Source organism: Thalassobacterium sedimentorum, assembly GCF_031127905.1.
Taxonomy (GTDB): Bacteria; Verrucomicrobiota; Verrucomicrobiia; order Opitutales; family Coraliomargaritaceae; genus Thalassobacterium; species Thalassobacterium sedimentorum.
In genome coordinates, this window is record NZ_JARXIC010000011.1 from 57672 (window position 1) to 115342 (window position 57671).

Annotated in this window: 45 protein-coding genes (2 of these 45 cut by a window edge); 23 read left to right on the forward strand and 22 right to left on the reverse strand. The window is 53.4% G+C overall.

What is annotated here, in order from left to right:
• Positions 1 to 547, reverse strand: partial view of an NfeD family protein gene (locus QEH59_RS08360; protein ID WP_308984914.1) — the 5' end (the start) only. The gene continues 974 nt to the left of window position 1, outside the view; only the first 547 of its 1521 coding nucleotides appear in the window; the start codon lies at positions 545 to 547; its stop codon lies beyond the left edge, outside the window.
• Between the two features lie 389 nt (positions 548 to 936).
• On the opposite strand from QEH59_RS08360, the gene QEH59_RS08365 reads away from it, so the two are divergent.
• From QEH59_RS08365 to QEH59_RS08375, 3 genes are all read left to right on the forward strand, one after another.
• Complete coding sequence (locus QEH59_RS08365) at positions 937 to 1860, forward strand: aldose epimerase family protein (RefSeq protein ID WP_308984915.1); 924 nt, start codon at positions 937 to 939, stop codon at positions 1858 to 1860.
• A gap of 153 nt (positions 1861 to 2013) precedes the next feature.
• A complete protein-coding gene (trkA, locus tag QEH59_RS08370) occupies positions 2014 to 3363 on the forward strand; it encodes a Trk system potassium transporter TrkA (protein ID WP_308984916.1) in 1350 nt (449 codons plus the stop codon).
• 3 nt (positions 3364 to 3366) lie between these two features.
• The gene (locus QEH59_RS08375; RefSeq protein WP_308984917.1) at positions 3367 to 4839 is read left to right on the forward strand and encodes a TrkH family potassium uptake protein; all 1473 of its coding nucleotides are present in this window, start codon (positions 3367 to 3369) and stop codon (positions 4837 to 4839) included.
• A gap of 172 nt (positions 4840 to 5011) precedes the next feature.
• Here the strand turns inward: QEH59_RS08375 and QEH59_RS08380 are convergent, their stop codons facing one another.
• The 3 genes from QEH59_RS08380 to QEH59_RS08390 form a co-directional block, all read right to left on the reverse strand.
• On the reverse strand, positions 5012 to 5305 hold the full coding sequence (locus QEH59_RS08380) for a Smr/MutS family protein (protein ID WP_308984918.1): 294 nt from the start codon (positions 5303 to 5305) through the stop codon (positions 5012 to 5014).
• Positions 5302 to 6165, reverse strand: coding sequence for a hypothetical protein (locus QEH59_RS08385; RefSeq protein ID WP_308984919.1), 864 nt, complete (start codon positions 6163 to 6165; stop codon positions 5302 to 5304). Before QEH59_RS08385 ends, QEH59_RS08380 begins: the two co-directional genes overlap by 4 nt.
• A 414-nt stretch (positions 6166 to 6579) precedes the next feature.
• On the reverse strand, positions 6580 to 7824 hold the full coding sequence (locus QEH59_RS08390) for a DNA recombination protein RmuC (protein WP_308984920.1): 1245 nt from the start codon (positions 7822 to 7824) through the stop codon (positions 6580 to 6582).
• A gap of 102 nt (positions 7825 to 7926) precedes the next feature.
• On the opposite strand from QEH59_RS08390, the gene QEH59_RS08395 reads away from it, so the two are divergent.
• Both QEH59_RS08395 and QEH59_RS08400 read left to right on the forward strand, forming a co-directional pair.
• Positions 7927 to 8298: a hypothetical protein gene (locus tag QEH59_RS08395; RefSeq protein ID WP_308984921.1), complete on the forward strand. Its 372-nt coding sequence runs from the start codon at positions 7927 to 7929 to the stop codon at positions 8296 to 8298.
• Positions 8299 to 8350: 52 nt separating this feature from the next.
• Positions 8351 to 10468, forward strand: coding sequence for a TonB-dependent receptor (locus tag QEH59_RS08400; protein ID WP_308984922.1), 2118 nt, complete (start codon positions 8351 to 8353; stop codon positions 10466 to 10468).
• A gap of 86 nt (positions 10469 to 10554) precedes the next feature.
• Here QEH59_RS08400 and QEH59_RS08405 read toward each other — a convergent pair whose 3' ends face one another.
• A complete protein-coding gene (locus QEH59_RS08405) occupies positions 10555 to 12780 on the reverse strand; it encodes a TonB-dependent receptor (RefSeq protein WP_308984923.1) in 2226 nt (741 codons plus the stop codon).
• Positions 12781 to 12845: 65 nt separating this feature from the next.
• On the opposite strand from QEH59_RS08405, the gene QEH59_RS08410 reads away from it, so the two are divergent.
• The 3 genes from QEH59_RS08410 to QEH59_RS08420 all read left to right on the forward strand — a co-directional run bounded on the left by QEH59_RS08410 (position 12846) and on the right by QEH59_RS08420 (position 15993).
• Complete coding sequence (locus tag QEH59_RS08410; RefSeq protein WP_308984924.1) at positions 12846 to 14498, forward strand: choice-of-anchor M domain-containing protein; 1653 nt, start codon at positions 12846 to 12848, stop codon at positions 14496 to 14498.
• A gap of 88 nt (positions 14499 to 14586) precedes the next feature.
• Positions 14587 to 15348 (forward strand): choice-of-anchor M domain-containing protein, encoded by a 762-nt coding sequence (locus tag QEH59_RS08415; RefSeq protein ID WP_308984925.1) that lies wholly within the window; start codon positions 14587 to 14589, stop codon positions 15346 to 15348.
• Between the two features lie 210 nt (positions 15349 to 15558).
• Positions 15559 to 15993 (forward strand): Fur family transcriptional regulator, encoded by a 435-nt coding sequence (locus tag QEH59_RS08420; RefSeq protein WP_308984926.1) that lies wholly within the window; start codon positions 15559 to 15561, stop codon positions 15991 to 15993.
• A 147-nt stretch (positions 15994 to 16140) separates the two neighbouring features.
• Here QEH59_RS08420 and QEH59_RS08425 read toward each other — a convergent pair whose 3' ends face one another.
• Together QEH59_RS08425 and truA are read right to left on the reverse strand one after the other, a co-directional pair.
• The gene (locus QEH59_RS08425; protein ID WP_308984927.1) at positions 16141 to 16632 is read right to left on the reverse strand and encodes a MerC domain-containing protein; all 492 of its coding nucleotides are present in this window, start codon (positions 16630 to 16632) and stop codon (positions 16141 to 16143) included.
• Between the two features lie 138 nt (positions 16633 to 16770).
• Entirely contained in the window at positions 16771 to 17511 is a 741-nt protein-coding gene (truA, locus tag QEH59_RS08430) for a tRNA pseudouridine(38-40) synthase TruA (RefSeq protein WP_308984928.1), read from the reverse strand.
• Between the two features lie 49 nt (positions 17512 to 17560).
• On the opposite strand from truA, the gene QEH59_RS08435 reads away from it, so the two are divergent.
• The 4 genes from QEH59_RS08435 to QEH59_RS08450 are packed head-to-tail and all read left to right on the forward strand — an operon-like array spanning position 17561 to position 20436.
• Entirely contained in the window at positions 17561 to 18313 is a 753-nt protein-coding gene (locus QEH59_RS08435) for a sulfite exporter TauE/SafE family protein (RefSeq protein ID WP_308984929.1), read from the forward strand.
• 3 nt (positions 18314 to 18316) lie between these two features.
• Complete coding sequence (gene ruvC, locus QEH59_RS08440; protein ID WP_308984930.1) at positions 18317 to 18904, forward strand: crossover junction endodeoxyribonuclease RuvC; 588 nt, start codon at positions 18317 to 18319, stop codon at positions 18902 to 18904.
• Positions 18905 to 18920: 16 nt separating this feature from the next.
• Positions 18921 to 19718 (forward strand): sensor histidine kinase, encoded by a 798-nt coding sequence (locus tag QEH59_RS08445; protein ID WP_308984931.1) that lies wholly within the window; start codon positions 18921 to 18923, stop codon positions 19716 to 19718.
• A gap of 13 nt (positions 19719 to 19731) precedes the next feature.
• Positions 19732 to 20436 (forward strand): SDR family NAD(P)-dependent oxidoreductase, encoded by a 705-nt coding sequence (locus QEH59_RS08450; protein ID WP_308984932.1) that lies wholly within the window; start codon positions 19732 to 19734, stop codon positions 20434 to 20436.
• Here the strand turns inward: QEH59_RS08450 and QEH59_RS08455 are convergent.
• On the reverse strand, positions 20431 to 22968 hold the full coding sequence (locus QEH59_RS08455) for an O-antigen ligase family protein (RefSeq protein WP_308984933.1): 2538 nt from the start codon (positions 22966 to 22968) through the stop codon (positions 20431 to 20433). The genes QEH59_RS08450 and QEH59_RS08455 overlap by 6 nt on opposite strands.
• Positions 22969 to 23140: 172 nt before the next feature.
• On the opposite strand from QEH59_RS08455, the gene recD2 reads away from it, so the two are divergent.
• Complete coding sequence (gene recD2 / locus QEH59_RS08460; protein WP_308984934.1) at positions 23141 to 25453, forward strand: SF1B family DNA helicase RecD2; 2313 nt, start codon at positions 23141 to 23143, stop codon at positions 25451 to 25453.
• 106 nt (positions 25454 to 25559) lie between these two features.
• Here recD2 and QEH59_RS08465 read toward each other — a convergent pair whose 3' ends face one another.
• The 4 genes from QEH59_RS08465 to QEH59_RS08480 all read right to left on the reverse strand — a co-directional run bounded on the left by QEH59_RS08465 (position 25560) and on the right by QEH59_RS08480 (position 31383).
• Positions 25560 to 26018: a PA2169 family four-helix-bundle protein gene (locus tag QEH59_RS08465; protein ID WP_308984935.1), complete on the reverse strand. Its 459-nt coding sequence runs from the start codon at positions 26016 to 26018 to the stop codon at positions 25560 to 25562.
• Between the two features lie 226 nt (positions 26019 to 26244).
• Positions 26245 to 28023 (reverse strand): AMP-binding protein, encoded by a 1779-nt coding sequence (locus QEH59_RS08470; RefSeq protein WP_308984936.1) that lies wholly within the window; start codon positions 28021 to 28023, stop codon positions 26245 to 26247.
• 72 nt (positions 28024 to 28095) lie between these two features.
• Entirely contained in the window at positions 28096 to 29118 is a 1023-nt protein-coding gene (obgE, locus tag QEH59_RS08475; protein ID WP_308984937.1) for a GTPase ObgE, read from the reverse strand.
• 141 nt (positions 29119 to 29259) lie between these two features.
• On the reverse strand, positions 29260 to 31383 hold the full coding sequence (locus QEH59_RS08480; protein ID WP_308984938.1) for a protein-disulfide reductase DsbD family protein: 2124 nt from the start codon (positions 31381 to 31383) through the stop codon (positions 29260 to 29262).
• A gap of 90 nt (positions 31384 to 31473) precedes the next feature.
• Between QEH59_RS08480 and QEH59_RS08485 the strand changes: the two genes are divergently transcribed.
• A complete protein-coding gene (locus QEH59_RS08485; protein ID WP_308984939.1) occupies positions 31474 to 32268 on the forward strand; it encodes a glycosyltransferase in 795 nt (264 codons plus the stop codon).
• Positions 32269 to 32270: 2 nt separating this feature from the next.
• Here the strand turns inward: QEH59_RS08485 and QEH59_RS08490 are convergent, their stop codons facing one another.
• The 4 genes from QEH59_RS08490 to secA form a co-directional block, all read right to left on the reverse strand.
• Positions 32271 to 35369 carry a response regulator gene (locus QEH59_RS08490; protein ID WP_308984940.1) on the reverse strand — a complete coding sequence of 1033 codons (3099 nt, stop codon included), beginning with the start codon at positions 35367 to 35369 and terminating at the stop codon, positions 32271 to 32273.
• 163 nt (positions 35370 to 35532) lie between these two features.
• The gene (locus QEH59_RS08495; protein WP_308984941.1) at positions 35533 to 35925 is read right to left on the reverse strand and encodes a DUF4112 domain-containing protein; all 393 of its coding nucleotides are present in this window, start codon (positions 35923 to 35925) and stop codon (positions 35533 to 35535) included.
• A gap of 31 nt (positions 35926 to 35956) precedes the next feature.
• Positions 35957 to 36460 carry a hypothetical protein gene (locus QEH59_RS08500; protein ID WP_308984942.1) on the reverse strand — a complete coding sequence of 168 codons (504 nt, stop codon included), beginning with the start codon at positions 36458 to 36460 and terminating at the stop codon, positions 35957 to 35959.
• A gap of 64 nt (positions 36461 to 36524) precedes the next feature.
• Positions 36525 to 39536, reverse strand: a complete 3012-nt coding sequence (gene secA / locus QEH59_RS08505) for a preprotein translocase subunit SecA (protein WP_308984943.1) — start codon at positions 39534 to 39536, stop codon at positions 36525 to 36527.
• 171 nt (positions 39537 to 39707) lie between these two features.
• On the opposite strand from secA, the gene thrH reads away from it, so the two are divergent.
• The 4 genes from thrH to QEH59_RS08525 are packed head-to-tail and all read left to right on the forward strand — an operon-like array spanning position 39708 to position 41776.
• Entirely contained in the window at positions 39708 to 40307 is a 600-nt protein-coding gene (gene thrH, locus QEH59_RS08510; RefSeq protein WP_308984944.1) for a bifunctional phosphoserine phosphatase/homoserine phosphotransferase ThrH, read from the forward strand.
• Positions 40308 to 40328: 21 nt separating this feature from the next.
• Positions 40329 to 40628, forward strand: coding sequence for a Dabb family protein (locus QEH59_RS08515; protein WP_308984945.1), 300 nt, complete (start codon positions 40329 to 40331; stop codon positions 40626 to 40628).
• Positions 40629 to 40637: 9 nt separating this feature from the next.
• Complete coding sequence (pnuC, locus tag QEH59_RS08520) at positions 40638 to 41258, forward strand: nicotinamide riboside transporter PnuC (RefSeq protein WP_308984946.1); 621 nt, start codon at positions 40638 to 40640, stop codon at positions 41256 to 41258.
• Positions 41255 to 41776, forward strand: a complete 522-nt coding sequence (locus QEH59_RS08525) for an AAA family ATPase (protein WP_308984947.1) — start codon at positions 41255 to 41257, stop codon at positions 41774 to 41776. The genes pnuC and QEH59_RS08525 overlap by 4 nt, the downstream gene beginning before the upstream one ends.
• 16 nt (positions 41777 to 41792) lie before the next feature.
• Here QEH59_RS08525 and QEH59_RS08530 read toward each other — a convergent pair whose 3' ends face one another.
• From QEH59_RS08530 to QEH59_RS08555, 6 genes are all read right to left on the reverse strand, one after another.
• Complete coding sequence (locus tag QEH59_RS08530; RefSeq protein ID WP_308984948.1) at positions 41793 to 43712, reverse strand: SDR family oxidoreductase; 1920 nt, start codon at positions 43710 to 43712, stop codon at positions 41793 to 41795.
• Positions 43713 to 43930: 218 nt separating this feature from the next.
• The gene (locus QEH59_RS08535; RefSeq protein WP_308984949.1) at positions 43931 to 44956 is read right to left on the reverse strand and encodes a polyprenyl synthetase family protein; all 1026 of its coding nucleotides are present in this window, start codon (positions 44954 to 44956) and stop codon (positions 43931 to 43933) included.
• Positions 44957 to 45096: 140 nt separating this feature from the next.
• Entirely contained in the window at positions 45097 to 46275 is a 1179-nt protein-coding gene (locus tag QEH59_RS08540; RefSeq protein ID WP_308984950.1) for a DUF4340 domain-containing protein, read from the reverse strand.
• A gap of 5 nt (positions 46276 to 46280) precedes the next feature.
• Positions 46281 to 49193, reverse strand: a complete 2913-nt coding sequence (locus QEH59_RS08545) for a Gldg family protein (protein WP_308984951.1) — start codon at positions 49191 to 49193, stop codon at positions 46281 to 46283.
• A gap of 15 nt (positions 49194 to 49208) precedes the next feature.
• A complete protein-coding gene (locus tag QEH59_RS08550) occupies positions 49209 to 50129 on the reverse strand; it encodes an ABC transporter ATP-binding protein (RefSeq protein WP_308984952.1) in 921 nt (306 codons plus the stop codon).
• A gap of 230 nt (positions 50130 to 50359) precedes the next feature.
• On the reverse strand, positions 50360 to 51136 hold the full coding sequence (locus QEH59_RS08555) for an alpha/beta fold hydrolase (protein ID WP_308984953.1): 777 nt from the start codon (positions 51134 to 51136) through the stop codon (positions 50360 to 50362).
• 113 nt (positions 51137 to 51249) lie between these two features.
• Here QEH59_RS08555 and QEH59_RS08560 point away from each other — a divergent pair, with 113 nt between their 5' ends.
• The 5 genes from QEH59_RS08560 to nrfD form a co-directional block, all read left to right on the forward strand.
• Complete coding sequence (locus QEH59_RS08560; protein WP_308984954.1) at positions 51250 to 52236, forward strand: transposase; 987 nt, start codon at positions 51250 to 51252, stop codon at positions 52234 to 52236.
• A gap of 86 nt (positions 52237 to 52322) precedes the next feature.
• Entirely contained in the window at positions 52323 to 54893 is a 2571-nt protein-coding gene (gene mutS, locus QEH59_RS08565) for a DNA mismatch repair protein MutS (protein ID WP_308984955.1), read from the forward strand.
• Positions 54894 to 55080: 187 nt separating this feature from the next.
• Positions 55081 to 55941 carry a DUF3800 domain-containing protein gene (locus QEH59_RS08570; RefSeq protein WP_308984956.1) on the forward strand — a complete coding sequence of 287 codons (861 nt, stop codon included), beginning with the start codon at positions 55081 to 55083 and terminating at the stop codon, positions 55939 to 55941.
• Positions 55942 to 56287: 346 nt separating this feature from the next.
• Positions 56288 to 56755 (forward strand): RrF2 family transcriptional regulator, encoded by a 468-nt coding sequence (locus QEH59_RS08575; protein ID WP_308984957.1) that lies wholly within the window; start codon positions 56288 to 56290, stop codon positions 56753 to 56755.
• A 69-nt stretch (positions 56756 to 56824) separates the two neighbouring features.
• Positions 56825 to 57671, forward strand: partial view of an NrfD/PsrC family molybdoenzyme membrane anchor subunit gene (gene nrfD, locus QEH59_RS08580; RefSeq protein ID WP_308984958.1) — the 5' portion only. The gene runs 104 nt beyond the window's last position; the window shows 847 of its 951 coding nt (coding positions 1-847); its start codon is at positions 56825 to 56827; its stop codon lies off the right edge, out of view.

Here is a 57671-nt window from a genome sequence, read left to right on the forward strand (position 1 = left end):
GCTCAAAATCGGCATCCAGCATGGCACGCACAACATCGGAGCGGTAGGGGTAGTCTTCAGTGATACTGCGAATATTGGCGCGCAGGTAGCTCTCGACCTTCATGCGAGCAGTTTCAGGCACGTCCTGACCGCCGCCCTGAATGACGGCGGAGGCGCCCATTTTCCCCTGGGGCGCGAAATAGATCTCTTGGGTGGCGGAGGCAATGAAAGAGCCAGCGGAAATGGCGTCCGGATTAATATAGGTGGCGGTGATGCCGTCGAATTTGGCCAGCATTTCCATCATTTCGATGGTGTAGTCGACACGTCCGCCCGGGGTATCCATATCCAGCAGCACCATATCGACCTGGTTGGTGATGGCCTCTTTGAGTCCACGGCGCAGGATGTAGAGGTTGGGCTTATTGATGGCGTCGGTGATGGGAATGACGTAGACATCGATGGGCCCGGAAGTGACAGCAGGGTCTGGGGTGACGGCAGGGTCGTCAGATGAAGCTTGGGAGGCTGCGGCAGGCGTGGGCTCGGTGGGCTCGGTGGGCTCGTCGTTGGACACAGGCTTTTGAGCCAGGGCGAAGTGCCCGAGCGTAAGGAATAAAAATAGAGCCGTAAGTGGACGAAGCGACATGGTAAACGCTATCTTGAAAGACTTGCGGGCAAACGCAAGTACGGTTGGGCGATAAAGAAAAGAAGGAAGGAACGTTGAGGCTTGCTCGGTGGGCGGGCTTGGGCAGACGCGGGCTTGGGCGGACGCGGACTTGGGCAGACGCTGCAAATGCGGAGATTTGCGATCCCGGGCTTGGAGGACGCTGGCTTGGCGGACGCGGGCTTGGGCGGACGCGGGCTTGGGCGGACGCTGCAAATGCGGAGATTTGCGAGCCCGGGCTTACGGGATGGGTGCGTTTCGGCTTTCACTATTAGGAAAGCTGTGCTTAGAAAGATGTGATGGAGACGATCGATTATAATGGGGTGCAGCTGCATCGCTGGAGCTGTGGGCCCTCGACCTTTTTGGCACGCCCGGAACTGGGCGCACGCCTGATGAACTGGAATCTACGTATGGCAGATGGCACGGTGCGCGATGTGATCCATTGGCCCGAACACGCGGACTACGACAACTTCCCTAAAGTGCGCGGCGGAAATCCGATCTTATTCCCCTTCTCGGCGCGCACGTTTCATGCGGGCAAAATCGGGCAGTGGAAAGATGCGAAGGGCGTGGTCCGGCCGATGCCGAATCATGGCTTTGCACGGGAAGGATTGTTTGAAATCGTGACGATCGATGAAACCGGATTCACAGCAGAACTGAAGCCGGACGCTGCTGCGCAGGAGGCGTACCCGTTTAATTATCGTTTCACGGTGCGCTATGTTTTCGAGGAAATTTCATTTAAGGTTTATCTGCGACTGGATAATCTGGGGGACGAGCCGATCTTATGGTCAGCGGGGCACCACTTCTACTTCACCCTGCCCTGGCATGGGGGCCTGCTTCGCAGCGACTACCGCTTTGACATTCCGGCCAAAAAATGTTTTACGCACGCGCCGGATGGCTCGCTGCTACCTGTGGCGAAGGGCTGGGACAAGGACTGCTCGTTTGGGAATCCAGCGAATAACGACCGAATCTACACTCGTTTAAAAGGAGACACTGCGGCCTTCGGCCCGAATGGCGGCGAGGAGGACATCAGGATTCGTATCTTGAACGACTCTAATACGTACTCCACCTGGAATGCCTTCGTGGTATGGACGGAAGCAGTGGACAGTCCATTTTACTGTGTCGAACCGTGGATGGGACCTCCCAACAGTCCGGAACACAAAAAGGGCCTACATGCGGTAAACGCGGGAGAACACGCCACTTTTGGAGTGGAAGTCGGCATGTAGATGTAATGTGGCGCGGCTGCACACAGGCAGCGCGACTTACCTCAGCTGCAAGCTCCGAATTTAGCCTTGGCAGCTTGCCTACGGATGCCGGATTGAGGGCGAATTTAACTCTGGAAATGCAGCACAGGGCCGTCACAATGCGGCGTTTTCAATATGAAGATCATTATTATAGGCGCCGGAGAAGTCGGCCATAATCTGTGCACGACTTTGTCGGCTGCGGGCCACAACGTCACTCTGATCGAACAATCGGAGGTGCGCTGTGAGAAGCTGGACGAGGAGCAAAATGCACGCATCATCACCGGCAACGGCAGCTCGGCGCGTCAACTAGTGGATGTGGATGTAGCCTCCTGCGATGCCTTTCTGGCGATGACCAGCGATGACCGCACGAATGTGATCTCTTGCTCACTGGCCAAGGGGCTGGGGGCCAAGAATACGATCGCCCGCATCCATGACGAGACCTTCAGCGATAACTCAGTGATCAATTACCAACTGCACTTCGGGATCGACCTGCTGGTGAATCCCGAGGCGATTTGCGCGGTGGAGCTGGCCAAGGAAATCCGCAGTGCCGGCCGGGTGGCGGTGGAGAACTTTGCGCGTGGTCAAATCGAGGTGCAGCTCCAAGAAGTGGCGCCCAACTCGCGCTTAATCGGAAAAAAGCTCAAGGATCTGAAACTGGACGCCCGGGTGCGTATCGGCTTCATCCAACGCGACAGCAGTTCGGAGGTGGCCAGCGCGGACTCGATCCTACAAGAAGGCGATATGGTGACTCTATTTGGGCACCCGGAGGTACTGTTCACATTGCGCGAACGCTTTGATCCGAAGCACAAAATCGACATCGCGCGGGTGGTACTCTTTGGTGGCAGCGAGACAGCGATCAGTTTGATCCGGCTCTTAACCAACCCTCGCTTCAAAGTGCGGGTCATCGAAAAAGACAAGGCGAAGTGCCGCTCGCTGGCCGAGCGTTTCCCCGACATCACCGTGATCAATGGCGACGCCACCTCGCTACGCTTATTGGAGGAGGAACAGATCGGCAGTGCGGATTATTTCGTAGCCTGTACCAAGGATGATGAAGAGAACATTTTGACCTGCCTACAGGCGGCCAAGCTCGGGGCGAATCATGTGCAGCTGGTGATCAACAAGGGCGACTACGACCAGTTACTCGGTATTTTGAAGACGATGCTGGGGATTGAAGTGGTGGTGTCTCCACGCCAGGCCACGGCTGAATTCATGCTGCGCAACTTGTCCGCTGATTCCAGCGCCACGCTGGCCACGGTGCCCGGTGGTGATGGTCAAATCGTGGAAGTGCGCATCACCCACTCCAGCCCGTGCGTGGGCAAGAAGGTCAAGGACATCCAACTACCGGCGGGCGCAGTCTTTGTGGCACTGCTACACAAATTCAAAGCCAAGGTGCCCGCTGCCGACGACGTGATTCTAGCGGGCGACCGAGTGGTGGTGATCGTGAGTGAAGCACAGCAAAAAGCCGTGATGGCGAGCCTAGTTTAATCCGTGAACACTGCGATCATTTACAAACTCTTGAGCATGGTGCTGCTGGCACTGGCGGCCGCATTTGCGCTATGTGCGGGCACAGGCTTACTGCTCGGGGAATCAATACACGACGATTCAGTTCAAGCCCTACTGAGCACGGTGGGCATATCGATCAGCGTGGCCGCACTCTTCCATATGCTCGGCCGCAAGGGAGAAGCCAAACTCTTCCGGCGTGAAGCGCTATGTGCAATCGGAATCTCATGGATCCTCGCCACATTCATCGGCGCCCTGCCCTATGCATTGACTGAAACCAGCGGCAGCTTTGCCGATGCAATTTTTGAAAGCGCGTCCGGGCTCACCACCACCGGGGCGACCGCCTATTCCAACTTTTATGAGTTTCCCAAGAGCTTGCTGCTATGGCGCTCGCTGAGTCAGTGGGTGGGCGGCTTGGGCGTAGTGGTGTTTTTCGTGGCCATCTTGTCCTCGCTGGGTGCGGGGGCGAAAATTCTATTTAGTAACGAATCCTCCGGCACCTCAGCCGACTTTGACCACGGGCGCATTCAAAGCGGTGCCTTACAGTTGATGCTCTTTTACCTCGGCATATCACTGGCCTGCACGATCGCCTACAAACTGGGCGGAATGGATTGGTTTCAAGCGATCAATCACTCAATGACCACCATTTCGACTGGTGGATTCAGCACCGAACCAATGAGTATGGAGCAATTCCAAAGTCCCACGCTCGAATGGCTCTCGATCCTCTTCATGGCACTGAGCGGAACGACCTTTGTTTATATGATCCGACTCATGCGCGGGCAGACGCACATACTCAAGCAGAATCATGAAGTTTACTGGTTTTACGGAATCATCGTAGGCAGCACCCTGCTACTGATCGTCTTCCTCGTCGATTTAACCGGGCAACTGCCCGACCACACGATGCTGCGGGTGGCCGCCTTCCAATCCGTCTCGATCATCACAACTACAGGCTTTTCCACCACAAATTTCGACACCTGGCTTCCGCCCGCTAAAATGACCTTGCTACTGATCATGTTCGTCGGCGGCTGCTCGGGCTCCACCAGTGGCGGCGTCAAGGTCGTGCGTATCGTGATCGCGCTACGTGCGGCGATGCGCAGTATCACCCACGCCTTCCGGCCCAACATCACCATCCCGATGCGCATGGGGGGACAAACCCTGAGCGAGCGCGCCATTCACAGTGTGGTGCTCTTCATCATTTTAATGACAGCATTACAACTGCTGGCCATGCTCTTTGTATCAGCCAACGAGCCGCATCTGTCCTTTATGGGGGTCTTTTCCAGTGTGCAAGCGACCTTGTTTAACATCGGCCCCGGCTTTCAAGAAGTGGGCCCCGCCGAGAACTTTCAGTTTCTGCGCAGTAGCACCAAGATCTTCTTGTCGCTACTGATGATACTCGGGCGCTTGGAATTGTACGCAGTGCTGGTACTGTTTATGCCCTCGGCTTGGAAGCGGTTTTCGTAGGAAACGGGAGAACGGAGGAGGAATTGAACGTCGAACGTCCAATGGTGAATTGCGATCAGGGCTGCGGGAGACTAGGACCCGTCTGACGAGACTCTTCACTCGCTTTGAACGCCCGACGGCGGAGTCCTACATTCAAAAATTCGATGTTGGACGTTCGATGTTCAACGTTCCTTCATTCCTGCTTCCAGCGGAGCTGCACTACGGTGGCGCCCCAACTGCCTTCGCTCTGGTCGGCTAACTGGAAACTCTTAACGCGTGTGTCGCGCCTTAAAAGTGTGTGCACGGTCTCGCGCAGGGTGCCAATGCCTTTGCCGTGGATAATGCGCACTCGATGATAGCCTTTTTCCAAAGCGAGCTCGATGTAATCGGGTATTAGGTCGCCGAGCTCAGAGGGTCGGAAGGTGTGGAGGTCGAGCTCGTCGGTGATTTCAAACTCGATGGGGTCTTCGTTGGGATCTTGGTTCATGATTGGTAGGCACTGCTAAAACGCCATTGGCTCGGTGATGCGCAGAGTTTAGCTTGAACTGGGTTTTGCTCGATATAGGCGATCACATCGTGAAAGTGTTTTTCGTTACGGATATAACGGTCCCAGTATTCTGAATGCCATAACGGTGACTTGTCGGACGTATTCGCTGCGGCGGCTGACTCTGACGTAGAGCAACTCGGGAGAGTTGCGTTCCCGGGATCGCGAATCTCCGTATTCGCTGCGGGGGCTGACTCTGACGCGGAGCAACTCGGGAGAGTTGCGTTCCCGGGATCGCGAATCTCCGTATTCGCTGCGGGAGCTGACTCCGACGTAAGGCAACTCGGGAGAGTTGCGTTCCCGGGCTCGCGAATCTCCGTATTCGCTCTTAGCCATTTTTTGATCTCAGTCGCTGTATACTTTTTCCATGAAGCTAGCGTTTCAGCCATTGTCCACCCTGCCATGGGTTGAAATAAGACATGGAAGTGGTTGGGCATGACCACCCACGCATATAAACGATAACGCTCACCATCAAAAAAATGAAATGCGCCTTCCACGATCTGGGCTAAGGCGGGTTCCTTTAATATACAGGAACCATAACCGGCATCAATCCACGCATGTAAGCGCTTTCTGCGCTCGATCGCTCGCGCTTCGTCGGGAAGACTCTGAATCGCTTGATCGATGCGCTCGATCGCAGATTGAGGTAAGCTGTCCGATAAATGCACGGTGACGTGCTGTGTGCGCACCTGGCTTTCAAAATGAGGCAAGTAACCTCTTGAATGCCAGACGCCAGGACTGTTGGGGTCTGGCGACGATTGAGACACTTGATTAGGGCTGAAGGAGGGACGGGCGTCAATGAGCAATGACTCGCTCAAACTTAACTTAGGCTGTGAATGAACGTTATGTAAAGATTGCTGAATGGCAATGGTGGAATGCGCGCTGACTCTGACGTGGAGCAACTCGGGAGAGTTGCATTCCCGGGATCGCGAATCTCCGCATTCGCTGCGGCGGCTGACTCCGACGCGGAGCAACTCAGGAGAGTTGCGTTCCCGGGCTCGCGAAATCCGTATTCGCTGCGGCGGCTGACTCTGACGCGCAGCAACTCGGGAGAGTTGCGGTCCCGGGCTCGCGAATCTCCGTATTCGCTGCGGCGGCTGACTCCGACGTGGGGCAACTCGGGAGAGTTGCGGTACCGGGCTCGCGAATCTCCGCATTCGCTGCGGCGGCTGACTCTGACGCGCAGCAACTCGGGAGAGTTGCGGTCCCCGGATCTGGCACTAGTCGCCTGGTGGCAGGATTGGGATCTTTTCGATGCCTTTTGGCTCGGGGAGGGGCTCGGGGGCGGCACTGTCTAAGGCTTCAAACTTCCTAGCTGTCACCATTAGGCGACTTTCGATGGAGTTGAGCGTTTTATTATAGTGACCGACGGATTGCTCGAGGCTTTTGCCGAGCTTAGTAAAGTGGCCGGTGACGATGCTGATGCGCTGGTAGAGCTCTTTGCCCAGGGCGGCGATCTCCTTGGCCTCGCGGGCGATGGCTTCTTGCTGCCAGCCGAAGGCGATCGCTTTGAGCAGTGCAATGAGCGTGGTGGGCGTGGCGAGGATGACCTTGTTGTCCACTCCCAGCTCAATCAGTGCGGGATCTTGCTCTAGCGCGGCGCTGAAGATGGTTTCGTTGGGTATGAAGAGCACGACAAACTCGGGCGTATTCTCAAACTGGGCCCAATACGACTTGGCGGAGAGCCCCTTGATGTGCTCGCGGATGTGGCGTGCGTGCGCCTGCATGCGAGCGGTCTGCACAGCGGGGTCGTCGGCTTCGAGGGCGTCGAGGTAGGCGGCCAGCGGCACCTTGGAATCGACCACGACCTGGCGACCGTTGGGTAGATTGATCAACATGTCGGGACGCTGACGCTGGCCATCGGCGGTATCGACCGAGGCCTGTTCTAAGAAATCCACCCGATTGACCATGCCCGCCATTTCGACGGTGCGGCGCAGTTGCATTTCGCCCCACTGGCCGCGCACTTGTGGGGCACGCAGCGCCTGCACTAGACTCCCCGTAGTCTTGCTGAGTTTCGCTTGTGACTCAGCTAGCTGCTGGAGTTGCTGTTGCAGGCTAGCATCAGTCGCGGTGCGACGTGTCTCGATGCGCTCCACCCGCTCGTTAAAAGCTTTGAGCGCCAGGCTGACGGGTTCGACGGTCTGCTGGATGGAAGCTTGTCGCTTATCCAGATCGCCCTGTGCGCTGGCTTGATATTTCTCCAGCGTCGTCTTGGCCAGGCTGAGAAAGGATTCATTATTCTTTGAAAGCGCCTCAGACGAGAGCACCTTGAAGCTCTCCTGCAAGCGAGCTTGCGCGTCCTGCAGCAGCGTCAATTTTTCAGCCGCCGCACGAAGCTCCGCATCTCGCTGAGCTTCGAGACGTGCAAGCGTCTCCTTGGTTTTCGCATGGGCGCGATTGAGTAAGAAGTAAACTAAGGCCGCGCCTAGCAGGAGCCCCACAACTAATCCAACAATCAAATCCATACATGCATTCAGCCTAGTTTATCAGAGCTGGCAATGGTGGATTCAAAAGATAAACTGGACATCGCTTGACAGCAGTCGCGATCTCGTTATCGCCGTTGCAGGATGAAGTCCGCTCCAGAACCCGCACCACACTCAGCCCCGCTACGGGTGTTGATTGCGATGCTCACGGTATGGATATTTGTTCTATCGCTCGCAGGCGTCAGCCCAGCACTGCACTCGTGGCTGCACGCAAAAAACGACTGCAAGAGCCACGACGCCGCACACTCAGAACAGCAAGACAACAGCGACAACAGCGCGCACTATTGTGCGGTCATTGCCATCCAAGGAGCCATGGCCACTGTGGACAGCGCAGTGCTCCCCGAGCGCGCCACGTATGCACGCATCGACTTTGAGGCCGTCCGTGAACGCAGCACGCCCCCCCAGACTCAATTACTGTCAAGTGCCCGCGCGCCCCCTTTTGAAATCATAGTTTAGACAACAACGCAGCAATCATCCCGCTGCACGCTCAACTTTAGATTTCAAAACAATGAATAGCTTTTTAATAAAAAGCGGTTTGCTCGTCTGCGCCGCTTCCTCCCACACGCTTAGCGCACAGCTTGCTGCAACGGCAGAGCCCGTTTACCAGCTGAAGGAATACGTCGTTTCAGCCGGCCCCGTGGCCCGCTCGATCGAAGACTACAGCAGTCCGTTCACCTCGCTCGACGCGGCGGACATCCAGCAAGAAGGCGGCAGCAGCCTCGGCGCGCTACTCGACGGCCAGCCCGGCGTGACCGCCACCAGTTTTGGCGGTGGTGCCAGCCGCCCAATCATACGTGGCTTTGATGGGCCACGCGTGCGCATCCTCGAATCAGGCCTCGGCTCACTCGACGTATCCGAAACCAGCCCCGACCACGCAGTCTCCGTCGAGCCGCTGCTGATCGATCGAATAGAAATCCTACGCGGTCCTTCCACCCTACTTTACGGCAGCTCAGCGATCGGCGGAGTGGTCAATGTTATGGGTAAAGAAATTCCACGCGAACGCGTCGACCCGAAAGCTTACGAAGGCGCGATCGAAACCCGCTACGACAGCGTATCCAACGGAGAGACTCACCTCGGCTACGGCACAGTAGGCGGCGAAAACTGGACATTCAGTCTGACCGGTCTCAAGCGCAATGCCGACAACTACGAGATCGCTGGCGACGCCGAAGCCATCCACGAAGAAGAAGAACATCATGATGACGACGACGATCACAATGAGGAAGCGCACGAAGAAGAAAGCGGCGACGAGCTAGCGAGCAGCTTCGTCGAGACCGAATCCTACTCCGCGGGCGGCACCTGGTTCTTTGGTGAGCACAACTACATCGGTGCCTCCTTTTCCGTCTACGACTCTTATTACGGCGTGCCTGGCCACGAGCATGAACATCATGATGAAGATGACGACGACCATGATGATGACCATGAAGAAGAGGAAGAGAGCGTCGCCATCGATCTCGAACGCAAGCGCTTCGACCTAGAGCTGGCTCTATTCGATCCGATTGACTGGATCGAAGCCGCGCGTTTCCGCTTCGGATACACCGACTACCAGCACACCGAACTCGAAGGCGACGAAACCGGCACCGTATTTTCACGTGACGGCTGGGAGCTGCGAGGCGAAATCGCGCACCGCGAATGGGCCTTCATCGACGAAGGCATCTTTGGTATTCAAACCTCGGATACGGACTTCGAAGCCCAAGGCGAAGAAGGCGCGGCCTTTGGTCCTGCTACCCAAACCAGCAATCAAGCCATCTTCATCAATGAGCAAATCCACCGCGGCGCCTGGCACTACGAGTTCGGCGGCCGTCTGGAAACTCAGCAGATCGACGCCAAGGGCGTCTCGGACTACAGTGATGTCGCGATGAGCCTGGCTGCCGGCATCATCTACACCATCGATACACGCAACTCACTGGCACTGTCCTTGCAACGCTCACAGCGTCACCCTACGTCGACTGAACTCTACGCCGACGGCGAGCACATTGCGACCAGCCAGTATGAGCTCGGCGATGACGACCTAGGGCTTGAAACCGCTTATGGGATCGACCTAAGCTACCGCTTTCAGGGCGAGCAATGGGAAGCCACCGCTTCGATCTTCTACACCTACTTCGATGACTACATCTACGCCGCAGAGAGCGATGCCACCGCACTCGGAATCGACACCGAGCTAGACACCTACGCGTACGATCACGTCGATGCAAATTTCTATGGCTTCGAAGCCGAGCTCGAGCGCATCCTCTACCGCAGTGAAGAGAGCGAATTACGCATCGGCATCATGGGCGACTATGTGCGCGCCGAAAATCGTGACAGCAGCAACGACCTGCCCCGCATCCCGCCCTTGCGGCTTGGCGGCAAGATCCAGTTGGCACACGGCAATTGGGATGCAGGCCTGCGACTACGCCACGCCTTCGACCAAAACGACACTGCACCGCTCGAGACCGAGACAGATGGCTACACCGAGCTCAAGGCCAACCTCGCCTACACCTTCCTACTCGGCAACGGCATTGATCTGACCATCTTCGCGCAGGCCGACAACCTACTGGACGAAGTAATCCGTAACCACACCTCCTACATCAAGGATGTCGCGCCGCTGCCTGGCCGCAATGTGACCATCGGCGCTCGGTTACAGTTCTAGAGCACATAAACTATGTTTCAAATGAGCTGGATCGGACTCTATGTCCGGTCTGGCTCTTTTTTTGTCAGGCCGAAACTACAAACGCCTCAGAAAGTCCAACGCGCGCCCAAGCTCAAGCTACGGCCTGTCAAGGGCGCCACATCTTTTAGAAATGAAACATGCGCGCGCCGCTCGACATCCAGCACATTATCCAGACGCGCGAAGACTGTCAGTTCTGCATCGCTGAGCTCCCAGGTGTATTGGGCATCACAATTGAGCTCGAAGTAGCCCTCTGTTTCCAGCTCAGGCTGCACCACATCCGTTTCAGCTTGGACCTTATCTTGAGCAAATGCGTAACGAAGATCGGCCCCCATTTCCAGATTGCCACGTTCGTATTCGACCCGCGAGCCGATGCGCAGCGGTGGAATCCTAGGCAGGTAGGTATCGTCTGTAAGGTTCTCACCTTTGACCCAATCCATCATGCCCTTCACCCGTAGCACGCTCGTTTCACTCTCAAAAATGCGGCGCGTCAGCTCAGCCTCGCCCCCTTGGAAGACCGCATCCTTCGCAACATACAGCGCAAGATTCCCGCTGCCCTTGATGTCCTGCAAAAAGACAAAATCTTTAAACTCATAATAATAAAGATTCAGACGCGCCGACCAGTCGCCACGGTGCCCCTCAAAGCCAATCTCCATGGCATTCGACTGTTCCACTTCTAGCGGCGTGCCGGTATTATCGGCACCAATCACAAAACGCTGAATCGCCGCATTCGACCAGAATGCATAACGTTCTGTCTCACTGGGCAAGCGCTCAATATGAGACACATTAGCCGTGATAGCCACCTCATCGAAGCCCCAACGATCATAGTCACGCCAAGTGACGCCCAAGGCCAGGCTATGACTTTCCGCCGTGGCCTCCCGCGTATAATTGTTAGCCTCCAGGGAACGGTCTACAATCTCTTGCCACTCGAAGCGATAGCCCGCACGTAGCGTCCACTCATCCTGTGTCCAAGTCTCTACCAGGAAATAGCCCAAGTTCTGAGTATCGAACAGATTACTGACACGACTCGTCTCCATCGGCGGTGCCGTCAAACGACTGGCAGAAAGCTCTCGATCGAAACCATGCAGGCCGGCCACCCCATCCAAGCCAGGAAATAGAGAGTGATAAAAATCAATACGCGCCTCCATTGAATCGAGGCCCATCGTGGTGTCCTCATATTCCTTATCCGCATCCTTCGCTTTGCCAGTAAATGTTTCTTCATGGCTATAGTCCGCTTGACCAAAGCGAAAGCTGATTCGCTCAAGCAAGGTCGAATCCAGCTCCAGCGACGCGTCCACATCGAGCCGCGACTGCCGCATCTCCAAGCCCGTGTCGCCAAATAGTTCGGTCGAATCGCCCCCATACTGATATGGCACGCCATATTCCGACTCGTAGCGCGAATAAGCCACCCCCAAACTACCGCGCCCCGATGCAGGCTCCCACAGCAGGCCCAGCGAGCGCGTCTCTGTATCCAAATAAGTATTGGGCAAAGTGCCCGAAGGATTGGCGACCGCCTCATCCAGTCCTGTATCCGGGTTATAAACCATCGGATTTAAAGTGGCCTCGTAATCCGAGGTCCGCGCCGATCCCGAGATCGAATAATCATCCGCATGCCGCTCCGCGCTGGTCATACGCAGCGCAAAGTCGCCCGCACGCACCGTGGCATAAGCAGCCCCCGAACGACTGTCTGCGCCCGTTTCATAACGCGCTTCAATCGAGCCTGACACGGCTTCAGCTGGCAGCGTTTCCGGTAAATAACGCGTCTGCGAATTGATCGCACCGCCAATCGCCGCATTCCCGAAGAGCAAGGCGTCTGGGCCACGATGCACATCGACACGGCGAATCAACAAAGGCTCCAAGGATACACCGTGATCCGGACTGCTATCCGAAACATCCAGCGTGCCGATATCGTCGAGCAACATACGCACACGATAATCTCCCAGCCCACGAATCACAGGACGACTGGCGCCAGGACCAAAATAACTGGCATTCAAACCCGGCTCCCATGCCAGCGTCTCGCCCAAGGTCGACTGAATTTGCCGCTGCAAATCCTCCGCCTCCAGCACTTGCACACTCACCAGTGAGTGATCACTCACCTCGCCATAGCGCTGCGCCACAACAGTAAAGCCCTCAAGCTCATAAATGGGACTGGAATCGCCCTCCATTGCCGTCGTGGGTATCGCAAACGGCTCCGCCACTTCGCCTTCGGCTCGCAACTGAATCACCACCACACTGGGCAGGCATAGCCAAAAAAGGACACTGAGAATTTTGCGAGGATGTAATATCTTATTCATGCTTATTGAAACTAACTTACAATTTATATTGCAACCCACTTACAATAAGCCAGAACATTTTTCGAATGAAACAGGTCAATCATATCCTCTACCTCACTCGCCTTGCTTGGCTGACGACCGTCTTAACTACAGCCACGGGCACCGCGACAACTGACTTACAGTTAGGACATTTCGAAGTACAGATCGACTATGCACTCAGCCCTGGCGATCCAGATGCCGGCTGGACCTTCTCCATCTCCTACGATGAGAGCAACGACTTCAGCACCACCGACGGTGTCGTGCGGCTCGACCCCGCGACCACAACCATCGTCGCCACCCCCGAAACAAAGCACACTCTAAGTAGCTCCTTTCAGGGACTCGGCGATGCAGGCGACAGCCTCTGGGTCCTACCGCAAGCCCATTTAGAAGGGCAGATTTTCTTCGGTTGGCGCACCATCATCCCAGCCGGGATTTTCCAAAAATCAGTCAACGGCTTTTTCACTCCCGATGGTCAGGGCAATATTATCATCGAGCTCGTCGAAGTCGCCGGCCCCGCTGTCGCCGCCGGAGCCAAGTTTGCCATGTGGGAGAGTAAATCAGTCGGCGGCGTGGAAATGCACTTCAACACCGCAGATGGAATCGACGACAACGATCGCCTCGAGCCCGTACCGATTGGCACCCACACTCACTACAATTACGGTCTGACAGAACCGGGTAACTATGAGGTGACATTTCGTGCTTCCGCACGCCTGAACACTTGGCAATCAGACGGCAACACAGACACCAGCAGCACCAGCACCTTTCACTTTTCCGTGCCATTCTCCTCGGTGGCGACAGGAAACGCCGAACTACGGCTCTCACTGGACGACACGCCTGGCCCCGCCTCAATCCACCCCGACGGAGAAAACGTCGAATACGCCCCCGGACAAGTTTCGCTAGTCACGCAAGCGACAGAAATCGGCGAGATCCTATATCCCTACGCTTTCGGCTTCGACCTAGTCACAGACAGTAGCGCCGAGCCCCACCGCGTCGGCCTCGCGGGCACACAAGCCGTCAGCTTTCCAGCAGGTGCCAGCCTGACGAGCTCCCCGCTGACAATCCTCAAGGTCTCAGGTCCTGGCGACTTGCAAATAGTCAGCGACAGCGAGCACCGGCGCCACTTTGTGTTCTCCGCCCCAGGCATCTACCGCGTACAAGTCTGCGCAGTAGCCAACGACGCCGAGGACACATTCCAGGGGCCCGATTTCGAGCTTATCTTTCTCGCAGGCCTCGAGGCCGACTACGACTTTGCCGACTATGCCGATAGCTTTGAACGCAGCCACGGCCTCGCCAGTGGCAGTCTAAAAGACGACGGCAGCGACTACGACGGCGACGGCGTGCCCGATCTAGTGGAATATCAACTCTTCTGGGAAGGCTTCGATCCCGCCATAGCCGATGCAGAAAAACTCCCCCTGCCCGATCCCTCCGAGCCCGAACAACTGGTCGTCTTTCACCGCGACACCTATAAAGACCAGATCAATCGCAACAAAGAAAATATCGTCCTCGAATACAGCAGCGACCTCACAAATTGGTTTGGCTGGAGCGACGACTGGACAGGCTATCCACTTGATCAGTATGAAGTTAGCGCTGAAGCAGGCAACGCGTATGGCCGCATTCAGCGCCGCGCCTTGCGCTTACCCACCGAGGCCCCCGAGCGCGCATTCATACGCTGGCGAATGGATCCTTCAGAAACAAAATGAAAAAGACTTGCATTAAGGCAATTAGCCACCTTGCTTACTAACGAAAGATACTTTCGTTAACAATAAACCTAATTATAGAAAAACCACAATGAAATCAAACAAGAACCACCCACACATCCTCCTAGGCATAATGAGCGCCTTCATCGCGGCAAACTCCGCGCAAGCAGCACTCTGGACGGCTGGTCACGGCGACCTGGGTGTTGCCCTCGAAGATGGCACCGACTTCCACTTCCACGCCCACCTCCACACTGGAGCGATCGTCGATGGCGTCGCCCTCACAGAGGATGAGGAATACGACGCTGGCGACATCATTATCAATGTGCCCGAAAGTCTAAAGGCTAGCATGCCCAACAATACTACTTTAATCCCTGCAACCGGCGCAGCCGAAGGTGAGGACATTTGGATTTTGCCTCAGAGCAACACAGTGGGCATTCCCTTCGTGGGCATCGCCTCTGAAGAGCTCGAAGCAAGCGATTGGAGCAGTATCACATTTACACTAGGGACCGTCACATCGCCTAGCGGCAGCGGTGATTTCTCGTTGTGGCAAGGCGACGGCTTTGGAGGCTTCAATTTTTACTTCTCAACCGCCGACGCCAGCCTGACTGAAAACGGCAATAACACCCTGATCGTAGGCGCAGGTGGCCATGACCACCACAACTTCGGCTTCACCGAGGCAGGCACTTGGCTGATCGAACTCACCGCCTCCGCCACCCACGACACATTGGGCCTCATGAGTGACACCCAAACCTTCACTTTCAACGTCGTGCCAGAGCCTTCCAGCTATGCAGCCCTGGCCGGCCTACTCGCGCTCGCTTGCGGCATCACTCGCCGCCGCACACATCGCGCTTAATTCAAATTCGGCAGTTCGGGGATTTCCCCTTAATGGTTTTCAGCCCTGCGGCGCCTCAGGCACCGCAGGGCTTTTTAGTATCTGGGGCTCTGCATGCTGGCGGATGCTAAACAGGTTCCCTGTCGACTAAGCGAAACGCTCCGCCTTACAGCCACAGCAAAAAGCTTGATCGAAGCTCAGTTCCTATCAGGCTACATGTATAACCCCCGCATGAGTATAGAAAAACCTGAGTTATTGGACATCATCCTCGAACGCCTCAAGGCGAGCGGAGGGCGCATGACGAAAAAACGCGAATGCGTGCTAGGGGCGCTCCTCAGTATGGATCGCCCGGCTAGCGCGGAGGAAATACGCGAACGCGGTCAGCTGCCCGCGTCTGATTTGGTGACTGTCTACCGCAACCTGGAAACCTTTGAAAAGCTCGGCGTGCTGCAACGCGTGCCTTTGGAAAATGGCACTCACCTCTTCGAACTGACAGCGCCCGACGAGCACTACCACCACCTGATTTGTCGCGAGTGCCACAAAGCCGAGCGGCTGGATGTCTGTGTCGGGCACGAAGTCGTGAAACGCGCCCAAGCGCACGGCTACTCACAGATCGCCCACATGATGGAAGTCTATGGCGTGTGCGACGAGTGCGCGAAGCCCTAGCCGCGCGGCCCTGCTCCACGACCACCACCCCGGTTCAAAGAACCGAGGCCACCGCCTCCTCCTCCCCGGTTCAGAGAACCGAGGCCACCGCACCGTAGCCTCAAAACTTTGTTTTGGGGAGCGGCGTGAGTCGCGCTGGTCTCAGCTCTAATCGTGCTGGCAACGACGCTTGCGGCACAGCCGAAAGTTGCGAATATGCGCGCTCGCTAGAGTCAAGCCGCCCAGCGTATTGATCCATGCCGCGCTGTGCAGTGGAGCGGGCTCTGCGAGCACATCGCCCGCGCAAGCTGAACAATGCGCCGCTTCATTCGCCGCCTCCATCTGCCCCGCGCTGTGCAAACGCTCCTGCACCAAGGAAAAAACTAAAATCGAAAGACCGATCGCGCTGAATACCGCCACCCAGCGGTCCTTGTGCTGACGACAACCCATAAAAACTGCAAAACCTGTCGTCGGCAGCACCAGTAGAATCATCCATAAATGGAAATCCTCATGCACAAAGAAGCTCGTCGCGATGATCGGTAACGCGATCACGAGAATCGGCGTCAACAAGCAATGAAAGGCGCAAACCGCTGCCATTCCTATCGCAAGGTGATCGAGCCAGCCGTGGCTACGGCATGTACTTACTGTCGCATTTTCCATAGATAGACGCGACTGTTATCAAGAAATCCTTTATTGCAAGTTTCTTTCAATAAAAAATATCCAAAAAGAGCCCCTTGGCCGGCGCCGTCACCCGTGCTTCGCTCTTCGAGCTACGCAGGGCACAGCGCCCCTCCGCACTTAAGGATAGAATACCTTATCCAAAAACAGCCCCTTAGCGGGCGCGGTCACGATGCGGTGGGTGCGTTCTTTAGAGGCAAGAATTTCTGCGATATCAGCAGGACTCAGTTGCCCCCGGCCGACCGAGTGCAGTGCGCCTGCGAAGCTGCGCACCATGCGATAAAGAAAGCCACTGCCTTCGGCATCCAGGCGCAGGTGCTTACCGCTCTGTTTGATCTGCAGCCGAGTGACGGTTTTGACCGTGTTGGGGTCGCTATCCTTACCGTGGCTGGCGCTGTAGGCCGAAAAATCGTGAGTGCCGACCAGAATGTCGGCGGCCGCCTGCATCGCCTCGACGTCCAATGGCAGATCGCGGCAGGCCCAGACGTAGCGGTCGTCGATCGGATCGGCGCGGCCGAGGTAGTAATTATACAGGTAGCGCTTACCAGTCACAGAGAAGCGCGCATGAAAGTCCTCGCTCACCTGCTTGACCGAATGAATCTTCAAGGAAGTCGGCAAGATCGAGTGCAAGGCACGTATCAGCTTTTCCGGAGCGTGCGCCCAGTCGGCATCGAAGTGGAAGCACTGACCACGCGCATGCACGCCCGCGTCGGTGCGGCCACTGCCCTGCAGTTGAATCGGCTGATCAAAGATCTGCGAGAGCGCGCGCTCGAGATAATTTTGCACAGCTTCGCCGCCCGGCTGGCGCTGCCAGCCATCAAAATCGGTGCCATCATAGGCGCATATACATTTCCATCGCATAGATTGAAGCACTCTTGCCAAAGCGGCGCGGAATGCAAGGCTCGCGACGATGGACACACTCGAACTATGGCAATATGGACTGATCGCTCTGGGCGCCTTCTTAGTGGGCTTGGGCAAGGGCGGCCTGCCCGGCGTCGGCAATATCACGGTGGTGCTAATGGCGCTGGCACTGCCGCCCAAGGCATCGGTGGGCATCTTACTGCCGATCTTGGTTTCGGCCGACATCATCGCGGTGATCGTCTACCGCCGCCACGCGGAGTGGCAGTATATCTGGAAACTCGCCCCGTGGATGTTTGCTGGAATCTTGGTCGGCTACTTCGTGTTCAGCCGCGTCGACGATGCGCAGGTGCGCTTTTTAATCGGACTGATTCTACTCAGCATGACCGGGGTGCACTTCTACCGCAAATGGCTACGCCGTCATGCGACCGAGATCGACACCCTACCTCAGCACCCCGTATTTATCGGCAGCACCGGCATCATTGGCGGCTTTGCCACCATGGTCGCCAATGCCGCCGGTCCGGTAGCCGCGCTTTACTTCATCGCCTCCGGTCTACCGAAATATGCTTACATTGGCACCTCGGCCTGGTTCTTCCTGCTGGCGAATCTAGTGAAAGTGCCGCTGATGATGGACCTAGAGATCATTGATTCAGCATCGCTACGCTTCAGCGCCAGCTTCATGCTATTCTCGGTACTGGGCGCAATGATTGCCCCAAGGATCGTAAAACATATCAATCAAAAGAATTTCGAAATTTTAATCTGGTTCTTTGTCGTGGTCGGCGGCCTAAAACTCATTATCCCTTAAACCATGGCAAATCAATCCACCCGAAAATTATGGGCCGCACACCTTGCCAAGGGCGGGCAAGGCACTGGCGCGCGCAAGCAAGCGCCTCGGATGACGCTCGGCAAGCCCTTTCGAGGACGTGTTCTGGGGATCGATCCAAGTCTGCGCGGCAGTGGCTTCGCAGTACTCGACTACGCTGCGGATGGAACAGCCCGCATACTCGAGGCCGCCACCTTAAAGTTGCACCGCAGCCTCTCGATGCCCGAGTGCCTGGGTGCGATCGGCAATCAAGTCGACGACTTCTTAAACCAGCACTCGGTCGACCATGTCGCCGTGGAACAGACCATCTACGTGCAAAACTTCCAGACCGCACAGATCCTCGGGGCGGCACGGGGCGCGGCCATCGGCACCGCGGCGATGCGCGGGCTGCCGGTATTCGAATATGCACCGCTACGCGTCAAACAGGCCGTGGTGGGCATGGGCCGCGCCAGTAAGGAGCAGGTTGCTCGCACGGTTCAAAACCTCACTGGCACAAATTTCGAGTTGCGTTTCGATGAATCCGACGCCGCCGCAGTTGCCCTCTGTCATGCCTTTACATGGCGAGCAGAATGAGCATTGTTCAAAACTTATGGATTCGACTCCCCCTGAAACACTCTTTGATGGCTATCCTAAGGATAGCCTCAACAGCTTCATCCACGGCAGTCCTACCGATGAAGAGATTCGCCTACAAGCACTCAATCATTCAAAGGACAAACTGCTATCCATCGTCGGGCATGACTTACGCTCCGCGATTGGCGGCGTGCTGGCAATCGTCCGCATGTTGGACAAACGACTGGAGCAAAACGACATCGAAGAATCCAAGCGCCTGAGCGGCCTCATTCGCAAAGCAACCCACGATGCCGACGATCTATTAAAAGATCTGGTGGCATGGACCCGCAACTCTGGGCAAGAGCTCAAATTTCGTCTCGAATCGATCGACATCATCGAACTACTCGAAACGGAGGTCGCCCGGCTCCACACCACGGCTCACCAAAAAAAGCAACGTATTAAGATCGAAGCCTACGACTCTGGCATGATTCGCGCGGACCCCTATATGTTGCTAGCGATTTTCCGCAATTTGCTCACCAATGCCATTAAATTCTCACATCAAGGCGGTGAGATTAAGATCTGCATCTACCGTCAACCCGGGCTGTGGGAGTTTCAGGTCAAAGACAAGGGCGTGGGGATGTCCGAAGAAGTACAATCACTCATGCTCAAGATCGACGACCGCAAACAAAAGAGCGGCACCTCTGGAGAAATGGGCTCTGGCTTCGGCCTGCTCCTTTGCGAGGACTTTATACAACGCCACGGTGGCCACCTAACTTGGGAATCTGCACTCGGCGAAGGCACCACTTTCTCATTTACGATTCCAGAACTGTTGGGATAACAACCAGGTGACGATGCACATTTTAATCACAGGCGTCAGCTCGGGACTCGGTCATGGACTCGCGAAAACTTATCTTGCACAGGGAGCCGAAGTGTATGGCTGCAGTCGCCGCGCCCCCAAAGACTTGATCCAGAGGGGCCTGCATTTCGCGTCAGTCGACCTGGCAGATGCCCGTGCAGGGACACCCGTCTTTGAAGAACTCATTCGACCAGTTCCACACTTTGACAGCGTCTTCTTAAATGCTGGCAAGCTGGGCGAGATCCGCGACATGCAAGCGACGCCGCTGGACGACCTGCGGGAAACCATGGAGATCAATGTTTGGTCTAACAAATGGCTGCTAGACAGCCTATTCGCACATTCCCGTCGGTTGACACAAGTGGTTGCCATATCTTCCGGCGCGTCACAGTCCGGTATGCGTGGCTGGAATGGCTACAGCGTATCCAAGGCTGCACTCAACATGCTAATCAAACTCTACGCAGGCGAACAAACAGAAACCCATTTCACTGCGCTCGCGCCTGGACTCGTCGACACAGCCATGCAAGATTACCTAACAAATCTCCCCGACGATCCACGCTACCAGCCACTCGCAATTCTAAAAGCAGCCAAGGGCACCGCACGCATGCCCGACGCCGAGTCCTGTGCACGCCAGCTGATACAAATACTCCCACAGCTACTCGAGCTGGAGAGCGGCAGTTACGCCGACATTCGCAAGTTATAATGACAGCCCAGGCCGCTCAGCCTGACCGAGGCCCGCGGGTCCCCATAATGACTCTAAGTATGTCTCAAAGGTATACCAGCTTTCGATATAGTCCTGTAATTGATAGAGGCACTCAGCCCGCCAATAATAAAGCTCTATTCGCGAGTCATACGTAAGCAGCAACCGATCCACAACCGACAGCGCACGCTCGTAGGCCTCCATTTCAAGGTAACTACTATACAACGTGGTGCCCTTAATCACATCCTCAGGCGCAACTGCAAACTCACGTACCAGCCGTGCGCGTGCAGTCTCATCCAGGTCCACCGTATCCAAATCGGGAGCGATTACATTGTTTCGAATTTCCAAAACTGCCGCGTCAAAATCCGCCCGTCCTTTAAATAACAGCGATCGCAGCCACCAAGCATTCTTTAAAGAGCCCGCATACGACGCCACAAAGGCCGCCGCCGATTTCTGATCGCCGCTCTCAATCCAATGCCTCACGACCTCAGTTCGCTGCTCACGACTGAATGCAGCTAAAGCCGGATCTTGAGCCAGATCCTGTTGGATCTCCCGTGTAAAGGCCTCCCCACTCAAAGAGCACAGAAAAAGCGCTCGATAATGAGGGCTCGCAGTCGACATTCGCCCCAGTCGTGACTGTAATTCAGGCGATGCAGCTGCCAATTGTAGCATGCGATGATACACACGATCCATATCAGGCATTTCGCGCTGCAGAGTTTCATGCCAGGCTGCCACCACACGTGCGGGTTGAGTGGGTAGCCAGGCATCTGCCTCTACGAAACTCACCACCCCTAAGACCGGCTCCACAAAGCGTGCACGTTGAAAATCCAGCTCCGCTGCCACAGGATCCTGAGTCTGCGCTAAAGTGAGCTGCGCCCGTTGAGAGTAGGCGCTCCAATCAAGCGGCCGCAAATTCAGCCAATCGGATGTTATGGCCTGCGCCCGCTCAAAGTCACCTGCCGACTTGGCAGCCTGTAGCTCAGAAGCATAGCGTTCGATTCGGACAGAGGAATGCCATGGCGCATTCAAGACCCCGGCACACAGCCACATACAGCCAAAAAGAATCAACAGAACCCCGGCCCCTCTCCAAAAAATAACAGGCACACAGCAAGCAGGGCGCCCACGTCCCGGTAATGCCAGCGCAGCAAATAAAATGGCTAAATAGACCGTGGCTGCACGGTGCCCCGATACATTCATCCAACTATCGACCAAGAAAAGAACCACAACAATCAAAGCCAACAGACGATAACTCGCACTCGCCCCCGCCCGGATACCGCGGCAGCGCCATGCAAATGCGCACAGGAACAATACCCACAAAAACACCGCTAACAAACCACCCTCCGCAGCCAGCCACAACAGGTCATTTTCCGGCTGCAATTGCATTTCCGGCTGCGCAGACGCAGCGCGATACTGTGGAAAGACTGCCGCGAAAGTGCCAAGCCCAAACCCACTCACAGGAGCCGCCCGCACCATCTCAACGACATCTGAATAAAGCTCCCAGCGAAACTGCTGTGTAGACTCCACCTCAAAAAACTGCCCAATACGCTCGAGCGTGCGCTCATTACTCATCAACACACACATGCAGCCCAATACCACCAAGGGAAAAGCGATCTTAAAAGAACGAGGCAAATGACGCGTGCGCAGACTCGCCAAAAACCACAGCACAATGCCGCCGAAATATAGAACAACACCTACCTGAGAGGCACTCGCAATCAATGCCGCCAAGCACAGGCTCGTTGCCGGTAGCCCCATCAGAGGCAACAACTGACGCGAACGCAGCCCACTCATCGCATACGCAAAGCTGCTCACACCGCCCATGACTAAGAGCGTCATCGTTTGCTTTTGATTCGGCGAAAAACTAAACGCATCAGCTTCGGCGGCTCCCGGATAACGAGCCCCAACCATATTTCCCCAAAATAAAAATCCCGCGAGTACACACAGAATCACACACCATCCAAAGTAAAGACGTCGCCGTCCCGCAACATTGACTGGCCACTGTAACGCCGCATACAACCAGCCGAAACCTGCAAGAGCCAGCAACCAGGATTCAAAACTAATCCATGGTTGCACCGAAAGCACTGCCGGCAACTGAATCCCAAGAGTATCCACCGCCTGTACTCGCCACTCTGGAATAGACCAATAAAACACCGGCACAAAGGCGAGTAAGAAACAGCCAAGCAGTGCAACACAGGCGTAATCACCGAACTTCCCCAAGCCTGTCTTAGGTGGCTTTAGCACTAACGCGACTCCCGGGAACAATAAGGCCAAGCCCCAAGCGGCGGCATGCTGTCCACTCCCGAACAGAATGAGTAGCGCCACCGCGCAAAATGCTGCTAAAAACACTCGATAAATTGGCGGCTCTCCAGGCGGCATCCGCAAACGTATTGTACCACGCGAAGCCGAGGGCGGTGGAGCAAACGATTCGCTCGCACCCCAATTGTCGGACTGAACTGGACGACGCGCATGGCCCGCGGCAGCGAGGCTGCGGGAACGTCTCGACGAACGGCGACGATGCTTACCTGAGCTGGAATTCATGTTTTATCGAAAGATGGAAACTATACATTATTGGCGAACGAGGCAAAGCTTGGAATGAAGGGCGGCAGGTGCAATGACTTTTGAGGCCGACATCGAATAGGGATAGCTTTTTTCGTATCGACCCCGCCCGCCTAGTGGCTCTACATCTATTACATCCACCCGCGTTGTCTCGATGCCAGCTCCTACACAAAACGATCAGTCCATCACCGGCGTCCTCGAACGGATCATCTACTTCAATGAAGAGAATGCCTACTGCGTGGCTGAATTGCAGGTCACAGATAGCGTACGCCCCGTCACAGTGCTTGGCGCCCTGCCTGGTGTACAATGCGGCGAGACTCTACAACTGAGTGGACAATGGACCCGCCATCCGCAACACGGTGATCAATTTAAAATCGCACAATTCAAATCACAGCTGCCAGCATCGGTGCACGGCATACGCAAATATTTAGGCAGCGGCCTAATCCATGGCATCGGGAAATCCTACGCCAAGAAAATCGTCGATCACTTTGGAGCCGACACCCTCAAAATCATCAGCGAAGATTCCGGCCGCTTGCACGAGATTCCCGGCATCGGCAAGCAACGTGCCAAATCGATTAAAGTCGCCTGGGATGAGCAAAGCGCAGTACGCGATGTAATGATGTTTCTCCAGACCTATGGAGTCACACCCTCCCAATGTGTACGTCTAGTCAAAAAATACGGGAGTGGCGCCAAGCGCATCTTACAAGACGAGCCGTATCGGTTAGCACAGGATATCGAACGTATCGGCTTCAAAACAGCCGATAAGATCGCCCTGAACCTCGGCTTTCCCACCAACTCTAAAGAGCGCATCGACGCGGGCGTCCTTCACACCATGCGGCAATTGGAAGACGAAGGACATACACTGGGAACAGAGAACATGCTATTAGAGCAGGCAACACAGTTACTCTCACTGGACCCCAAGCTGATTCAAACCCGTATCCACGCCCTGGATCAAGCTGGTAGCCTCTTCAGCATCCACGCCTACGATCAGAATCAGGAATCGCTGGGACCTGCTTACCAACTGCCCACCACTGCGAGCGCTGAGAAACGCATTGCAGACGCCATCGCGCGTATCGCTCATACCGCGTCCATGCTGCCTGAAATTAAAATTGATGCTGCAGTGGATTGGGCCCAATCACGCGCCGGATTCAGATTTGCCGAACAGCAGACGGTCGCACTGCGCAATACACTGGCAGCTAAGGTATCCATTATTACTGGCGGCCCAGGCACAGGAAAAACCACCATTTTACGCGCTGTAGTGGACATTTTGAAAGCGAAACGCGCACGTATCCAGCTCGCATCGCCCACCGGGCGGGCCGCGCAGCGACTCGCGGAAGCCTCAGGCACCGCCGCCAGCACGATTCACCGCTTATTAAAATACGACGCGGCCACCCGCAGCTTCACCCACAACGAGGACAATCCCCTACCCTGCGACTTTCTTATTCTGGATGAAACCAGTATGCTCGACACCCGCCTGGCCGCCAGTCTAGTGCAAGCAATTCCCAGCGGCGCCCATCTGCTACTGGTTGGCGATGCCGATCAACTCCCCTCAGTCGGCGCGGGCAATATACTCGGGGACTTAATGGCGGCGCCACCAGCCAAAGTCACCCGCCTCAACATCATCTACCGACAGGGCAAAGAGAGCGGCATAGTCACCACTGCACACGCCATCTTGCAAGGGGAAACACACCCCGGCATGACCTATCGCAGTTTGCGCAATCTGGATCCCAGCCAGGATTTCACTTTTATTGAAGCCGAACAACCCGAACAATGCATACAGGCCATCAAATACCTGGCGAAAGAATATATCCCCAAGACGCACAACATTGATCCTATTAGAGATTTACAGGTAATGTCACCCATGCACCGGGGCAGCGGGGGAATCACGGTCTTGAATACAGAATTACAGGAAGTGCTGAACCCTAGGCGTAAGGCCGAATCGCGCCTACGCTCCGATCCAGACTATACCCCCGCCACTCAGACACACTTCCGTGAAAAAACCCGCAAGCCACTGCCAGTTGAAATCGAATACGGCAGCAGCATCTTTCGTATTGGCGATAAGGTGATTCAAACACGCAATAACTACGATAAGAATGTTTTCAACGGTGATACCGGCATCATCTGCTCAATCGCCGCCGACCGCTCTGGCCTCAGCATCGAATTCGACCAAAGAATTGAATATACCAAAGGCGAACTCTCAGAGATCCAGCACGCATATACCATCTCTATCCATAAAAGCCAGGGCAGCGAGTACCCCGTCGTCGTCATACCACTACTCAAGCAACACTTCTTATTACTGCAACGCAACCTCGTCTACACCGCCATCACGCGCGCGCGTCGCAAAGTTTACATCGTAGGCTCGCTCGATGCCTATGCGATGGCCGTTAAAAACAACGAACAACAAGTGCGCCGCACTCACCTACAAACACGCTTACGCATGGCCTGCCAAGCAAATGGAGATAGCTAGCAGCGCAACTTTGCAGATGGATCAATCCTTCAGGTAATCACCAAACCGACAAAAAAAGAGCCGCCCCCAGCGAGACGACTCTTTCACATTGCTATCGAAAATGGGTTTACGCGGCTTTAATCTTCAAGCGCAAGCGATCGATTGCTCCCTGCACACAGTGCTTCAAGTCGTGAATGGCACGAGTGGTTTCACCATCCAACGCTTCGACATCGTCAAAGGTATCCTGAATATAATCGATCAGCTTCTCTTCTCCTCGGATTGCTTCATCGACAACCGCATCCGTATTCTGACTGGACGTGAATAAATCCTTCACACTAATCAGGGCCCGATGTGTCGTTCCTTCCAGTGAGCCACGATCCTTTTCCTCCTCGCCGATGCATTCCAAGCGAGAGTTTAATGCGGCCACTCGCTCGCGACGATTGCTTTCAATTTCACGAAAACAGAGCGCCAAATTCGCATCCTCATTCTGCACTCGCTCAGCTGCTTTTTCATATCCTTTAACAGAATCGTTGGCGTGGATGACAAGACGTTCCAGTTCTCTTTTAACAGTGCTTTTTGTGCTCATAATAATTTCCTTCTCTAGTTTATATTAATTGGATGAGAGGATTTATACAATGCCTTCCGCATGCCAACTTGAGGGCAGCACCCCAGGTAAAAACCATAAGAAACTGATAAACAGTAAGTAACAACTCACCACAAAAAGACCAAAAGAACTAACAGAGCTCTGAATCCTGCTTTATGCAATGCCCGCAATAGGCGGATAGTGCAAAATTCATTAAGCACAAGAACGGTTAATCCTCAGACTGTGCCAGAGAATTGACCGCCCTCAAATCGAGCTTACCGGTGACTAAGGTCGGCACATGATCGACCTCTTTAATGACTTTAGGTATCCATAAATTTGAGAAACCGGCCTGTATCAACTTGTCCCTGACATCATTTAGTTCGAGCTCAAGCTCTGACGCAGCGATCAAGACCAGTACCTCGCCCTTAGCCGCATCAGGTCGCCCCGCGACGGCCAGCATCGGCACTTCACACTCCAACAGATCATAGGCTTGAATCAAAGCTTCTTCAACTGTGCCGTGGGGCACCATTTCGCCAGCAATTTTTGAGAATCTCGAGAGCCGCCCTTCAATAAACAGAAAACCATCTGCATCGAAGCGCGCGAGGTCTCCAGTCACAAACCAATCGCCCAGCTTAACCTCCGCACTGCGTTCCGGCTCGTTCAAATAACCACCAAATACGTTCGCTCCTTTTAAGGCCAACAGACCTACCAAGCTCACATCCATATCTTCCATCGTATCCGGATTCAGGATACGTGCTGCCTGACCGGGCAAAAGGCGTCCCACAGAGCCACGTCGACAGCCTTGACCGGAATCACCAGGATATGGCACTCCCGTGGGTACCGACGGCAAATTAACAGAGACGACCGGCGATGTCTCTGTCAGACCGTAGCCTTCCAGATACAAACCTCCGAAGCGAGCTTCCCATGCATCTGCAAACCCCTCTGGCGTCTTTTCGGCTCCGGCCACCACATACTTAAGCGTAGCCAACTGCTCAGGAGCGACACGTTTCAGGTAAGGTTTAAAGAAGGTGGGTGTGCCAACTAATATAGTCGCGCCCTCGGCCTCAACGGCCTCGGCGACACGCTTGACTTCCAGGGGGCTCGGCAAAGTCACAACCTCACAGCCTCGCAAGAGTGGAAACCAGAGCGTGACCGTGAATCCGAAACTATGAAAAATCGGAAGATTGGCGATGATCTTTTCACTTCTGGGCAGCAAGCCGGATGCATCGATTTGGGCACAATTACTTAAGATATTACGGTGCGTCAGCACCACGCCTTTAGGCTCTCCGGAGCTGCCACTGGTAAACAATAGACCAGCCTCGCGCTCACCTCCCTGAGAAGGCACCTTAAGCCAGCGGGCCAGCAATTGACCCGGCACTAGATAAATTAAACCAAGCAGGCCCAATGTCTTTGCCTTAGGTAAGGCCTTCATTGCGTCCAGCAAATCAACTACACCGCTCTCGGGCCAGGGAAACAAAGGCATTTTTTGCTGCACCTGCCGAGTGGTGAGCAAGCAGTCAATCTCAGCCTTGCGCATGCAGGCCTCAGCACTGGCGGCTCCGAGGGTGAAGTTCAAATTGACTGGCACTTTCCCTGCCAACATAACTGCAAGATTGGCAATGTAGCCCCCAAGTCCTGGTGGAAAAATGATACCAATCCGCGACTTTGAACTCAAATCCGCAATGCGACGCGACAACATATAGGAAATAGCTAGTAGGAAGCCGCTCTTCATCGTGCGCCGTTGACGAGTGCGATCCGCAATCAGTTCACGATGCGGATGACGAGCCAAAGCAACAAAACACTCGTGCGCGAGATGCTGATTCAGGTCAGCTCGCTGCCCGAATACAGACTCATCAATATCTATTCTTTTTCCCAAATTCACAGTCATAGTTGGAAGCACTCCTGTCATACTGGTAACGACGCTGGTGAAAGGATCCGACTCCAAAAGCACTGGTAAACCTGCGGAACGCTCCCCGCATATCAGGCAGCATGTATAATAGAAAAACACAAAAAGACACGCACCATTTCGTCATGCAACTGATGCATAAGCAATTAAGCGATTAGCTCAACCCTTTTCGATTCATTGCTCCTTCTCGACCGCTTCCGCCTCACGAATCTTCAGTACTTCCGTCAACATTGCCTGCTTCAATGCTTCAAAGCCCTCATCCGAGACGCAAGAGATGGGATAAACCTTCTCTTTCACCTTCTGCTGAAAGATTTTGAGATTCTCTGCAGCATTCGGCTCATCCATCTTATTCGCACAGATCAGCTCTGGCTTACGCGCAAGACCTGGCATGTATAGTTTCAACTCATTGACTAAAACCTTGTAGTCAGCAAGTGGATCGCGCCCATCAGTGCCCTCCATATCCAGCATAATTAAGAGTACTTTACAGCGTTCCACATGCTTAAGAAAGCGATGACCGAGACCGCGGTTCTCACTTGCGCCTTCGATCAGGCCGGGAATATCGGCGACAGTAATCCGCTCAAACTGCTCAGGATACTCCAGCACCCCCACAGTCGGAAAGATGGTGGTAAAAGGATAGGCGCCCGTCTTCGGGTGCGCGTTTGTCACCATATTCAGCAATGTCGACTTGCCTGCGTTCGGGAAGCCGATCAGCCCCACATCGGCAATCGTCTTAATAATCAGGCGAAAATCTCCCTCTTCTGCCGGCTTACCAAGAGTGAACTGGCGCGGCGCCTGATTGGTCGACGATTTAAACTGAGCGTTGCCCTTACCGCCTTCGCCGCCTTCAAGCAGAAGTACCTTTTGCCCATGCTCCAGCACCTCTGCAATCGGATCTCCAGAATCACGATCAACCACAATAGTGCCCACAGGCAGTCTTAAAACAATGTCCTCCCCATTAGCACCATGCTGATCGCTTCCGCGACCGGGTTCACCATTCTTGGCTTTCCAACCTGGTTTGAAGTGATAATCCGTCAAATCCGCAACATTGGTATCGCCCACGATATAAACATCCCCGCCGCGACCACCGTCGCCACCATCAGGGCCTCCCTTAGGCTCATACTTTGCACGGCGAAAGCTAAAACAGCCATCGCCACCATTACCTGCCTTGAAATTCACTTTGACCTCGTCGTAAAACATGCCTCCTTTTCAGCAGAGTACGCGCGCTTTGCAAATCTAATCCCCCAGCACCCCTCGAAACCCTCACACGCATGTCATAGCCGCAAACAGACTGCTGCCATTTCTGGATGACTGTAATTTCACAGGCTCCACAAAGCACCACTATAAGGCCTGCTCGACCGCAGTGCGCACGATACCATTGCTCAAACTCTGCGGCAGCACCGTTACCTCACCATCTGGCGTATACAGAACGTAAAGCGGTACCCCGGAGCGACCAAAGCTTTCCAGCGCATCCGTAATCACAGGGTCGTAACGTGTCCAATCAGCCTCCAAAGCGACAATATCATATGCCTGGAAAAGCTCCGCCGTCGCATCCGTGCGTAACGCAACCTTCTTGTTCACTTGACAAATGAGACACCAAGTCGCCGTAAAATCGACAAAAACCGGGCGTCCCTGCGCAAGCAAGGCATCCACCTTATCTGCAGACCAAGGCCCCCACTGACCAGTCGCGTCGGCGAGAGTCGGCTGCTCTCCATAATTAGTATAGGCGCGCTGAATGGCCCTCATACCAATGACCAAAGCTGCCCCCACCAGCGCCAGCGCCAGCGACTTAGCAATCCACTGCGTACGCTGAGAACGAAACGCAGCCCCCCAGCGACCAAAAATCCATGCAGCCACAGAGCTCACCAACATGATCACAAGTAAAATAAAAATCGCGTCCACACCCCCCTGACGCCCTGCAACCAACGCAAGAAACACAACAGCTCCCATCAGCAAAAAGCCCATGCCCTGCTTAAAAGATTCCATCCAGAGTCCGGGTTTAGGCAAAAAAGCCACCAGCTTGGGAAACACTGACAATACTAAGAAAGGAGACGCCAGCCCCAGCCCCATCATACCAAAAATTAACAAGCCTGTGGCCAAATTTGCCTGCACCGCCAGACCGCTGACCCCCGCCACTAATGGTCCCATGCAGGGAGCACCAACCACAGCAGCTAGTATACCCATACCAAACGAGCCTAAGGCATCGTTCCGCTGAGCAACCGAGGCATCTGCCCCCACCAATTTACCGCCCAACTCGAAAACGCCCATCAAATTCAAACCGAATAGGAAAAAGACCGTAGTCAACACCACGACAAAGCCAGGACTCTGCAACTGAAAACCCCAGCCGATGCGCTCGCCCAAGGCGCGCAAGGCAAATAAAACTCCCGCCAAAACCAAAAAACTCAGCACCACACCAACGGTGTATGCCAGGCCATGCCGTAAGGCATCCCGACGCGCCTGCCCCGCATGTTTCAACAAAGAAAAGACCTTGAGTGAAAGCACTGGCAGCACACAGGGCATGATATTTAAAATAAGCCCCCCCAGAAAAGCCAGGGCCAGAAATCCCGGCAACCCAAGAGCCAGTAAACGCTGCTCGAACCCCCGAGGCGCGGCACTTGCGACCGCATCGTCCGCAGGCAGTAATGCAGTAGGAGCAGCTCCGATCTCGGCAGTAACCTGCCAAGCGCCTTGATCAGACTGCAAAATACCACTAATCGAATCGGGCTGATTCTCCAAAAAAGGGGTATCCAGTGGCAAATGCAGTTCTGCTTGATTCGCCGCTGGAAAACTCAAAGTTTGCTCGGCACTAGGGTCCACCTGCCCCTCCACTGCTGCATAAAAGTATAGCTCAGTCGGCATCTCTGAACCCGACAGTGAAAGTATCAGACTCGCATCACTTAAAGATGCATGAACTTGCCAAGGAGCCTGCGCCTGAGCCTGACGCTCGCGGGCAGTTTGAAAACTCACTGCTTCCTCACCGGCTTCAGTCACCTCGGCCACTGGCATCTGCAATTGCAGACGGGCATCACCGGGTAGACAGACTTCCTTACAAATGAGCCAAAACAAATCCGCTTGTAGATCCAAGGTTGCTCCCAGTGGCAAAGTTTCCGAAGCCTGCATGGTCACGAGTAATACAGCCTCCTCTTCATAGCCGTAATTCACCATGCCAGCCATTGAAATGCGCTCGGGAGCTGGCCATTGAATCTCACCAGCAGTGATCCCCTCTGGCAAGGTCCAGTCGATGGAGGCAGCGAGCCCGCTGGCACCAGGATTCTCCCAATAAATATGCCAATGTGGCTCTAATTTAAAGCGCACAGCCACATCGAAAGATTCACCGGGAACAATCGCACGGTTTTCAGCAAGCAGCTCGACGGTGGTATGCTCCGCAACTACGGGCGCAGCATTCGCCGACGATAGCATCCAGACGAATAAGGAGAGACAAAAGCGCAGCATATTTTTAGCCATATATAGAAAGATGGATAGCAAGCATGCCTGTTTTATTCCAGAACAAGTACACATTTAATAACTGTAAGGAACTCCGCATAGTCCCGATCTATGCAAATGCTAAAAGTTCTCTGCGCCCCTGACGTCAAGCCTGTGCCTCCAACCACTCCCAATAATCCAACTTACTCGATTATCATTCCCGCTTACAATGAGGCCACCGAACTGCCCGCGACCTTGCACGCCATACGCTCAGCGATGCAAACTTGTACCATGCCGGGGGAGTGCATCGTCGTCGACAACAATTCCAGCGACGCAACTGCACACGTCGCCCTGGCGCATGGCGCGGACCTGGTGGTGCATGAACCAGTCAACCAAATCGCGCGCGCCCGCAATGCCGGCACTCGGCAGAGCTGTGGCCAGTTTCTAATCTTTATCGACGCCGACACCCGCATTCCTGCAGAATTGCTAAACACAGCATTGCAACTTCTAGAGCAAAACACCTGCGTCGGCGGTGGCTCAATCATCAAGTTTGAAGGAAAGGTGAGCCACATCGGCCGCTGCGGCATTGCGCTCTGGGAACAGATCTCCAAACTCACGCGCACCGCCGCCGGCAGTTTCCTGTTCTGTCGCCGCGATGCATTTGATGCAGTCGGCGGCTATGATGAATCACTCTATGCCAGCGAAGAAGTCCGTTTTTCCCGTCAACTCAAGAAATGGGGCAAAGCCAAGGGCCTAGGCTTCACGATACTACAACACAATCCGGCACTTACCTCAGCACGGAAACTCAAGTGGTATTCCGGTCCGCAAATTCTAGCTTGGGTGGCACTCATGATCCTACTTCCACTCGCGGTGCGTTCACGCAAGCTTTGCGGTTTTTGGTACAATCGACCGCTATCAAATGAGTAAAACTACAGACGTGCGATAATTGCGCGCTCGATTGCCTGTGCCAGTTCAGGTAAACGGGCAGGTTTGGACACATAATCATTCATTCCAACTTCAATGCACTTGTCACGGTCGTCTTCGAATGCGAAGGCAGTCGCTGCAATAATCCAAAGCGGCTCCCCACTGTAACTTCCCTCAGCTTCACGCTGACGAATAATCTTAGTTGCCTCGAAACCATCCATTTCAGGCATATTACAATCCATCAAGACAACATCAAACGAGCTGGTTTCCAGACGCAAAAATAGCTCCTTAGCATCCTCAACAGTGACAATATTCAGTCCTATAGAGCGAAACTGCAATCCCATCACCATACGATTGGTCGCATTATCATCCACTAATATCAAATGTAACTCACGGCCATCCAAGCGCTCACTCAGACGCTCTTTAATCTCTGCTGCCGAATTCAGCGGTTTAGCTGCGCTCACCGAGCCCAGTAGCAGTTGATCCCTCAAGGCCGCATGTAACTCACGCTGCGAAATAGGCTTGGTTAAGTAGACATCAATACCAGCCTCCTCACGCTGCTGTTGATTGATCACTACTTGAGACGAACTCAACATCACCAATTTACTGCTACCACCGCTGCGACGACTCTTTAAACGACGCGCCAGTTCCAGTCCATCAACTTCCGGCATTAAATAATCCAAGACCAATAAATCGTAATCAGGATCGTTCACAAATTCCAAATAAGCACTATTGGCGGATTCAAAGGTTTTAACCTTGAAGCCTAAATTCGACAGTTGTCCCTGTATGACTAACAGGTTCGTCAAATTGTCATCCACGACTAACGCACGCTTATCCTGAAATGCGCTGCGATCCAAAATGGCAGTGTAGTTCTGCGCATTCTTGAAATCCGGGGAAAATGGGATATCGATCATGAACTTGGTCCCGACGCCCAGCTCGCTCTCAACAGCGATGCTCCCTCGCATCATCTCAACTAATTGAGTTGTAATCGCCAAACCTAGCCCAGTGCCACCAAACTTGCGAGTGGTACTGGCATCCGCCTGCATGAAGGGCTGAAATATCTTATCCTTGGTCGCGGCATCCATGCCAATCCCGGTATCCGAAACCTCAAAATGCACCATGATGAGATCTTCCGAGACACGACTTGACCGAACCGACAAGATAATCTCTCCGCCACTAGAAGTAAATTTAACCGCATTACCGACTAAGTTGGACAGCACCTGCGTGACTCGGTGCGAATCCCCCCACAGGGCAAAATCAACCTCAGGAGCCGTACGATTGATCAACTCAATTTCCTTCGAGTCAGCCTCTGCGGCAAAAAGCACCAGTGTATTATCAATCGACTCTCTCAAATCAAAGGAAGCCTCCTCCAAGGCAAGTGCGCCCGCCTCGATTTTCGAAAAATCCAAGATATCGTTGATCACTACCATCAGCGTGTCCGCACTGCGCACCAAAGTTTCCACCAGCTTACGCTGCTCAAAATTTAAATCACTTGAGATCAATAGATTCGCTAAGCCAACCACTCCATTCATAGGCGTCCGAATCTCATGACTCATATTGGCCAAAAACTGCGACTTCATCTTAACCAAAGCTTCGGCGTGTTCCCGTGCCTCTAACAGTGCTCCTTCAACACGCTTCTGTTTGCTAATATCCACCACCACCAAAAGGTGCCCACTGACTTCGCCAGCCCCGTCGCGTATTACAGACACCGCGGTAATCACCGGAATTTTACTACCATCCTTACGCGTAAATATCCACTCCCGGACATCGCGCCCCTGTTCTAAAGATGCCAGCGCGAATACAGAAAAGTCAGTAGCAACCGGGCTCCCCGTAGCCTCACTCAACTGCTGGGCACGCGCTGCAATTTCAAATGACTCATAAAAAACCATCACTGACTGCTGCCCCACCAGCTCCTCGGCACGCCAACCTGACAGTGTCTGAGCAAACTCATTAAATGAAGTCACTAAACCATCCTTATCCGTTGAGATCACAGCGACTTGGGCATTTTCCAAGATGTCAGCATTTAGCTGATTTAAGGCATCTATTTTTTTGGTATAACGCTCCCGTAGCATGAAATAAACGATCACCGCAATGCCTAAAAAAAGAGGAAAGACTGCTAGAATTGAATACTTGGACACTATTGGCTGAAACAATTCCTCCCAATATTCGGCATCATAACGCAATGCCATCACCCAAAACTGACTCGCATCCTCGGCGCCTGCTTTGTAGCGAATATCAATCGCATTCTCGATCTGTATTTTCTTCCAAAACACCGCACCTTGAGCGTCCTCATACATGCCCGCAGGCTGCTGTAGCACCTGCTGCCAAAAAAACGGCTGTGCCTCAGCCATGGTAATTGCAGAACCCTCAGTAAACATAAAGCCCCACTCTTTGGCACGATTGGGGTGCAACATCCAATAACCATCCGCATTGATTAATTCAACACTAGACTCGGCCTCATGACTCATCGATCGCAAACGCTCGAGTAGTTTACGTGCATTAAAATTAAGCACCATAACACCGAGTCGCCCCTGATCAGGATCATCAATCGGCAAAACAAATCGAATCATCGGGGTGCGCGGCAACTGAACTTCGCCATTTTCAACATTCAAATCAATGGGGGAAATATAAATGGTGCCCGCATCAACCCGCATGCCTTCCAAAAAATAATAACGATTTGATTTATCCTGCAAGGCATCATCGACGACGACCTGTCCTCCCGAATCAACTCGCACGCGCTCCATCCCCTCAGCATCCAGATAGCGCAACTGCGCATACTCGCTCTTATGAATAGAGAGATTCCTCAAATACTGTAAAAAATCCGCATGAGTTGTATCAGTCGCTTGTGCTAAATATGCACGCAAGGTGTTGGAGGCGCTCACCACCAGCAGATCCTCTACCACTGCCCCCAAGTAAGTACGCACTAATTCGTCAGAAAATGATAGCACATCACGATTCTCACGCTCAAGCCGCTCAATGTTCTCCATACGCTCAACGCGATACAGAGAAAAGACTACGCAGCAGATAAGCGCCACCGCAGCAATGACTCCAATTGACTTAACTTTTAAAGAATTGCTAAAAGACGCGGCTCGTTTAATTTCCATAATATATTTTGCTAACAACACGCCCTAAACGCATCGAAACAACTAGCAGCAATTAATAAGCCTCAATCGAAATCTGCAAAACCAAAGTCATTAAAAAGAATCGAGTGTTTCTTAAAAGCGCGAGCTTTCGCGACAATTTCAAACATGAAAACTTAAAATCCGGTTACACATCGGATCGTTTCTTGCGAATGGCTTCGGCAACCAGCTTCGCATTGCGTAAATTACTTTTGAAAGCCACGTCAAAGAGATCACCTAGAATGGGAATCGTGCCCACCACCCAGTCGATCAGCACGTTCATAAACATTCTGAAAATAACTGCCGCGCCCAACTTCAAACGCAGCGCCTCGATCAACAAATACAACTGCGGTAGCAATGTCACAGTATCGCCAACTCCTGGCAATACACCTATGATCGCATCCCAACCAAAACGAATTTTCGTACCGGGAATTTCAAAACGCGCATCGAACAAATGTGCAAGTTTTTCAATCCGACGCAGCCTCGCCGAGTATACATCCTCGTAAGGATCAAGCTCGGGAATGTCTTGATCGGAATTCATACGCTGCAATGAGAGGGTGGGTTAAGTTAGTTTACTCAGAATCAGGAGCGGGGCCAAAATGGAATACAAAATCTTCGACATTGCCATCCGGACCAGTGAACTGCGCTTCAACAAGCCCGCCAAGCTCAGTCTCGCCGTAAAAGAGGATGGCGCGCGAAGCGGTCTCTGACGTTTGCCCATCAATACCAAGGGACATTTTGGATGTTCCCTTACCGGTATAACTGATGATTCCATCTTTGAGCGTGTAACTTAATGTGAAACTAAATCCCACAGGAATAGTTTCGTAAATGGTCTCCATCTTAGAAACACCGTCCCCGAGATCGACCTGCTGCTCTCCCACGGGAAATCGTAACTCTGGACCAATATGCATCGAAGCCTGCTCCCCGGACTCTAAAACTACAGAAGGATACACATAAAGACCGCGAATAGCGGCGCCATTATCCGCACGATCCAAAACTTTAGCCGAAATGAGCAAGGGCTCAGCAGATACAAAAAACGGCAAGACTGCGAGGCAAGCGATAAGGATTTTTCTCATAGTGGGTATTATTAACGATGCTACTTAAAATCACAAGTCCCAGCCTCAAGTCTCCACTTTACTTTTAAACCAGCTCCCAACCGTCGTTGTTAATCAGAGCTTCGGCTTTTTTAAATTTGAGTGTTTGCTGCTCCTGCCCCTTGCGAATTGTCACGACATCATTGCGTCCGACTTTGGGCAGTTCCCGACGCACGGGCTCAATCTTAGGCAATTCCACTGGCTTCTGAGCTTGAACCGGCGGACGTGCCGCCGCGGCAGCACCTGCCAACGCCCCTTGCTGCGCATTATCAGTACCAGGCCCGGCAACTTGAGCGACCTTGGACATACGGGCCAACATATTATTAAAGGCCTCAGCGCTGGTGGCACTGCGGAAAACAGAATTACAGATTTCGGTGCGCACATTAGCCATCAACTCCTGGAAGAAGACATAGGCCTCACTCTTATATTCATTGAGCGGATCTTTTTGACCATAGCTGCGCAAGTTCACGCTACGACGTAACTCTTCCATCTCTGTCAGGTGATCCTGCCAACGACGATCGAGCGAACGAATAATCAGATAGCGCTCCAAACCAACCAAGGCCTCTTTATCCTCAAACTCCTCACGCTGATCATAGGCGGCATTAATCTTGCCCAGAATGAACTCCATTTGCGCATCGGCAGTCAGCCCCTCAACCTCTTCCGACTTAAGTGACAGCGGAAAATAGGCGTTCAGCCACCCCAGGAAGCGATCCATCGCCTCAGAATCCGCCTTTTCAACCTCCAAGGCGTTCACGCGTTCCTCGAGCTCTTCTTCAATCATCTCAAAGATGATCTCGCGCGGCTGATCGGTGTGGATAGTTTCATTACGTAGGCCGTAGATCACTTCGCGCTGTGTATTTAGCACATCGTCGAATTGCAACAGACGCTTACGAATTGAAAAGTTTTGCTGCTCCACCTTCTTTTGAGCATTCTCGATCGACCAATTCAGGGCAGGATGCTCCAGCTCTTCCCCCTCCGTCATGGACTTTTCAAGAATGCGCGAGATGGGACCGGCGTTGGCGAAGAGACGCATCAAATCGTCTTCCAAAGACACAAAGAACTTGGACATGCCTGGATCGCCTTGGCGAGCACAACGGCCTCGCAACTGACGGTCAATGCGGCGCGACTCGTGCCGCTCGGTACCAATAACAAATAGACCGCCGAGTTCGGCAACGCCTTTACCCAACTTAATATCGGTACCACGTCCCGCCATATTGGTCGCAATAGTCACGGCTCCTTTTTGGCCAGCATTGGCAACAATCTCAGCTTCTTGTGCGTGAAACTTAGCATTCAAAACACTGTGCACAATCTTACTACGCTTGAGCATGCGTGAAAGAACTTCCGAAGCCTCCACCGAGGCGGTGCCCACCAGCACAGGCTGCCCAGCCTGATGCGCTTCCTTAATCTGATCGATCACTGCGTTGAACTTCTCACGCCGTGTCTTAAACACGACATCGTTGAGATCCTTGCGTATATTTGGCTTATTGGTCGGAATCACCATTACGGAGAGACCGTATATTTCGTGAAATTCGGAGGCTTCCGTCTCCGCAGTTCCCGTCATTCCAGCCAGCTTGTCATACATCCGGAAGTAATTCTGAATGGTGACCGTAGCATAAGTCTTAGTCTCCTTTTCGATAGTGCAATTCTCTTTCGCCTCCACCGCCTGGTGCAGACCGTCCGACCAACGACGTCCTGGCATGACGCGACCGGTATTTTGATCGACGATATTCACTTTCCCCTCTTGCACAACGTATTCCTTGTCGCGCTCGTAGAGACTGTAAGCGCGCAAGAGCTGACTAATGCAGTGAATACGCTCACTGGTATTCTGAAATGTCACCTCAGCCTCTTGCTTCAATTTCTGTTTATCTTCTGCAGACAGCCCATCTTTCTTATCAATTTCGATAAACTGAGTGGGTAAATCTGGCAGCATAAAGGCATCCGGATCATCCGGACTCATCAAGGTCCGGCCCTTTTCAGTAAGGTCAGCCTGCTGCTGCTTTTCGTCGATTACATAATAAAGCGCTTCCTTGAGGGCGTAGCGCTTCTCTTTATTGAAATCGCTATTCATCTCTAGATCAAATTTGTCCACAGCACGGCGGAATGCAGGCACCTCGTTTAGCCGGTGAAATTGCTTATTCTTAGGCATGCCAAGCTTAACTTGATACAATTTGGAAACAGCTTCCTGCTTGGCATCACTGCCGGCACTCTCGTCCTCCAGAACGCTTTTCGCTTCTGCAACCAACTTATTACAAAAAGCTTGCTGCTGTGAAAAGAGATTCTGAATGCTGGGCTTGACCTCGTGAAATGGCAGCGGGTTATCATCCTGCATAGGTCCTGAAATAATCAGTGGCGTGCGGGCCTCATCGACGAGAATGGAGTCCACCTCGTCAATAATACAAAAGTAATGATCCCGCTGCACTTGATCCTCCTTGCGACTGGTCATGCCATTGTCACGCAGGTAATCGAAGCCGAACTCCGAAGCCGTGCCGTAAGTGATGTTACAATTGTACATCTCGCGGCGGGTCTGCGGATCCATGCTATTCTGTATACAACCGACGGTCAGGCCTAAAAAACGGAAGAGGTGCCCCATCCATTCCGAGTCACGACGGGCCAGGTAATCATTGACGGTGATCAACTGACAATTACGTCCAGTGAGCGCGTTCAAATACAAAGGACAGGTAGACACCAGCGTCTTACCTTCACCTGTGGCCATTTCTGCAATGCGTTTTTCATGTAGGGTAATGCCGCCGATAAACTGAACATCGTAGTGTACCATCTCCCATGGCAATTGATGCCCACACACATCGTAGCTTTGGCCGCACATGCGACGCGCGGCGTTCTTAACGGCCGCAAAGGCTTCTGGTAATAGGTCATCAAGACTTTCACCCCCTTCTTGATTACGCTGCATAAACTCGGCTGTCTTGGCCCGCAATTGCTCATCAGTGAGTGATTGATACTCAAGTTCGTAAGCGTTAATACGCTCGATGATGGGCTGACATTTTTTGAGGTATTTACCGTAATGACGACCAGAGAATTTCTTTAGAATAGATGAGATCATGAGACCTAATAGCTGCGTTTGAAATAAGATTTGCGCGAAGTTCGAGCTCATAGAGGACACTCGAAATGCGAAAAAGTGGCCAAAATGGTCAAAATCGTAGTGAGTGGCAAGAGTGTTATGCCAAACACATAAGAGATTGACTCTAAGGCCGATTCTAGCGGTTTAGAAGGTATGAATATCGTTTGCCTAGACTTGGAGGGGGTGTTGATCCCCGAGATTTGGATCGCATTTGCGGAGAAGACCGGAATTGAAGCGCTTAAACGCACGACCCGCGACGAGCCCGATTACGACGTGCTAATGCGCTACCGGCTGGATATTCTCGATAAAGAAGGCTTCAAGCTGGCCGATATCGAAGAAGTTATCGGCACGCTGGATCCCTTACCTGGCGCAGTGGAATTTGTACAATGGGTCACCTCACAGACACGACTGGTCATCCTATCGGACACATTTCGCCAATTTGCAGGCCCCCTGATGGCCAAACTCGGTCATCCGACTCTCTTTTGCCATGATCTGATCATCGACGAAACCGGCCGTATCGCAGACTATCAACTTCGCCTTAAAGATCACAAGCGCAAGGCAGTAGAAGCTTTCAAAACACTCAACTTTGAAACCTTCGCTGCCGGCGACTCCTACAACGATCTCTCAATGATCGATGTCGCCAACAACCGCGCACTCTATTGCCCACCAGAGCGCTTGACAACTGAACGTCCGGAACTGCCAGTCGCGCGCACTCACGCCGAGCTTCGTCAAATCATCGAAAGCATTCTTTAAACCTCAAAGAAAGAAAACACCATGCTAGTCCACACCGTATTTTTCTGGCTGCGCAAAGACCTAGACGGCGCGCAGATCACCGATTTCCGTATCGGACTCGAAACCCTCAAATCCATTGAAACCGCGGAAGCGGTCTACATCGGCACGCCTGCCCGCGTGCCAGAGCGTCCGGTCTGCGACAATAGCTACGACTTTTGCCTGACTGTCATCGTGAAAGATGTGCCCGCCCACGACGCTTATCAAGCGCATGAAAAGCATCAGGAATTCATCGCAACGCATAAGGAAAAATGGAAAAAGGTTAAAGTCTACGACGCCGACTAAACCACTGGAATGGACGAGTTTTGGTCGCAACTGAGTACGATCAGTCCTATCGACTGGTTTGCGATGCTGACAGGCATCGCTGGTGTCTATTTAAGCATTAAGGAGAAAACGCTAGCTTGGCTGCTCTTCATTCTGTGCTACATCGCATACGTTTACATTAGCTTCCGCGAAAGCTACTTCGCTTTCGGTGGGATGAATGTCATCTTCGTCGCCGTCGCTAGCTACGGCTGGTACCAGTGGACGAAGTCCACCCAAGACAACACGGCCGACGAAGTCCGCATCTCGCACCTACCCGCCAACCGGCGCTGGCTAGTCGCGACATTCATCTGTATCGGCACAATCGGGATCGGCTGGACTCTCGCCCAAACCGGTGAAGCACGCCTCCCCTATTATGACGCGTTCGCCACTTCCTGCGCGCTGGTTGCGCAATGGATGCTTAGTCGCAAACACATTGAGAACTGGATTTTCTGGATCCTCTCCGACCTAGTGTATCTAGTTTTCTTTTTTAATGACCGCATCTGGCCCAGCGTTATACTCTTTGCGGTATTTACCCTACTAGCGGTCAAAGGCTGGCTAACATGGAAGCCTAAACTCACGACCTCAATCATCCAGCCCGACTCACAAAAATGAAACGCATCGTTCTAACCGGAGCCGAATGCACAGGGAAAAGCACACTCACCCAAGCGCTATCCGGCTACTACGGCGAACCTTGGACACCGGAATACGTTCGCGAATACGTTAATCAAATAACTCGGGAACTATCCAGCGAAGATCTTGAACTCATAGCGAAAGGGCAACTCGCCAGCGAAGATGCCAACTTAGGCGCAGCAAAACAATTCATACTCCACGATACAAATCTACTCTCTTCAATTATCTATGCTAACCACTACTTCGGCACAGTCATCGATTGGGTGAATGAAGCCTTTCTTCAACGTGACTACACCCTCTACCTGCTCTGCACACCGCAGGACATCGAATGGCAGAACGACCCCGGCCAGCGCGATAGCCCTGCCGCACGCGAGCAACTACAGGCCAAATTCAAGGAAACATTGGACCAGTTGAAGCTCCCCTACCAGGAACTGAAGGGTGACTCAACCGCACGCTTCAGCGAAGCGATCCAGGTCATCGACGCAGTGCTGAAAACGTAAAGGGAAGCGCGAGACACTACTCCACAGCGGAGCTCACCTTCTTCACGGCCTTTTTCTTAGCCGCTTTCTTGGTAGCCTTTTTCGTTACAGACTTTTTCGCTGCCGCCTTCTTCGTTGCAGATTTCTTAACTGGCTTGCGACTTACTTTTTTAGCCGCCTTTTTGGTTGCAGCCTTTTTGGTTGCAGCCTTTTTGGTTGCCGCCTTTTTGGTTGCCGCCTTTTTCGGCGACGCCTGCTTCACAGCACTTGCCCCCTCGACGGAACCAACTGGAGCCTCTGCTTTGGCAACTGCTTTCTTAGCTACCGTCTTTTTGACTGCCTTTTTCTTAGGCACATCCGGCACTAATTTATTTGTCTCCACAGGCGTTGGCGCCGTCGGCTCAGATGCCGCCACTGGAATCGGAGCAAGAACAGGTGCGGGTGCAGCTTGCGCAGCAACAGAGGACTTCGCCTTCGATTCCGGACGCGTGCGCCCTCGACGCTGTGGCCGCGGATCTGGTTTTGACAAAAATTCCGACTCCGTTTCGATGCGCGCATCCAACAAAGGCTTGGATTCTAAGCGGGAACGACCTCTGCGTGGCGTGCGCTTTGGCTTATCCGCCAACTGACTGTTTGAATGCGAACGCTGCTGAGCATCGCGCTCCACATCACCTGAACGGCTGGAAGCTTTGCCTTGAGCATCATCAGAATCGTTGCGCGAGCTATCAGAGGAATCGTGACGTGCTGCCTGCGGAACATCCACACGCTCACTCGCTTTCGAAGCTCCCGCGGAACCCTGCTGCACGTCCCCCCCCGCTGAATCAGATACATTGCTTTGTGACTCCGATACATTAGAGTCCCGATCACGATTACGGTTACGACCGCCACGGCGACGCCCTCGACGACGTTTATTAGAACCCGACTCCTGTGCCTCACGCTGCTGCTCATGCTCAGAGTCAGACTCTGACTGATTCTCGGCTTGCGCTTGCTGCGCTACATCAGGTCGTGTTGCACGCTCATGCTTCTGCTTCGCCTTACGCTCAGGTCGTGATCGACGCTCCTGCTTAGGCGAAGCGTCATAACGCTCAGGGTGGGCCTCAAAATCCTCAATGGCCGCAGCAATTTTGTCTTCCATCTCATCATCCGTATATGGAATGGTACGCTCGACTTTTTCCTTGGCCTGAGTCGGAATTTTGGGCTGCTCCGGCGGACAATATGCCTGAGGAGGCAGAACAATCTCATGATATGGATCCAATGGCAACGAGACCTCCGGCAACACTTGGTCGGAATGTGCACTCGTACGCGGATGTAACACCAGCTCAGCAGGCACATTCGCAAAATTAGGATCTAACAAGTGCTCAACTGCACGTGCGACATCTTCGAGATCAATATGTGTTTGCTCGCTGCTTTGCACCGTAAGCGCATCGGGCTCGGGGTTCTGGCGTAAAATCAGATTGGTCACACGCAAACCAGCATCGCGCGCGCCATCGAACAGGGCACGATTCATCTCACGCAACCCGCCCTCAAGCAACGCGTTGACCGCACTAGCGGGGGAACCACTCTTGTTGGCAGGAATGACGTTAATCAACTGCCCACGAAAACGTAGCAAGTTAGGAAGCGCCAAACGCGTCAACATAACTGGCCCCAACAGACCAATTTTGAGAATGGCCTCCAAATTACCAACTGGTAATTTCTCAAAGGCAGCTCCAGGCGTGACGTCAATAGCGTGAATCAACAGATCCAGCGATTTTTCGTCCGCTAGAATCTTTGTCATCATCTCAGTCACCGCAGTCAAATTACTGAGATCGACCGGATGGGCGAAAAATTGCGGGTCCGCAAAAGTAACTTTAGAAAAGTTATTTCCGATGCCGTGCACGCGATAACCTTGGTGTACCAAGCGTTGAATAAGGCTGAGCCCGAGTGGGGTCTCGGCGCCAGTGACAATTGCAATGTCCATAAAACTGTAAGAAAGTGGCTCGGCATACGGAGAACACCCGTGCGGGGGTTCATCAAGGACGTGTGCGAGAATAAATGAATGGGTGGGTGAGATGTCGAATCATCGACAGGGGAGAGAGCTAACTGGAAGAAACGTTCTGGCAATTGAAATCGCAGCAGATTTGTTGCGATTTTGTATAATTTCCAGAGCTACGATGCAATTCGGCAAGGAGTCCGCAACTAAGCGATACGACCAAGCTGCGCACGCACGAGCTCAGCAATCTTTTGCATCGAAGCCACTGGAGGTAGTTCCGCAAAGGCCGCGACCGCATCGGTGGCGTATGATAATTGCTCCTCAAAGGCATCCACCACTTCATCAAAGACTGGGAAATCATGCAGACGGGCAGTAAAATCAGCCGCTACAGTTTTGTCGCCCGCTTTAAAGCGGGCGAGCAATGCTTCTCGCTCATCGCTTGGCAATTTCTCCAACAGCAACAACAGCGGTAATGTGAATTTGCCCTTGTCCAAATCAGTCCCAAGTGTCTTACCAATCATCGACTCGTCGGCATACAAGTCCACCAGGTCGTCAAAAATTTGATAGGCAATGCCCAGGTGTCGCCCAAAACGACCCGCCGCTTCGCTAAACTCGACCGAATATCCAGCTACCTTTGCACCCAGGCGACAGGCGACCTCAAAGAGCTCAGCTGTCTTAAGTTGAATCACACGAAAATAAAACTCGCGACTGTAATTCACTTCACCGCGCTGATAAGTCTGTGCGATCTCGCCTGCACAGACCCGCGATGTCGCAGACGCAACGGAACGACAAATCTCATTGGTATCAAACTCCGCAGCTAGTTTCAATGCATGCGAGAAAAGCACATCCCCAATCAATACCGCCGCCGCAGGCCCAAACCGCTTCGCCGCTGTTTCCTGACGATGACGCGTGTCGGCTTCATCGAGAATATCGTCGTGCACTAAGGTCGCCAAATGCACCAACTCAATCACTGAGCCAAGTTTGATTAGATCTTGCGCACGCGTCTGCCCCGGGCCTTCCCAGCCACTGTAAGCGACCAGCATCGGCCGCAGCCGCTTGCCACTATGACCAAACACATAGCGCACGTGCTCCTGAACCTCAGGCTCAAGCTCACCGACCTGCGATTGCAAAAAAGCATCAAGATCATCGAGATAGGGCTTCACCGGGGCATAGACCTCGGCAAAACCGGCGGCAGCTACTTTGTCGGCTTCGGACTGTGAAGGTGTTGTCATTTCCTCAATATACAAATCGGAAGTGGCTACAGTGCAAAGTTAAAGCTCAATCCCTACACCGAATTCCCTGACATCTAAAAAAACGCGCCTCCCCCAGGGGAGACGCGTCATCTATAAACGTAACGATTGAGATGGCTACACTAGGAAGCATCGGCTTCACCTGTAGCAGGTGAAGCTCCCTCCGACGGCTCGACGGACTCTTCCTGATCTAAAGCTTCCACCGACTCCGAACCGGGCACTGTAACCGCCTCAGTCGGCTCAACATGTATTGTATTATCCTCTGAATCAGAAAGTGCCTCCCCATCGGACTCAGCAACATCCACCGCCTCAGGCTCGAGCTCTTTTACTAATTTTTCGGCAAGCATCTGCTCTCCAAAACGAGAACCGAGATAGGAACTCACTTCAAATATAGCGTCATGATCAGAAACCTGAATCAGCCACATCTCCCCTTCTTTCGATTCGAAAAATTGATAACTGCGTGAACGACCATCTGTCAGCTGGAGCGTAATTTGATTCGCCGCCTCCTCACTCTTTGCAAGTTCGGTCAAATCACCTCGGGCATAAGCACGAGTATAACTGAGCCCCAACAAACGATCGAGGTCACGCTTGAAATTCTCTACTTCAAACTGCTCTCCATCCGCGAGGTCTGCAGCCACCCAAGCAACCTCTGACTCTGGCTCCGCATCGGTGGATTCAGCCGCCCCAGCACTCGCGGCATCAGATCCTGAAGCCTCTACTGTATCCTTAATGACGGTCAAATCTCCAATCTGCACAGACTGCACAACGCCAGGGTTCAGCTTTAGCAAACTCTTGTCTTGCCATTGCCCAAGGTCGACCGGCAGATCATAGCCTCCCAGCGCAACAGCATACACATCTCTGGCACCACCAACTCGCACGTGAGAACGCCGCGCTCCCGCGCCACTCCCCAGCATCAGCTCGACCACTGGTTTACCATCTGAGAAAAGCTGCACTTGCCGCTCGCAGGTGGCTTCCGTTAACTTAAAACGCTTGAGCGCCGCTTCTGTCTGCGCGATCACGAGACCGTGCTCCAGCCCCTTAAGTCGTTCCAACAAACGATCCACGCGGTCGACTTCCACAGGAAAGTCTTCCGCAGTAACCCAACCATCATCGCCACGTAACAACTCAACCTGCTGAGTCGAGTCACTCAGCACGATCCGATCAACTTGTTCACGATTGAATTCAAGTAGTGCCTGCATACCAGAGTGCCCCAGCAAGCCCTTTGATTGAAAGCTAGTGAATACAACTAAGACTGCCTGCAGGACGAGCAATCCGCCGAGTAGAATTATCTTCTTATTCATATAGTTTATACCTCCGCTAAAATTTCTTGATAGTAAGCAGCGCGCTTACGTCGGCACAGATAACGGACCAGCCACACCAGCCCAAGCCCTCCAATTGCAAGACCGTAATTTGAGAGCTCCATCTGGCGCATCGCTTTCTCATCCATAGGCTCCAGTGTGCGCGCTAGCTGCGAACGCCCGCGTATCGCAAGCAAACCGGCATCGTCAAGTGACCAGTCAACGATATTCTGCATAAACTCCAAGGGCGCAGTGTATTGCACTCCCATCGACTGAGAAGTCAATCCGAGCGCCGAGTCCTCAGCAAAACTATTACTACCGATCACCACCAACCGCGCGGAATCAGAAGAACTTTGAATTACGGAGCCGACCACCAAAGGTGTTTCTACCTCTTCGTCGTCAGCCGAATCGGCATCTCCATCCTCGGGAGCTTGCTCATCCTCAGTGGACTCTGGTAATAGCGGTGAATCCTTCCCCTTGAAATAAGAATCGAAATTTCCCTTCAAGGCCACTGCAACTGTATGCGGTGTGCGCGCGACTCCAGGCACAAAGCCTGTGCGTGGATACATAGTGTAATCCGGCATCACATCCACCTCCGCCGAACTCCAACTATCAGCAGATGAACGCACGAGCTTCGACACCTCCCGTTCGGCATTCAGATCTGAATCAATTCGAATCGGCGAGACCCAGTTCATCGTCAACTGTCCAAGAGCAGCCGTCACAGGATGTGCCGCATCCAAACCCTCTCTACGAACATCTGGAAAATGTGGATACGGCATCATCACAATTTCGTTAACCGATACAGGTCCGACTCTCCGCGGTACAGGAATTGCCAATGAAGCATTTTGCGAATCCAAGACTAGACTCTTATCCACTTTAACTCCCATGTGCTCGAGCCATTCGTCCAAGCCGGAATTCGACTCCACCGCAGTCAAGGAACGGGCGATCGACACATCGAAGGCAGAAGTTGCCATCACCACAGATCCACCCTGCATCAGGAACTGATCGATCGCAAATAACTCACTCTCTGAAAGATTCTGAGGAGCCAAAACCATCAATAAATCGACATCGACGCCAACATATCCTTCGCTCAGATCAACATCCACCACACGTGCGTTAGCCTCCAATGTACTGCGCAATTGATTAAACTCTTTGCCCGCTGGAGGCTGCATCATATAGGGATTCATCGCGTTCGCTGCAGGTGCTTCCGGCACCACCAAACCGATAGTTTTCAAATAGCCCGGCGACAAGCGACGGATCGCTGACTCGATCGATTGACTCAACTGTGTCTGCGAAAACTCTGCTGGCAACGGCACCTGCACCGAAGCGTCCCCACTTTCCAACATCATATAAAACCAGAACGGCTGCATATCAAAGAGACCCGCAACCTGAGGCACAAAGCCATACTCCTGATTTAACTGCTGACCTAATTGCCCCCCATCGGCATCCGGATCCAGCAATTCATAGCTCAAATTACCTCCCGACGTCTCGACCAGCTCCTTCAAGGTGCTCTCCAACGAACTGCGCAGTGCTGCCAGTTCCGCAGGTAATTTCGCAGCAGGCGAAACATAGCCTGTAAATTGAACAGCTTGAGGCAGTTCTGCAAAGGCATCGCTGCCCGAACGATAACCTTCGATTACCTTGCGGATCGCACGTGTGATCGCGTATTCAGGATTCTTTAACAATACCTCTGGCTCCCCAGCCCCCGAAGACTTCACCTCAATCAAATCATCGAAAGACAATGACTCATGCTGGTCCCCATAAGCCACCAATAAATCAAAATACGAGTTGACCACACCTGCCTCGTAACGGCTCGCCATACGAAAAGGCACTGGCCGAATGCCGTATTTATCAGCAGCCTCCTCTTCGATACTTTGGTCGCTATGCGGATCAACAAACTCAACCCGCACTCTTTCGCCCCCGGCGACTTGATACTCCTCTAGCAAATCCTTTAATTGTGGCACTAAAGGCTCCAACAATGGATGGCTCTTTTGTGAAAAATATCCACGAATGAGCAAAGGCTCACTCACTTGCTGTAAGTACGAATCCGTAGCCTCAGAAAGCGAATACACATTTCCCTCAGTTAAGTCGATGCGCGCGAAACGCACTTGGTGCAACCAAACGTTGGCAAACAGCAAATTCGCCACAGTCAATGCAGACACTGCCATCCATTGTAGGTGCCGGCGCTGCATCGGGTTACCCGCCCAGCGCAGACGTTCCAAGCTAAAGAGATTTAAACTCAAAAACATTCCGACAATCGACAAATAGTAATAAATGTCGCGCAAATCGAGCACACCACGCGTAATCGAATCAAAACGTGAACCACTCCCGATCAACTCTAAGATCCCACTCACACGGTGACTGAAGAGCGTCGTCAACATACTCGACCCAACCAAATAAAACGCCCCAGCAGTGAACACAGTCAGAATCAAAGCGACAATTGGGTTATCCGTACGACTGCTCATATACAGACCAATAGCCACATACGCTGCTGCTAGAAAAAGAGAAGCCACATAACCACCCACTACCGGGCCCCAATCAAGCGGACCACTCAGTGCCACAGTCAATGGCAATGGCAATGTCAAGGCAAGCGCGAGTCCCACCAGAGCAAGATTCGCCGCAAACTTCCCCATCACCAATTGCAAAGAGCCCACTGGACTCGTTAACAAGGTCTCAATCGTTCCCGAACGCCGCTCCTCTGACCAGGTTCGCATACTGAGAGTCCCCACAAGAAAAACCAGTAGCACCGGCATCCATTGGAACAGCGGCTTCACATCGGCGATATTACGCGCAAAAAAAGCCTCTCCCCAGAAAAAGATAAACAAGGTCACCACTAAGAATGCCCCCATAAACAACCAAGCCGCTGGCGAAGCAAAAAAACTATTAAACTCCTTACGAAAGATTTTACAAAAATGATTCATACTAGACTCCTTCCTTTAAACAGAGACAGGCTCACCGCGATTCACTTCGGCGAAGACAGTTTCAAGATTCCGAGTTTCAGGGTGCAGACGGTATAGCTGGTCGCCTGCCTCGGCAACGGCAGTCACCACCCTTGGCGCTGTATCCCCGGACGCGTCGAGCAGATAAGAAGACAGATCGTCTATCGTCTCGACCTGCTGCACCGCAGAAACACCCGCCACACGCCTCAAGTAATCCGCAGCGTTCACATTGTTCACCGTTACCCGCAACTGACGCCCGGCTTGCAGATCTTCCATCCGCGAATCAACCACCAGCTGTCCTTGTCGCATTATCAGCACCCGTTCGCAAACAGCCTGAACTTCCTGCAAAATATGCGTCGAAATAATCACGGTCGCCGATTTAGCCAGATCGCGAATCAATTCACGCATCTGAAAAATCTGCGTAGGGTCTAAACCGTTTGTCGGTTCATCTAAAATAATAATATCCGGCTTATGCAAAATCGCCTGAGCTACGCCGACACGTTGACGGTAACCGCGCGACAGCGTTTGAATCGATGCAGTCGCTTTTTCTCGCAGAGCAGTACGGCGAATCGCTTCCGCGACCCTAGCCCGTATATCCCTTACCTCAACACCTTGTAAGTTCGCTTGATATTCAAGATAATCAATGACTGACATTTCCGGCCAGACTGGGCAATTTTCTGGCAAATAACCGATCCGCGCCTGAATTGCACGGGTATCGCGGCCGACCAGCAAGTCATCCACCCGGATCTCGCCACACGTTGGCTCCAAGTAGCCAGTAATCATTTTCATGATGGTTGTCTTGCCTGCACCATTGTGCCCTAGCAATCCAACCACCTCGCCTTGTTTGATCTCAAAGCTGACCTGATTGACCGCCTTAAAATCGCCATATTCTCGAGACAGGGAACTAATCTGTATCATGACATTTGCTATATTCGTTTATTTCCAGAGGGGTTACTGAATAAACGCAATGCACACGTCATACCGTCGGCTGAAGTGACGACACTATGGCGCAAACACTACGTTGAAAAATTGAGCGAAAAATTAGTCCCGCGCTCAAAAAATCAGTTCCACAAAAAAATAACAAAAAACATAGCCAACACAACAGCACAGGAAACCAAGGTCTCGCCCCGATAATCCGCAGGTTTAAGCTATAGCCACTCGTCCAAAACCGCGACAAATCCCTTACGGTTTTCCACATGCACATTATGTCCCGCGTCTAGCACAATCTCTTCACGCAGATACGGAAACCAATGCAGCATTTCATTCGCATCATCGTCATCGATAAAATCTGAATTGGCTCCACGCACTAAGAGCACAGGACCTTCATAATGATCCGTTTCCAATAAAGAGTTTTGCCGAATATGTGGCAGGCTGGAGTGTAAGGCCTCAAGGTTCACCTGCCAACGAAAAGTGCCGCTCGCCTCATCACGCACCAAGTTCGTCAATAGGAATTGCCGCAGCGCCCAATCCGGCACCATTGGCTCCAAGAGTTCTTCCGCTTCCTTACGATTAGCCAATTCAGCCACCGGAATACGTTTCATCGCGCGAAACTCATTATCATGATAGGGAGGATAGGGCTTCGCGGCGATATCCACGATCACCAAACGCTCCACCACTTCCGGGCGCTCACAGGCGTAGCGCATGGCCACCTTGCCCCCGAGGCTGTGCCCCATCAATTCAATCGACTCAAGCTCATGTAAGTCCAAATAGGCCTGAAGATCCTCACACATTTCCGACCAGCGCATCGCATCCGAATGAGGCGAGCTGCCGTGGTTACGCAGATCCAGCACATGCACATCAAAACGATCCTGCAGCGTCCGCCCAATCGTCGACCAATTACGCGAAGAGCCCAAAAGCCCATGCAAGACCACCAAAACCGGCGCCCCCGGATTCTTAAAACGAAGAGAATGTAGTGCCACTGCCATGCACAAACTCTCTACCAAAATCCCCCCATTGTCACTCATTTTGATCACATGATATTGACCTGTCCCTTATATTGAAGCTTGCTAAGTGGCGCTTGGATACTAGATTGAAAGATATGCGAACGAAACGGATTCTCTCGGCTTCAGATGGTATCTACCACTGCATGTCACGGACGGTGAATGGGGCGGCGCTGTTTAAGGAGCGTGAAATGGAAATGTTTCGTCAGATGCTGCATCGTGTGGCGGATTTCTCGGGGCTCGAAGTGCTGACTTACTGCATGATGAACAACCACTTCCATGTGCTGGTGCGTGTGCCTGAGGCGAGCTCAGTCAGCGACACGGAGCTGATCCGCCGTTATCGAATGCTCTACCCTAAACCGACTGTCAATCAAGCGGCCTCGGCTGAACGGATCGCACAGGAACTGAAATCGAATGGCCCAGATGCAGCTACGATCCGCGCTCAGTTACTGGCACGTATGGGGGACATCTCGGCGTTTATGAAAACTCTGAAACAACGCTTTTCGACTTGGTTTAATAAGACGCATCAGCGCTTCGGCCCCTTGTGGTCAGATCGCTTCAAGAGCGTCTTGGTCGAAGGCAAGGGGAATGCCTTGCAAACGATGGCTGCCTATATCGATTTGAACCCGGTGCGGGCGGGCTTGGTCAATGACCCGAAGGATTACCGTTTTTGTGGTTACGCGGAAGCGGTGAGTGGTCAAAAGAAGGCGGTGGCAGCGCTTAAATTTATAACTGCGGGCCTTTACGAATGCTCAGATACTGATGCATTACAATCTTACCGCTGTATGCTATTCGGCAAAGGCGGCGCACCTAAGGCGGGGGCTTCACAGTTTAACCGCGCGCAGGCGATTCATGTGCTGGAAGAGGAAGCGGGTAAGCTCCCCCCTCACATACTACTCAGATGCCGCATACGATACTTTTCTGAGGGCGCGGTTTTGGGCTCACGCGAGTTTATCAATTCTCACTTGGAAAAATGGCAGCATTCAACTCGACAAAGGCACCGCTCCAAACCGCGTCAGATCCAATCACAAGCAAGCGAGCCACTGGTGGTGCTCAAAGGGCTGCGTGGGCCGGGCTATTTATAGCCGATGTGGCTATGACTCGCTCTTGTCATGGAAAAATTGGGATCTGTATTGATCTGCATGACTGAATCTCTTGTATCGCCCCTCTCATGGCTTCCGAACAACCAAAGAAACTCACCCCAATGATGCAGCAGTGGCACGAAATGCGTGCCAAGCTAGCTGATGATACTCTCCTCATGTTCCGTCTGGGAGATTTCTACGAGATCTTTAAGCAAGATGCTGAATGGGGCGCAAAATTGCTCGGCATCACCCTGACCCATCGCCATGGCATGCCGATGGCGGGCATCCCGTTTCACGCGGCGGACGGCTACATTCAAAAGCTGCTGGACCAGGGGATCAAAATCGCCATCTGCGATCAGGTGGAAACCCCGCAACCGGGCAAGCTGGTCAAGCGCGAGCTGACGCGTATTATCACTCCGGGCACGCGCCTGGCCGACACTCAGATCGATGCGCAACGCAATCACTTTCTGCTGGCGCTCTCGCTGGGCAAGAAAGCGCTTAACGCCTCTTGGCTAGACCTGACAACTGGGGAATTTTTCCTCGCCTCCGAGGTGAAGCCGGAAAATCTCTTTGCCGCATTCGAGAGCTTAGATCCCCGCGAGATCATTGTCCCCGAAAACGCCGCCGAAAGCTGGACGCTGCCACATACCGATCAACGCTTTCGCGAGCTCTACACTCATATCGGTGATGGCCGTGCGATCAGCCCGATTCCCGACTACCACTTCGACGAAGCGGCGGGCGCTCAGTCGGTGATGGAAGCGCTGGGAGTCATGAACCTGGAAGGCTTTGGCATTGGCCAAGATCACCCCGCTCTCGGCGCAGCCGGAGCCTTGATTCACTACGCCACCGAAACACTCTGCGCGAAACCCGAGAATCTGCGTAAGCTACAAGAATACAGTAGCGAGCGCACGCTGCTCCTCGATCCTGCGACCCTGCGTAATTTAGAAATTTTCAAATCAGCCGCCAGCACCCGCCACGGCTCACTACTGGCAGCGATGGATGGCTGTGTGACCGCCCCCGGCGCGCGCCTATTAGAGCGCTGGCTGTGCGCGCCAGAACTGGATCTGACAGAAATCACCCGCCGACAAAATTGCGTTGGAGAATTTGTCACCGCACCGGGACTTGCGACTGAATTACAAAATCTACTCAAAGGCGTGCGCGACATTGAGCGCATCTTGAGCCGCCTACAAAACCGCATGCGCAACCCGCGCGAGCTCGGCGGCGTGCGTGACACCCTGGCGGCCCTGCCCGCAATCGCGACCACCTTGTTGGAATTCCCTGACACGCCCGTAGCGGCCATCGCTGAGCGTATTAACGACTTCGGCAGCCTCTCAGCCACCCTCGACCGCGGCTTAGCGGAGGAATTGCCCAGCAACATCGCCGACGGCGGCACCATCCGTGACGGCTATGATGAATCACTCGATCACACTCGCAGCCTCACCCGCGACAGCCAGAAGTGGCTGGCCGAATTCGAGCAAGCCGAGCAAGCACGCACAGGCATTAAAAACCTGCGCATCCGCTACAACGGTGCCTTTGGCTACTTCATCGAAGTGACCAAGAGCAACATCGCTCTGGTGCCCGAAGACTACGTGCGCAAGCAGACGATGAAAAACGCGGAGCGCTACACCACCGACGTGCTCAAGGAGCGCGAACGTGAAATCTTACACGCCGCAGAAAAGGCCATCGCCCGCGAGGAAGCACTCTTCAACGGCCTGATCGAAGCCATTCTCGAGCACGCCGACGCACTCAAAGAAACCGCAGCCGCGATGGCGGAGATCGACGTCTTTATCGGCTGGAGCACCCTCGCCCGCGAGTGGGATTACTGCAAACCAAAGCTCGACCAGTCGGACAAACTACTCATCGATCAAGGTCGGCACCCCGTCGTCGAGCAAATGATGCGCGAACAGCGCCTCGGTCTCGCCGGCACCCATGCCTTCGTACCCAACGACTGCCGCCTCTCCAGCTCTGCCAGCTCCGAAGACGCGCCACAGATCGCCCTCATCACCGGCCCCAACATGGCGGGTAAGTCGACCTACATCCGCCAAGTCGCCCTCATCGTGCTGATGGCCCAGTCCGGCGCCTGGGTACCCGCCCGCAGTTGCGAGCTCGGCGTGGTCGACCGCATCTTCTCCCGCGTCGGCGCCAGCGACGAACTCGCCCGCGGCAACTCCACCTTCATGGTCGAGATGAACGAGACCGCCAACATCCTCAACAACGCTACGCCCCGCAGCCTCGTCATCCTCGACGAGATCGGCCGCGGCACCAGCACCTACGACGGCCTCTCCATCGCTTGGGCGGTGATCGAACACCTGCACCCCAAAGAGACAGGCGCCCGCACCCTCTTCGCCACCCACTACCACGAGCTCACCCAGCTGGCCAAGACCCTCGCTCGGGTGGAGAACTATTCCGTCGCCGTCAAGGAATGGAACGACGACATCGTCTTCGTGCGCCAAGTAATCAAAGGCGCCGCCGACCGTTCGTATGGTATTCAAGTCGCCAGACTCGCCGGCCTGCCGACGACAGTCATCGACCGCGCCAAAACCATTCTGGAACGCCTCGAAGCCGACGACTCCTCCCACAACCTCCTGCGCAAGCGCATGAAAAAGGAAAAGTCCGGCAGCGACACCAGCGAGGAAGATCAGCAACTAGCCTTGTTTTAGAAACGTAAAGAACGTAATATTAAAAGCCATAGCTTACACTCTACGCTTATATCAAAATTGAATAAGCTAGAGCGCTTTATCCAACCGCAATGAAACCATCCTAGCTGAGACACAAAAGCAGATATACAAAGAAGAGACGCCCATCCCACCATCATCGAACAAACGATTGGCTAAAACGTATCGCACTATGGAACAAGACGACCTGCCACTCTTCAACCACTCCGTCGAGGAGGCGTCTCAATCCGCGAACAAAGAGCCAATGAACCAACGCCGCAGCTTCGGCAAATATATCGTCTATGTCGATGAAAGTGGTGACCATGGAATGGTGTCGATCGATAAGGATTATCCGATCTTTGTCCTCGCATTCTGCATTTTTCACAAGGGGCACTATGGTGAAAAGGTCGTCCCTGCGCTCGAAGCTTTGAAATTCAAGTATTTCGGCCACGACCAAATCGTGCTCCACGAGCATGAAATACGTAAAGAGAAAGGAGCCTTCACCATATTCCCGAACCGCGCAGCCAAAAAAGACTTTCTCAACGATCTCACCAAAATTGTCGAAGACAGTAACTTCATCCTCGCAAGCTGTGTAATCGAGAAGCTCCGACTGAGCAAAACAACTGATAATCCTGATAACCTCTACCACATCGCCTTGATGCACTGCGTGCTCAGTCTTTACGATTTCTTAGTCGAAAAGGATGAACACAACAAGCTGACACACATCGTAGTCGAGCAGCGCGGCAAGAAGGAAGATAAAGAACTCGAGTTAGAATTTCGCAGGATCTGCGACGGGCAGAACCCCCTCGGCATTCAACTACCCTTTGAAATTTTATTCTCGGACAAAAAGGCAATGTCTTCCGGCCTGCAGTTGGCCGATCTTGTCGCGCGCCCCGTCGGCTTACATGTATTACGCTCCGACCAGCCCAACCGTGCCTTTGATGCACTCACTGAGAAATTTTACTGCGAAGGCGGTCGCCCGAAAGTGGGTAAAGGCTATGACGGCTGGGGTCTAAAGATCGTGCCCCCCGTAAAAAGCGAAGGGCCTCGGTGAACTCACCGAAACCCATACGCCGACCGGGAACTCCCAATCCATTTATCAAGTTAAAGAAACACCCCCTTCAGAGATAGCAATCGAAATAGTTTCTAAAATCCAGCCGCAGATACCTCGAAGCCGACGACTCTTCCCACAACCTCCTGCGCAAGCGCATGCGAAAGGAAAAGTCCGGCAGCGACACCAGCGAGGAAGATCAGCAACTGGCCTTGTTTTAGAGCACAGCCAGGCACACTGAGCTCACAATTCTAGTTATTTTTCATAAATTTCACACAACAGACACTTAATCGACACTGGCATCTATTTATTAATTGACACTAATATCTATTTATAAAGTATGGGGCCCATGTTTGGGCTTTCTCAAGGTGTCGGATATGCAGTTAAAGCGATGGCCTGTCTCTCAGAAGACGGGGAAGCCCACTTTGTACGCGAAGTCGCGGAATGCGCGCAGGTGCCGCCCGCCTATTTGACCAAAGTCTTCAAAAAACTGGTCGATGCGGGGATCCTGACTTCGAAGCGCGGCTGGGCCGGAGGCACACGGCTGGCTTGCGCCCCCAAGGACATCACATTGCTAGCCATCGTGGAGGCAATCGACGGCAAGGACTGGAATCGGGGCTGCTTGCTGGGACAAGAATTTTGCAGCGACGAGCGCGCCTGCCCCACCCACGAATTCTGGAAAGTCGAGCGTCAGGCGATCGCGGAAAAGCTGCGCCACATCACGCTGGCCAGCTGTATCGAGTTCGAACGCAAGCGCGGCACGCTCGGTAGCTGCAAGTGCGCGCCAACTGGCAAAGCGTCGCCCCCACCGTCTTGAGTTGCCGCCCCAAGCTGGCGCAGCCTCCCCCAAAAACTCCGCTTAAATTCAATAACCAAGGACACCCCCATGCATTCGGAAATTGTTTACAATATTCAACACGGCCCGATTTGGGACTGGAAAGTCGCCATGGACCTCTTCCTGGGCGGCGCCGGAGTCGGCGCGCTGCTGTTCAGCATTTCGCTCGACGAATTTTTCGAGGGTAAATACCAGCGCATCTGTCGCACGGCTGCGTGGTTGTCTCCGATCCTGATCGGACTGGGGCTGCTGCTGATCATGTTAAAGATGGGCCGGCCCTTCAGCGCCTACCACACCTATTTGAACGTCAACCTCACTTCGCCCCTCTGGTGGGGCGGCATCTTCCAGCCCATGCTGGTGGGCGGCGGACTGGTCTACTCCTGGCTGTGGTGGAAGGATGCGCAACACATCGGCCTGCGCCGTTTACTGGGCCGGATCTTAATTCCGCTGACCTTTATCGTCGGCGCTTACCACGGGCTCTTACTGGCGGTGCTCGGCTCACATCCGCTTTGGAATACAGGGCCCACCGTCATTGCGGCCTTGCTCGCCTTTGCCACCAGCGGGATCGCTACGGTGATGCTGGTGCACTTCGCACTCATGAAACTTGCCGGCCGTCTCGACGATGAGGCGCATGTCGCCAGCTTTTTGGACGACCTCAAGGCCGTGCGCAACACACTTGGCGGTCTGCTGGCGGCGCAGCTCGGCGTGCTCTTCTTTTGGTGGCTGAGCCTCTACACCGGCAGCTTGCAGGATCAGCAAGCGCTCAGGGCTGCCAACGAATCCCACGGACCGATGTTCTGGGGGCTCGGCATCGGGCTGGGGCTAATACTGCCGATCGCCTTTGGCTTATACAGCATGCTGCGCGGCGAGTCCAAGCACCGCCGCACCCAGATCTACA

Bases quoted from the DNA above. Each gene is read 5' to 3' on its own strand.
- QEH59_RS08365 (WP_308984915.1), top strand. From the start codon at position 937: ATGGAGACGATCGATTATAATGGGGTGCAGCTGCATCGCTGGAGCTGT.
- trkA (WP_308984916.1), top strand. From the start codon at position 2,014: ATGAAGATCATTATTATAGGCGCCGGAGAAGTCGGCCATAATCTGTGC.
- QEH59_RS08380 (WP_308984918.1), bottom strand. From the start codon at position 5,305: ATGAACCAAGATCCCAACGAAGACCCCATCGAGTTTGAAATCACCGAC.
- QEH59_RS08390 (WP_308984920.1), bottom strand. From the start codon at position 7,824: ATGGATTTGATTGTTGGATTAGTTGTGGGGCTCCTGCTAGGCGCGGCC.
- QEH59_RS08395 (WP_308984921.1), top strand. From the start codon at position 7,927: ATGAAGTCCGCTCCAGAACCCGCACCACACTCAGCCCCGCTACGGGTG.
- QEH59_RS08400 (WP_308984922.1), top strand. From the start codon at position 8,351: ATGAATAGCTTTTTAATAAAAAGCGGTTTGCTCGTCTGCGCCGCTTCC.
- QEH59_RS08405 (WP_308984923.1), bottom strand. From the start codon at position 12,780: ATGAATAAGATATTACATCCTCGCAAAATTCTCAGTGTCCTTTTTTGG.
- QEH59_RS08410 (WP_308984924.1), top strand. From the start codon at position 12,846: ATGAAACAGGTCAATCATATCCTCTACCTCACTCGCCTTGCTTGGCTG.
- QEH59_RS08415 (WP_308984925.1), top strand. From the start codon at position 14,587: ATGAAATCAAACAAGAACCACCCACACATCCTCCTAGGCATAATGAGC.
- QEH59_RS08420 (WP_308984926.1), top strand. From the start codon at position 15,559: ATGAGTATAGAAAAACCTGAGTTATTGGACATCATCCTCGAACGCCTC.
- QEH59_RS08425 (WP_308984927.1), bottom strand. From the start codon at position 16,632: ATGGAAAATGCGACAGTAAGTACATGCCGTAGCCACGGCTGGCTCGAT.
- truA (WP_308984928.1), bottom strand. From the start codon at position 17,511: ATGCGATGGAAATGTATATGCGCCTATGATGGCACCGATTTTGATGGC.
- QEH59_RS08435 (WP_308984929.1), top strand. From the start codon at position 17,561: ATGGACACACTCGAACTATGGCAATATGGACTGATCGCTCTGGGCGCC.
- ruvC (WP_308984930.1), top strand. From the start codon at position 18,317: ATGGCAAATCAATCCACCCGAAAATTATGGGCCGCACACCTTGCCAAG.
- QEH59_RS08445 (WP_308984931.1), top strand. From the start codon at position 18,921: ATGGATTCGACTCCCCCTGAAACACTCTTTGATGGCTATCCTAAGGAT.
- QEH59_RS08450 (WP_308984932.1), top strand. From the start codon at position 19,732: ATGCACATTTTAATCACAGGCGTCAGCTCGGGACTCGGTCATGGACTC.
- QEH59_RS08455 (WP_308984933.1), bottom strand. From the start codon at position 22,968: ATGAATTCCAGCTCAGGTAAGCATCGTCGCCGTTCGTCGAGACGTTCC.
- recD2 (WP_308984934.1), top strand. From the start codon at position 23,141: ATGCCAGCTCCTACACAAAACGATCAGTCCATCACCGGCGTCCTCGAA.
- QEH59_RS08465 (WP_308984935.1), bottom strand. From the start codon at position 26,018: ATGAGCACAAAAAGCACTGTTAAAAGAGAACTGGAACGTCTTGTCATC.
- obgE (WP_308984937.1), bottom strand. From the start codon at position 29,118: ATGTTTTACGACGAGGTCAAAGTGAATTTCAAGGCAGGTAATGGTGGC.
- QEH59_RS08480 (WP_308984938.1), bottom strand. From the start codon at position 31,383: ATGGCTAAAAATATGCTGCGCTTTTGTCTCTCCTTATTCGTCTGGATG.
- QEH59_RS08485 (WP_308984939.1), top strand. From the start codon at position 31,474: ATGCAAATGCTAAAAGTTCTCTGCGCCCCTGACGTCAAGCCTGTGCCT.
- QEH59_RS08490 (WP_308984940.1), bottom strand. From the start codon at position 35,369: ATGGAAATTAAACGAGCCGCGTCTTTTAGCAATTCTTTAAAAGTTAAG.
- QEH59_RS08495 (WP_308984941.1), bottom strand. From the start codon at position 35,925: ATGAATTCCGATCAAGACATTCCCGAGCTTGATCCTTACGAGGATGTA.
- QEH59_RS08500 (WP_308984942.1), bottom strand. From the start codon at position 36,460: ATGAGAAAAATCCTTATCGCTTGCCTCGCAGTCTTGCCGTTTTTTGTA.
- secA (WP_308984943.1), bottom strand. From the start codon at position 39,536: ATGATCTCATCTATTCTAAAGAAATTCTCTGGTCGTCATTACGGTAAA.
- thrH (WP_308984944.1), top strand. From the start codon at position 39,708: ATGAATATCGTTTGCCTAGACTTGGAGGGGGTGTTGATCCCCGAGATT.
- QEH59_RS08515 (WP_308984945.1), top strand. From the start codon at position 40,329: ATGCTAGTCCACACCGTATTTTTCTGGCTGCGCAAAGACCTAGACGGC.
- pnuC (WP_308984946.1), top strand. From the start codon at position 40,638: ATGGACGAGTTTTGGTCGCAACTGAGTACGATCAGTCCTATCGACTGG.
- QEH59_RS08525 (WP_308984947.1), top strand. From the start codon at position 41,255: ATGAAACGCATCGTTCTAACCGGAGCCGAATGCACAGGGAAAAGCACA.
- QEH59_RS08530 (WP_308984948.1), bottom strand. From the start codon at position 43,712: ATGGACATTGCAATTGTCACTGGCGCCGAGACCCCACTCGGGCTCAGC.
- QEH59_RS08535 (WP_308984949.1), bottom strand. From the start codon at position 44,956: ATGACAACACCTTCACAGTCCGAAGCCGACAAAGTAGCTGCCGCCGGT.
- QEH59_RS08540 (WP_308984950.1), bottom strand. From the start codon at position 46,275: ATGAATAAGAAGATAATTCTACTCGGCGGATTGCTCGTCCTGCAGGCA.
- QEH59_RS08545 (WP_308984951.1), bottom strand. From the start codon at position 49,193: ATGAATCATTTTTGTAAAATCTTTCGTAAGGAGTTTAATAGTTTTTTT.
- QEH59_RS08550 (WP_308984952.1), bottom strand. From the start codon at position 50,129: ATGATACAGATTAGTTCCCTGTCTCGAGAATATGGCGATTTTAAGGCG.
- QEH59_RS08555 (WP_308984953.1), bottom strand. From the start codon at position 51,136: ATGGCAGTGGCACTACATTCTCTTCGTTTTAAGAATCCGGGGGCGCCG.
- QEH59_RS08560 (WP_308984954.1), top strand. From the start codon at position 51,250: ATGCGAACGAAACGGATTCTCTCGGCTTCAGATGGTATCTACCACTGC.
- mutS (WP_308984955.1), top strand. From the start codon at position 52,323: ATGGCTTCCGAACAACCAAAGAAACTCACCCCAATGATGCAGCAGTGG.
- QEH59_RS08570 (WP_308984956.1), top strand. From the start codon at position 55,081: ATGGAACAAGACGACCTGCCACTCTTCAACCACTCCGTCGAGGAGGCG.
- QEH59_RS08575 (WP_308984957.1), top strand. From the start codon at position 56,288: ATGTTTGGGCTTTCTCAAGGTGTCGGATATGCAGTTAAAGCGATGGCC.